Genomic DNA, 57,671 nt, shown 5'->3' on the forward strand with positions numbered 1-57,671 from the left:
GCACAAAAACCAGGTTCAAATGGTGCCATGCACCGTGAATACTTTGTAAATGCTATGGTTCGCATAGCAGATCCACTGTTAACGGCACTGAGCAAAAACGAGCTGAAAAAGAAAATGCCAGTAGAAGCCAAAACCAACGACCGGGAGAATTTTACCTACCTCGAAGCATTTGGGCGTTTACTGGCAGGTATGGCGCCCTGGCTGGAACTGGGACCGGATAGCACCATCGAGGGAAAATTGCGGAAGAAATATATTGACCTATCTATCACCTGCATTCGCAATGGCACTGATCCGGCAGCGCCTGATTATATGAATTTTAATCAAGGCGGTCAGGCACTGGTTGATGCGGCGTTTTTGTCGCAGGCCCTGTTACGCGCGCCCAACCAGTTATGGGGCCGCCTCGATGCCAAAACAAGAAAAAATGTGCTGGAAGCCCTTAAATCGTCGCGGGTAATAACGCCGGGACATAGTAACTGGCTTTTTTTCAGTGCCATGGTGGAAGCGGCCCTGTTACAATTTGAAGGCAACTGCGATAAAATGCGGGTAGACTATGCCGTGTCACAGCATTTACAATGGTATAAGGGCGATGGCGTTTATGGCGATGGCGCCAGTTTTCATTGGGATTATTACAATAGTTTCGTTATACAACCAATGTTCCTTGAAGTATTACAAACATTGATAAACAGTGGCCAGAATGAGAATAAAACCTATGAGTTGGAATTGAACCGGGCCAGGCGCTATGCGGCCATCCAGGAACGCCTGATCTCCCCCGAAGGAACCTATCCACCCATTGGCCGCTCACTGGCGTACCGGTTTGGCGCTTTTCAATTATTGTCGAAGATTGCCCTGATGCACCAACTGCCTAATGAGGTGCTGCCACAACAGGTGCGGTGTGCCTTGTATGCGGTGGTAAAGCGGCAGCTGGAAATGCCTGGTACTTTTGATAAAGAAGGCTGGTTGACAATAGGACTGGCGGGCCATCAACCCGTTGTGGGGGAACCGTATATTTCAACCGGCAGCCTGTATTTGTGTTCCCAGGTTTTCCTGGTGTTGGGATTGCCGGCTTCGGATGCATTCTGGCAAAACGCCGATGCCGACTGGACCGCCAAAAAAGCATGGAACGGCGAACCCGTTCCCATTGATCATGCTATTGAAAATTAATGAACAATTCGTATGAATAGAAAGATAAACATAGTAGCTGTATCGGGAAGTTTGCGGGCCACATCCTCCAATTCTTTACTGATAAAAGAAATTCAAAAATGGGCTCCTGAAAATGTTGAATTAACCGTTTATCAGGGATTGGCGAAGTTGCCGGCATTTGATGACAGTATGGAACCTTCGGAAAGCGTAAGCGCCTGGCGCAATGAATTGGCGGCGGCGGATGGCGTGTTGATCTGTTCGCCCGAATACGCTTTTGGCGTTCCCGGGGCATTGAAAAATGCCATCGACTGGACGGTTGGATCAAGTGAGCTGGTTAATAAACCATTAGCTTTAATAACCGCGGCTTCAGGCGGTGATAAGGCCCATGCCGCCTGGTTACAGATATTTTCTGCCTTATCTGCAGACATTCCGACAGGAGGTGATTTGCTGATCCCGTTTATCCGCACAAAATTCAACGATAAAGGCGAAGTGTCGGATATAGCTACAAAAGAATCCATTTTGAATACCGTGCAGGCGCTCATTCAAGCCATTGAACAAAAGGCATCTAAGGCAGATTAGTAAAATTGACAAATGTTAAATAATTGCTCCCTGCTTTCTAAAGCTCTTTTTTAAGTGCGAACTTTGAACAGTTCTGGCGCGTTATTTGGGCTTCAACACCCGGATTTGAAAAATTAAAAAGATGTTAAAGCGGTCATAAGACCCAGCCGTATATCCTGAAAAACCGTTAATGTAACCCGGAGGTCCTTTCAAATGCATATAAAATCTATAATCACAACAGTAGTTACAGGTCTGATAGTATTGGCAGCCTGCAAAAAAAATGATGCAGGCGCTTCCGGTTCCACAGCTGGCAATGCCTCAACCAACAATTGTGTGGTGGCCCAAAGTGAGGAGGACGGAAGCATTATTCCTGACCAATATATAGTAGCATACAGAGAGTCGACCGCCACCGGAGTAGATTTAACCACCACTGCACGTATTGCATCTTTTACTAATTCCATATTGCAAAAACACAGCATTAACAGTAATGCTATAAAGCAAAGCTTTGCTGGCGGAGCCAGGGGTTTTATTGCTCATTTATCAATTGCTGAATTGTTCCGGTTGCGGCAGGATAGCACCATAAGCAACATTGAACAGGACCGCATTATAGCCTATGGAACCTGTTTTCAGGTGGTTGAACCAAAAACAATTACCTGGAACATTCAACGCGTGGGCTATGGAGATGGAACCGGTAAAACCGCCTGGATCATTGACTCAGGGATCGATTTTACCCACCCCGATCTGAACGCCGATTCTGCCCGCAGTAAATCATTTCTAAGTGGCGTAACCTCTGCCCGCGATGACAATGGCCATGGTACGCACGTAGCCGGTATTATTGGCGCCAAAAACAATTCATTCGGTGTGCTGGGCGTAGCATCAGGCGCCAGCCTGGTAGCCCTGAAAGTATTTGATAAAGATGGCAAAGGCACCCTGGGATCCATCATTCAGGCCTTGTCTTATGTGAATAGCAATGCTAAAGCAGGCGATGTGGTAAATATGAGCCTGGGTGAAGATACCGTTTCAAACATTTTAGATCAGGCGGTTCAAAACACAGCAGCCAAAGGCATTTACATAGCCATTGCAGCCGGTAATGACCACAAACCAGCTTCGCAGTTTTCGCCAGGCAGGGTGAATGCAAAAAACGTATATACCGTATCAGCAGTTGATAGTCTCGATAATTTTGCTTCCTTTTCAAATTACGGAAATGAGGTGGTGGATTATGCCGCGCCAGGTGTAAAGATCACATCGACTTACTTAAATGGAAAGTACGCTATATTCAGTGGTACCTCCATGGCGACCCCGCACGTAGCGGGTTTATTATTGCTGAAAGGAAACGCTATAACTTCTTCCGGAACAGCCCTGAACGACCCCGACGGCACGCCCGATCCCATTGCCCATAAATAATTAATACAGAACTGGATTAGTATTCATATTGGGGAATAAGTTGCCCAGGATATGCTGGTTTTAAATTTCGATGCATGATGCATCCATGAGTTTAAAACAGAAACAGCCGCGCAGATATGTATTTACCGGAAAGCTCGATGCCTTCTTTGCCGATGTATATGCTTTCGGGCAGTTTATCGCACGCTTTTTCAAAAGCCTGTTTTTACCTCCCTACGAGTTTAAGGAAATAGTCAGGCAGTGTTATTCAATAGGGGTAAAGAGTTTACCCCTCATAACACTGACAGGTTTCATCACCGGGATCGTCTTCACCAAACAAAGCCGGCCTTCATTATCTGATTTTGGCGCCACATCGTGGTTGCCATCACTGGTAACTATTGCCATTGTCAGAGCGCTGGCGCCGTTAGTAACAGGCTTGATCAGTGCCGGAAAGGTAGGTTCGAACATTGGCGCTGAACTGGGCTCCATGAAAGTGACGGAGCAAATAGACGCTATGGAAGTATCAGCCACCAATCCCTTTAAATTTTTAGTGGTTACCCGGGTACTGGCAACTTCCTTCATGGTACCGTTATTGATGTTATATATGGCCTTGCTGGCCATGATGGGTGCATTTGTAAATGTGCACAGCAACGAACAAACCAGTTTTGTTTCATTCATCGAGAACGGTTTTCACACCATTAGTTTTCTGGATATTTATTCCTCTTTTATAAAATCAATATTATTCGGATTTACTATTGGCATTGTGGGTTGTTACCAGGGGTATAACACTACCCAGGGAACGGAAGGAGTAGGCCGTGCCGCCAATAGTTCAGTGGTGATGGCTATGTTCCTGATATTTATTGAAGAAATTATTGTAGTACAGATCATCAATTGGTTCAGAATGCCCTGATGGAAAAAAAGAACAAACATATCGATAAAACAAAAAAGGTTATTTCCATCCGCGAACTGTATAAATCGTTTGGAATGAACCATGTGCTGCGCGGCATTGACCTGGATATCTACCAGGGGGAAAATGTAGTAGTGTTAGGCAGATCGGGGACCGGTAAATCGGTGCTGATAAAGATCATTGCAGGACTGCTGAAACCCGACAGAGGTTCGGTGAATGTATTGGGGAATGATGTGGCAACGATCAGCTACTCCGAGCTGGAGCAATTGCGGTTGCGCATCGGGTTTTCTTTTCAAAGCAGCGCCTTGTACGATAGCATGACGGTACGCGAGAACCTGGAGTTTCCGCTGTTGCGTAATTCAAAGCATTTGACCACTGAACAGGTAACGAAGGCAGTTGAAAATGCACTCGAAGCGGTTGGGTTATCCCATACCATCGACCAATGGCCGGCAGAACTATCGGGCGGTCAGCGGAAACGGATAGGCATTGCACGAACATTGATTATGCAACCGGCTATTATGTTGTACGATGAACCAACTGCCGGTCTTGACCCAATTACCAGCATGGAAATAAACGACCTCATCAACGAAGTGCAGGAACGGTTCAACACCAGTTCTATAATTATTACGCATGACCTTACCTGTGCCAAGGCAACGGGTGACCGGCTGGCGGTTTTACTGGATGGCCGGTTTGTAAGAGAAGGCACTTTTGAAGAAGTGTTTGCCAGTGAAGATGAACGGTTAAAAAGTTTTTACGATTACAATTTTATAACCTGATTTATACCACTAAAAATATTATCTGATGAGCATGGAAAAGAACAAACGCGCAGTGATCGTTGGCCTGTTTGTAACAATTGGCCTGCTGATCTTTTTGGTTGGAATATTTACATTGGGCGGCCAGAAGAAATCATTCGTGCCTTCAATTAAAGTAGAGGCAATTTTTGATAACGTGAATGGATTACAAAAGGGCGATAACGTTTGGTTTTCGGGCGTTAAAGTAGGTACTGTAAAAGGAGTAGACTTTAATGGCAGCTCCAAAATACGAGTGACAATGCAAATTGAAAGAAAGGCGCAGGAATTCATTCGTAAAGATGCCAAAGCCAAGGTGGGAGCCGAAGGGTTCATCGGTAACAAACTGGTAGTTATCTATGGGGGAACACCAAAGGCTGAAGCTATTGAAGGCGGCGAACACCTGCAGGTAGAAAGTACATTGAGCACAGATGATATGATGGCCACCCTGCAAAAAAACAATGAGAACCTGGTGGCTATTACTACTGATTTTAAAACTGTAAGCAACCGGCTGGCAAAAGGCGAAGGTACAGCCGGCGCCCTGCTTACCGATGCTACTTTGTATAAAAGCCTGGCAAACACAGCCAGCAATTTGCAACAGGCGGCCCACAACAGCGAATTGTTGAGCAGTCGTATTGCAGCCTACACAGCGCAGTTAGATAAACCAGGCAGCCTGGCCAATGGATTGGTGCACGATACTATGATAATGGCCAATTTACAGGCAGCAGTAAAACAAATAAATAATGCGGCCGATGCCGCCCACTCATTTACAGCCAATTTAAAATCGGTTAGCGATCAATTACATACAAGTGATAATACCCTGGGCTTGTTATTAAACGATCCCGCAACTGCCCAACAAATGAAAAACCTTATCGAAAACCTGAATTCAGGAAGCTCGAAGCTCGATGATGATCTGGAAGCAATTCAACACAACTTTTTATTCCGCGGCTATTTTAGAAAAAAGGCTAAGCAAGAGGAAAAAGCACGAAAAGAAGCCGAGAAAAACAAGCCGTAACGTACTTTTTTCAAGGCATACAACACCGATCTATATAACTGTTAAAATTTACTTAATGGGTCCATTTGGCAAACCACTTGCCTCACTATATGTTAGTATAGGGAAGCTGTTTTTTATTTATACCATTAGTCAAAATCAAGTGAATGCCAAAGTCCAACAATCCCAAATTCAAAGCATTAGTATTTCTTCCGGTGTTACTACTGATAGTAGTATGTTTTATGTATGCAGCACCTGCAGCTGATTTTCTGAACAATAAAAAAGCCGTTACAGCTACCCCTGTGAAGGATACAGCTATGGCCAATGCCAATGGATCCCTTAGCCGGTATAGCAATTTGTATGGTCAAATGAAATTAGATAGTCTGGGACTTTCGCAAACCGCATTTACTTATGCGTTGCAAGGGTATACCGACCTGGTTTCGAATGGTTCAATAAAGAATGACCGTATTCTTTCCATTGTGGATTTCAGTTTGCCTTCAACAAAAAAGAGATTGTTTGTAATTGATGTAACTACCGGAAAATTACTGTTCAATACATTTGTTTCACATGGCAGAAATTCAGGTAAGGAAATGGCCACAGAATTTTCGAATGATGCCAATAGCTTTAAGAGTAGTCTGGGCTTTTATATAACAGGAGCTACTTATTCAGGTGAGCATGGTTATTCATTACGGCTCGATGGACAAGAAGCAGGCATCAATGATAACGCATATAGCAGAAGCATTGTGATGCATGCTGCTAATTACGTAAACGAAAACATTATTAAAGCGAAAGGCCTTCTGGGCCGTAGTTTAGGTTGCCCCGCAGTGCCACCAGCTTTACACAAGGCCATTATCAATACTATAAAAGATGGCAGTTGTTTGTTTTTGTATAGTCCCGATTCATTCTATGTATCGCATTCCAAAATACTAAATCAACCGGCATTACCGCAACAACCCGTAATAACCGGTTAATGAAATGAATATCCACACCAATAAAAAAGGCCCCCTCCTTACCTCCCCCATTGGAGGAGGTAAGGAGGGGGCCTTTGGTTTTTCAAACAGTGAATAAGCCATTCACTAAATAATTTTTTATCAATAGCGCATAGTGGGGCAATCGAGCGAGGTCTTTTTACCAAACGTATATATTAAGCCAACTGAATAATTCGAGTAATGATCGTTTGTATTGGGGTTGGCCGATTGGCTGAACCCATCGATATAATCGTTGAAAGTAAAGCGGTACGAAGCTTCAGCCATAATGGACAGGCAGTTTGAAATGGAATATCGAACCCCAACGCCTACCGGAATAACAGCAATAGTGCCGGGCAGGGTGTGCACGCTATCAATCGCCAATCCATTTAGCATAGCGGAATCATTGACGAAATAATCGTAATTGAGATTTTTCCAGCCGCGGTTAATATGTAAGGAAGCTATACCTGCACCACCAAAAATATAAGGCGACACAATCTTTCTTTCGCCATAATTATTTCCTAAAATATTCCACACCAGCAGTTCTGAAATTTCCGTATTGCGGGCATTGAACCAGAAGCTACGTTGTTGGCGCCATTCAGGATCTTTATAATTGGCTTCATCGGCCAATAACTTACCATGCGCAAGATTTGTTCTCAATGAAAAAGACCGGGAAAGTAAACGGTTGTAAAAAAGATTGAAGGCAAAGCCGGGTGTTTTAAAGGCGCCGACCTTTTCAGGAGTTAAGTCACCCTGGTAAATAAACATGCCTAAACTAAACCCTATTTCATGTTTAGGAATAGTAACGCTTGTTTGCGCCCGGGCGCTGTTAAATACACTACATACTACAAGAGAAATTACAAAAGCTTTTCCGGAAATCACTTTCATGTATTGGATGTTTAGTCGGGTAAAAAAGGGTCATGAACAAATGAATTTGTTTTGGAAATGGGTAGTAAGTATTTAATACAAGTAAACCTAAGGATCGATAGCTCTGTTTTATTTACGTAATGGAGTAGGGAACAGTTAAATAAGAATTGTTAATAGTTACTGCATTTACTTAGGAAGGAGGTTCGCGGGGAAAGTTTAATGATGTGCAACTTACGCAACCACTAAATTTTAACCGTGAATGTATCAGCAAAAGTCAGGCCACCTATAGATTATTATTTTAATGGCTACTTGTTTCTACTTAGGTAACAGGAAAAATATTTGTTGATAGTACACAAATAAAAAAAGTCCTGTGGAAACAGGACTTTGCACTTTAAAAGTAACACCCATGAAAAACTAGTTCCTAGTTGTTTCACTTAAATATTTAGACGACGTTTTGATAGTATCATTGTGGCCGGTTTGCTATTCTTATAATTTTTTAATGCCAGTTTAATTATTGGGGGCGCCGGCATCTATCCAGCAGGTAATAGTAGCCTTTTGAGCTGCGGTAAAACTGGCGTCCCGGGGCATTGATCCATTGGCTACAGCCGTTCTGATCTTCGTTTTAGCGTTAAAGATCTGCGTGTAGGTAGTAAGCGCGCCCGGACCATTGGTGCTTCCGCTGTTGTGACAATCGGATTTTGCACAGCTCGTGCCCATTAGTGGACTTACAGAGCCTGAAAAAGTGGTAGTAATGGTACCACAATCAACAGTGCCTGAGTCATCGTTGTTGTCCTTTTTACAGGCATTGGCCAGTACTACAACCAATACGATAAATATTGCCAGAGTGGTCGATTTTTTCATACAGCATATAACCTCCATGTATAAACAAAAATTGCTCTGACACCTGAAATTAAGTTCTATATTATAATTTGCAATTATGTTATAGATGAAACCGGCAAATGTATCGGGGAATTGACTTTATTGCTATTAGCTTTTCTTCCAGTTATTGATGAATTGAACGTAGCTATCACTAATAGGTAGTTCAACAGCAGCAGATAGCTGTACTTTCCGGTTTTGAATAGATTTAACCCGGGAAACAGCTACAATATAACTGCGATGTATTCTTTGAAACTTATCGGCTGGTAATTTTTCCAGCACTTTTTTCATGGATAGCAGGGTTAATATGGGCTTTGCTCCTGCAATATGGATCTTTATATAATCCTCCAGGCTCTCTATGTATTCAATATCATTCAACGGAATTTTCATCAGCTTGTATTCTGAATGAACAAACAGGCTGTCGTTCTCTTCCTGAGATGGTGTGTTCTTATATTTATAATAATCGGTTGCCTTATGCACCGCCCTGGTAAACCGGTCGAAATTGATTGGCTTTAGCAGGTAATCCACGGCGTCCAGTTCAAACCCTTCAACAGCAAATTGCTTATGCGCGGTAGTGAAAATGACCAGTGGCCTTTCTTGTAAAGAACGTACCAGATCAATGCCCGTAATATCAGGCATATTGATGTCGATAAACAGCAGATCGATCTTTGCATTACGTAATAATTCAATGGCCGAAATAGCATCGTCGAATGTATGCACCAGCTTTAACTGCGGAAAGCGCGAGATATATTCCTGTAAAAGTTCCAGAGCCAACGGCTCATCATCAATAGCAACGCATTTCAATTGCATAATAAAACAGTTTAAGCCAGTACAATCAATTCTACGGAAAAGAAGCCGTTTTCGTTGGTAATATTCAGTAAATGTTTATTCGGGTATAAATGCGCCAACCGTTTTTTTGCATTGGCAATGCCAATGCCCGCGCGCTGCAGGGTACCAGCCGGTATGAATATCTTATTATGGCAATAGAACGTAATGCTGCGTTCGTCGGCCGTTAATTGAATGGTGATAATTGCATGCTCATGATTGCTGATCCCGTACTTGAACACATTCTCCACAAACGTGATGAATAATAAAGGTACTATGGTCTTATGCTCCAGCTTGCCCTTTACACTAAAATCAACCTGTGTTTTTTTATTTAACCGAAGCCGCTGCAATTCAATAAGATCATGAATGCAATCAACCTCCAGCTGCAACGGAACAAAATGCTTCGATACATCATCGGTTACATATCGCATAATGTTCGACAGCTTCATAATGCTGTCGGCCGTTTTTTCATTTTTGGTGGTGGCCAAGGAGTAAATATTGTTCAGGGTATTGAATAGGAAATGCGGATTGATCTGCGCCTTTAAAAAGGAGAGTTCGGCGTGCGCCCTGTCCGCTTCGGCGCGGGCGATCTGTTGCAGTGAATTGCGCCACTGGCGGGTAACCTGTATGGCCATCCCCAGGGCAATGGTCATAATGTAAAGAAATATACTTACGATATCGATACGCATCGACCGCGGCCCTCTGGGTTCTTGCGGCGGCCCGCCACCCGGTTGATGAGGCACACCGTGATCTGGATTAAAAGTACCGGATGGAGGCGGATTAAAATGCGGCCGTTGATGCTGCAGCAGCTGTTCAAATGGCCGGCCATACATAACCAGCACAAATAATATTAAAATAGTGACGATATAGAACAGGTACTTCTTCCTGAAATAAAGTGAAGGGATCAGCCAGTAGGCATTCAGGTAAAAGATGCCAATATAGGTAAGGCCGAATATCCAATAGCCCAAAGAAGATACGATGGATAACAGGCCACCATTTCCCATTTGTCCGCTCATGAAAAGCAGGGGCAGGGTTAAAAAAGCCAACCCGGCAAACAGGTGAATAAAAAAGTCCGATATCCTTGAATAGGGCATGGTACAAAGTAATTAACCTCAAATTACATATTATGGATTGTATCGGTGGGATAACGGAATGTATAGGTAGATTAATTGATAAGTTGATGAGTTGGCAAGTTAACGTGTTAACGAGTTGACTTGTCAACTCGTTGAAAATGTTTGTTTTATCTCCGGTGTCAAGATTCTATAACCTTTTGCCCGAATTTTATAAATCCCTTTTACAAAAAAGCTGCTACTTTTACACCGTTATGAAAAAACTCCTGGTATTCATAGTAGCTGTTTTTTACCTGGGCACCTCCATAGGCGCCACGGTAAACCTGCATTACTGCATGGGCCGGCTTACCAACTGGGACTTTTCCATAAGAGAAACACATACCTGCGAGAATTGCGGTATGGTGAAATCAACTGCTAAAAAAAGTGGTTGCTGCGAGGATAAACACCACCAGTTACAGGTAGAAAAAGATCAAAAGGCAGAGAGCCGCTATCAACCTGAGGCGCCTGTTGCCATCGCAGTGGTTACTACGTATGCCGATTTTGTAACTCCGGTCATTGCTTCCATCAGTGAAGAACATCCCGTTTCCAATGCGCCCCCGCGAAGTGCGGTGCCCCTCCGAATTCGTTATTGTATTTTTCGTATTTGATTTTATCTTCTTTTCTGAAGCCCGACAGTCTGTGGGGCTAATGGCATTACGTGCATAAATGCCATCCATTTACATTTTATTATTCACCATAAATTTTATAGGATATGAAAAAGTTACTATTGCTGGCAATGGCCTGCCTAACCATGTATGTTTCCTTTTCGCAGGATAAAAATTCGCCTAAGGGTAAAACAGATACGGCTACAGTAAATAAGTTGTACACCTGTCCCATGCATCCTGCTGTATTGAGCAATAAACCAGGTAAATGCCCTCAATGCGGCATGGCGCTTATTGAAAAAATAATGTATGTATGCCCTATGCATCCCGAAGTGGTGTCTGATAAACCAGGCAAGTGCCCCAAATGCGGCATGCAAATGAAAATAATGTCAGGTGCGCCAAAGCATAAAGACAGTACTCATGTAATGAAACATTCCAGTTAAGATCTCTCACACTAAAAAACATTCAAATGAAAAAGATTGTATTGGGGTTATTGACAACCTTATCAGTAATTGCTTATTCGTGCAGCGATAACGCATCCAACAAACAGGCAGCAGCGCAATCACCCACTCCCGCTGCCCAGAAAGATACTACCGAAGTAAAAGTGGTGAAAGCCTCCTTTACCAATGTAGATGCCGGAGTAGCTTCTTACATAAAAAAGCTAACCGACAGTTATCTGCAGATCAAAAATGCACTGATCGGTGGAAAAGCAAATGAAGCTGGTGACGCTGCAAAGAACCTGGCAGCAGCCATGAAGGGTTTCGACAAATCGCTTTTAACTGCCGATCAGAAGAAAATATACGATCAGAATGAAGAAGATCTGAAAGAACACGCTGAGCATATTGCTAAAAGTACCGGCGATCTTGAACATCAGCGGGAGCATTTTTCCATGATGAGCGAAGATATGTATTCACTGGTGAAAGCTTTTGGCGGCGGTAAAACTATGTATCACGATCATTGCCCCATGGCAAAAAATGGTAAAGGCGCCATGTGGTTAAGCGAAACAAAAGAAATAAAGAATCCTTACTTAGGTGAAAAGATGATGGAATGCGGTGATGTAGAGGAGGAAATCCAATGATCTCACCATTAATAACCTGGTCGCTAAAAAACAGGTACATCGTACTGGCGATGGCAGTGGCGTTGTTTATCTGGGGTTTCATTAATGTACAAAAGAACCCCATTGACGCCATTCCTGACCTGTCTGAAAACCAGGTGATCGTTTTTACCGAGTGGATGGGCCGCAGTCCGCAGATCATAGAAGACCAGGTGACCTATCCCCTGGTGAGCAACCTGCAGGGCATCCCGAATGTGAAGAATGTGCGGGCCACGTCTATGTTCGGGATGAGTTTTGTGTATGTGATCTTCGAAGACAATACCGACATCTACTGGGCGCGCACCCGTGTGCTGGAACGCCTGAACTATGCACAACGCCTGTTGCCCGAAGGCATCACGCCTACCCTGGGTCCTGATGGTACGGGTGTGGGCCATGTGTTCTGGTATACCCTCGATGCCAAACAAATGGACCTGGGTGAACAACGCGCCTTGCAGGACTGGTACATAAAACTCGCTTTACAAACCGTGCCCGGCGTGGCGGAAGTGTCTTCCTTTGGCGGATTTGAAAAACAATATCAACTGGTGCTGGACCCGGTTAAACTGCAGTTTTACAATGTATCGCTCATGGATGTAATGAACAAAGTAAAAGCAGCCAATAATGATGTGGGCGGTCGCAAGTTTGAAATGAGCGACATGGCCTACATCATTCGCGGACTGGGTTATATTAAAAGTAAGGAAGACCTGGAAAGCACTGCTGTGGGCAATTACAATGGCATTCCGGTTCGCGTAAAAGATATTGGCACGGTGCAAATGGGCGGCGATCTGCGCCTGGGCATCTTTGATGAAAACGGTCAGGGCGAAGTTGTAGGCGGTATTGTCGTAATGCGTTATGGCGAAAATGCCGATAAAGTGATTACGGCCGTAAAAACCAAGATGAAAGAAGTGGAAAAGGGATTACCCAATGGCGTAACCTTTAAAACCGCTTACGATCGCAGTGAACTGATCGAGGCCGCCATCGGCAATATAAAAGACAAGCTCATTGAAGAAATGGCGGTGGTTGCGGTGATCGTGATCATTTTCCTGTTCCACTGGCGCAGCGCCTTAAGCATCATCATACAAATACCCATCACCATTGCGGTAAGTTTTATTCTGCTCAATGCCATCGGGCTGTCATCGAATATTATGTCGTTAACCGGTATTGCACTGGCCATTGGAGTTATAGTCGACAATGGCATTATTATGAGTGAAAACGCCTATCGCCACCTGGCCGAGTACCAGCAGCAAAGCGAAAAATCATGATCCCATGACGAAACTATTTAACAAAATAAGCGGAAAGGATAAACAACGCATTCCCGAACTGGTGCGGATCCAGATCATTGAACGGGCCTGTAAGCAGGTATCGCGGGGCGTATTCTTTTCAACCATCATTATCATTACTTCTTTTTTGCCGGTATTTCTGTTAACCGGTCAGGAAGGGAAGTTGTTCCATCCCTTGGCATTTACCAAAACGTTCATCATGGTGGTTGATGCGGTGCTGGTGGTAACCCTGGCGCCGGTGCTGATCTCCTTTTTTATGAAAGGACGTTTCAGACCCGAAACAGCAAACCCGGTGAACCGCCTGTTGGAGCGGATCTATGAACCAGTGATAAAAGCCTGCATCAAATGGCGTAAAACAACCATTGCCATAAACATCATCGCATTGGCCATTACCATTCCTTTGCTCATGAGTTTGGGCCGGGAATTTATGCCGCCGCTCGATGAAGGTTCGCTCCTGTTTATGCCGGTTACTTTACCCGATGTATCGAACAGCGAAGTAAAACGCATTTTACAGGTGCAGGACAAGATCATTAAAACGGTTCCGGAAGTAAAGAATGTATTGGGAAAAGCGGGGCGCGCCAATACCGCCACCGACAACTCGCCCATCAGCATGATCGAAACTATTATTTTGCTGAAACCACAATCGGAATGGCGGGCCGGTATTACCAAGAACGATATCATCAATGAACTGAATAACAAACTGCAAATTCCTGGTGTTACCAATGGCTGGACGCAACCCATCATCAACCGCATCAATATGCTCAGCACCGGTATTCGTACGGATGTGGGCGTAAAAGTTTACGGACAAAACCTCGATACTATTTACGCTTTTGCGCAAACCATCAAGAAACAGCTTGAAGGCATCAACGGAGTGAAGGACCTGTATGTAGAACCCATTACCGGTGGCAAATACATCGACATCCACATCAAGCGCGATGAAATAAGCCGGTATGGGTTGAGTGTAGATGATGTTAACCGCGTAATTGAAATTGCTCTCGGCGGTATGAAGCTTACCACCACAGTAGAAGGGCGGCAACGCTTTTCGGTAAATGCCCGGTTTGGTCAGGACTTCCGCAATAACCTCACTGCCTTAAAACGCCTGCAGGTGCAAACCATGAATTATGGTCCCGTTCCGTTGGAAACAGTGGCCGATGTAGCCATTGCCGAAGGGCCGCCTATGATCAATTCAGAAAACGCCATGTTGCGTGGGACTGTGTTGTTCAATGTGCGTGAAAGAGATTTAGGGAGTACCGTGAATGAAGCGCGCGAAAAATTGAATACCATGATCAACAAGTTGCCAAAAGGCTATTACCTGGAATGGAGCGGCCAGTATGAAAACCTGATGCGCAGCGAACAAACGCTGAAGCTGATCCTGCCTGTGGTATTGCTGGTAATTTTCATCTCTATGTATTTCGCGTTTCATTCTGCCCGCGAGGCATTTCTCAGTTTGATAACCATCCCCTTTGCATTGATCGGTGGGGCATATATGATCTGGTTTTGGGGCGTGAATTTATCGGTGGCGGTAGCTGTAGGCTTCATTGCCTTGTTTGGACTGGCCGTGGAAACCGGTATTGTGATGGTGATCTATCTGAACGATGCTATGCAGCAGCTGGTAGCCCGTAAAGGAAATTCCCGCGAAACCATTACACCGCAGGATCTGCGCGAGTATGTGATTGCCGGTGCGGCCAAAAGACTGCGGCCCAAAATAATGACAGTATGCGTGTCGCTTTTTGCGCTGGTGCCCATTCTTTGGAGTCATGGCGTAGGTAGCGATGTTATGAAACCGATCGTATTACCGATGGTGGGCGGCGTGCTCACCTCTGCCACTCATATTTTATTGGTAACACCGTTGATCTTTTTGATGGCCAAAGAATATGAATTACGTAAGAATGGAAAGATAGAAGTGTTGGAAGCAAAGCACTAGTCGTGAAACGGAAAACGGAAAACGGAAAACGGAAAACGGAAAAAAAATCTGGTGGTGCAAGTTCGTTTATTCTGCTCAAAAATCGTGAGCTATTCACCATTCACCATTGACCATTCACGAAAAAGAACCATCATGTTCAAAAGATTGATAATAACCGGGATGTTAGTTGGTACGCTTGTAATATCTCAGGCGCAAACAACAATGACATTACCCGACATTTTAACCACGGTTGAAAAAAACAATCCCGGGTTAAAAATGTACGAAGCAGAAGCCCGGGCTTTTAATGAAGAGGCAAAAGGCGCCTACAGTTGGATGGCGCCCGAAGGCGGCGCCGGTTTGTTCATGACGCCGTATAATACCAAAGAAATTAAGGCCGATCCGGCTATGATGAAAGAAGGCATGGGCTTTTTTATGATCTCTGCCCAACAGATGTTTCCCAATAGAAAAAAGCAAAATGCCGAAGCTGCCTGGATGCGCTCCATGTCAACTGTTGAAACAGAAAAGAAGAAGATCGCATACAACGAGCTGGCGTATACTGTAAAGAAAAATTACTATGAATGGGTGGTGCTGTTAAAAAAGCAAGCGGTGCTTGATGAAGGCAGTCGCATTCTGGACTTCATGATAAAAAGCGCGGAGATAAGATATAAAAATGGTCTGGGGAAGATCAGCGCCTATTACAAAGCCAAAGCCGCATTGGCCAATATCGACAATATGAAGCTGATGCTGGAAAACGACCTGCGCCAAAAGCGTATTATGCTCAACAGCCTTATGTACCGGAAGGTGGATGCAGAACTTACCATTGACACGATCTATAATTGGAAGGAGTTTCCTGCTTCCATATTAGACTCTGGTTATCTCGTTAGCCAGCGAAGCGATATCCAGGCATTACAACGCAGTATGGAAGTGAACAACCTGCAGCGAAGTGCTGAGCTGGCTAAATTAAAACCGGAGTTTGGCATTCGGTACGATCACATGATCGGGCTCAGCACGCAACCGGCGCAATTCACCATAATGGGCATGGTAAAATTTCCACTGGCCAAATGGTCGTCAAAAATGAACAAGGCAAAAGCAGAAAGCCTGGTATGGCAGAACGAATCGTTGAAAAGCCAGCAGCAAATGATCCTGAATGAGGCAACAGGGATGGCCGGTTCAGCAAGGGCAGAGCTGGAAACAAAAAAGAAACAAATGCGATTGTACGAAACGCAGATCGTACCCTCGCTGCGCAAGAATTTTCAAACCATGGAGTTGAGCTATGAACAAAACACCGAGCAGCTGTTTGAATTGTTCGATGCGTGGGACGCTTTAAACATGACACAATTGGAATACCTGGATCAATTGAAAGCCGCATTGTTATTACAAGCTGAATTGGAAAAGATCCTCGAGATTAAATGAAACTGATTATGAAACGAAATAAATCTGGCAAACGGCAAACTGCAAATGGCAAACATGACTCGCGATTATTTGCAACTAATAAACGACCTTATGCCGCGGTATTTTCTTTGCTGTCTGCCGTTTGCCTTCTGCCGGCTGCCTTTCTTTTGCCCGCTTGTAAAGAAACGAAAAAGAACCAACCTGAAACGCAGGCGGTGGTTAAGGAAACTTACACCTGCCCCATGCACCCGCAAATTATAAAAGACAAACCGGGCGCCTGTCCTATTTGTGGTATGGACCTGGTAAAGAAAACGGTTGCCGGTGAAAAAGTAACGGATGTTTCGTTGAATGATCTGCTGCGCCCATCGAACCAGTATGTGTTGTCGTCTATCCCTACCGTGCATATTCAGCAGCGCGATGAACCTTTAGAGATCACCACCTATGGATTTATAACTTACGATACGCGGCAGGTGGGCACGGTTTCATCCAATGTAGCGGGCCGAATTGAAAAGCTATATATAAAACACCGGTATCAGCAGGTAAACAAGGGGCAAAAGCTCATGGATATCTATAGCCCTGAATTGTTGACGGCACAGCAAAATCTCTTATTTCTGTTGCAGCACGATGCCGATAACCAGGTGCTCATTTCGGCTGCCCGGCAAAAACTGCAATTGCTGGGTATGAGTAATCCGCAATTGGACCAGGTAACAAAAAGTGGGAAACCGGTTTTTACGGTTTCCATTTACAGTGCCTATGGCGGTCATATTCATGAGAGCAGTCCGGAAGCTATGCAACAACCTGAGCAAACGGGCATGAAAGATGTTTCGTTGCTCACCGAAGAGTTGCAGTTAAAAGAAGGCATGTATGTAACAAAGGGACAGAACCTTTTTTCAATTTACAATCCCTCCAAAGCCTGGGCCGTGCTGAATATCTTTTCGGGTCAGGCGGGTATGGTAAAGGTGGGCGACAAAGTGCGCATAGTGCCGGAAACCGCGCCCGGTAAAGACTTCAGGGCGGCCATCGATTTTATGGAACCGTTTTACCGGCCAGATAGTAAAACTGCCACCGCCCGCGTGTATTTCAATAACCCGAATATGGGTATCCCCATCGGCAGCCAGGTGAAGGCCGTGATCTTTGCAGGCGCCCGTTCAGCCCGATGGTTACCCGAAGAAGCCGTGCTCACGCTGGGGCTCGATAAAGTGGTTTTTATAAAAAAAGACGATGCTTTCATTGCGCATAAAATTGAAGTAGGTATAGTGAATAATCATTTGATCCAGGTGTTGAATGGTCTCACTGAACAGGATGAAGTGGCCGCCAACGCCCAATACCTGGTAGATAGTGAAAGCTTTATTAAAGTGAAACAATAGGAAAACCGTATGTTACAGAATATATTTTATTATGGTCCGGGCCGCAGGAATACTACTCAGCTTTGCTTGCGACGCTACCTTGTACGCTTTTTTCTTTACGCAACTTTTTTGTTGTTGGCAGCAGCCTGCAAAAACAAAAAGCCGGTTGAAGTAGTAAAGGCTGATGTCTATTACACCTGTTCCATGCACCCGCAGATTGTGCAGGACAAACCCGGTAACTGTCCTATTTGTCATATGGAGTTGATCCAGGTTAAAAAGACGAACGAAACAAAAGATGAAATTATGCTCAGCGCTGAGCAGATCCAACTCGGCAACATTCAAACCGATACTCTGGGCAGTGCGTTAATGGGCGATAAAGTCGTATTGACGGCCACACTCAATTTCGATGAAATGAAAGTGAATACGGTCAGCGCCCGCATTACCGGCCGTATAGACAGACTGTATTTTAAAAACACCGGTGACTTTATAAAAAAAGGCGATCACTTGTTCGATCTGTACAGCGAAGAATTAAATACCGCCAAACAGGAATACCTCGCCGCACTGGAACGGCAACAAACGCTGGGTAATTCTATCATCGATTTTAAACAACTGTTGCAAAGCGCTAAGAACAAACTACTCTTATGGGGCGTAAGTGAATCCCAGATAGATCCGCTGGCAAAAACAAAACAGTTTTCCCCATTGACTGCATTTTACAGTACAGCTACAGGTTATGTAACTGAGCTGCCAATAAAAGAAGGGCAGTATGTAATGGAAGGCGGCGTGGTGGTAAAACTCGCCGATCTGTCAACCCTTTGGGCCGAAGCGCAGGTATATGCCTCACAACTGGCTTTGGTAGATTATCAGGGGGTGGCTACCGTGCAATTGCCCGATATGCCGGGGGCGGCCATCACCGGTAAAGTAACTTTTGCCAATCCTGAAATAAGCACCGATACCCGCATTAATTTGTTACGCATTTCCATCCCAAACACCAACAATCAATTAAAACCAGGCATGCCTGCTTATGTAGTGTTGAAAAGCAGGGCCGGTAATGCACTTACATTGCCTATAGATGCCGTATTACGCAATGGGCAAATGGCCATGGTATGGGTGCAAACCGACAACAATACTTTCAAAAGAAAAATGGTGGAAACCGGTTTGGAAAGCGGTGATCGCATTGAAATAAAATCAGGCCTGCAAAATGGCGATGTAGTGGTAGTAAGCGGGGCGTATTTGCTGAACAGTGAATATATTTTCAAAAAGGGTTCAGCGGCAATGGAGGTACATAAACACTAAGTATTGCCGGATAAATAGGAATGAGAAACATGTGTTATAGATTGATTAACAATTAATTGTTTGTGATAATTGTCGTAATAGTTTGAAAAACAACTGTTTAATATACCATACATGTGTCAACCATGTGTGAAGCATGTGTGTTCCATTGGTAAAGTACCCCGTTTGACACATGGTTCACACATGGATGAGGCCAGGTTCACACATGGTTTACCCATAAAAAAAGCGCCCCGGTTGGGGGGCGCTCTCGTGAAAATCTATTTAATTGTTGAATGACTGGACGCGGTTGCTTATTTTACTTTGTTTACCACAGTTTCTTCAACATAGCTATGACTTCTGTTGATTTCGTAAACATCAGTAGAATTGTTGTTTTTAGATTTTACTACAACATGCAGTGCTGCATCACCAAAATCTTCAGACTTCAACATGAATTTTTTAGTTAAGCTGGCGGCTTTGAATTTATCAGTGTACAGAACGTTACCATACTCATCGCGGAAAGTAACAGAGTACTCATCCTCAGTGGCAGAGTTCAGGCTCAGTTCAAATACAGGTTGATTTTCTTTATTGCCTACAAACTTCAGATCAGTTACGTGTTTATTGTTAGGGCCTTCGTTATTAGCCAGAGTAGTATTAGAAAATGCTAAGGTAAAAGCTACTAATGCGATTGCGATAATGCTGTAATTCTTCATAAATCTTATTTTATATATTTCTTATTTCTATTTAATGTTTGCTATGGTAGCAAATTCGCAGGCAGGCTAATCGTACGTCTATTCGAAGAGATGGCAACTTTCTTTTTTCTTTACACCCGTTTGGTGTTTGTTGCGTTTCGTGATACAAACTTATGACGCGATCAGTCGCTGTAAAAATCAACTCTACTGTTATTATAGGATGCTAAACCCCCATATGAAATGTTAAAACCCTCTGTGGATGCGGGTTTCAGCTAAATAGCACCATGATGCCCAACCCGTTTTAAGGCATTACAAAAGGGCACCTGGTAATAATTCCTTAACGCATTTTCGGGTTTTCAGCCGGTCAAAATGCATTTTAAAGCCTTATTTATCGCTAACGATTGTTAGCATTTACGACAATTATGACTATCTTTGGAACCACTAAAAAACGTAATTGCCATGTCGGTGCAGGAATTAGAAAAGATCTTCCTTTCTAAAATTGACCAGGAAATCAAGATTGAACCAAAAGATTGGATGCCAGATGCTTATCGGAAAACGCTGGTCCGCCAGATCTCGCAACATGCGCACAGCGAAATTGTAGGCATGCTGCCTGAAGGTAACTGGATAGGCCGGGCGCCCAGTCTGAAACGCAAAGCCATTCTGCTGGCCAAGGTGCAGGATGAAGCTGGCCATGGCCTGTACCTGTATTCAGCCACGGAAACGTTGGGTACCACCCGCGAACAAACGATAATCGACCTGCACAGCGGCAAGGCCAAATACTCTTCTATTTTCAATTACCCTACCCTTACCTGGGCCGATATTGGCGCCATTGGCTGGCTGGTTGATGGAGCTGCCATCCTGAACCAGGTAATGTTGTGCCGCACTTCTTATGGTCCTTATGCGCGTGCTATGGTCCGTATTTGTAAAGAAGAAAGCTTTCATCAACGTCAGGGCTTCGACATCCTGATGGTGTTGTCAAAAGGCACGCCTGAACAACGCGACATGTGTCAGGACGCCATCAACCGGTGGTGGTGGCCTTCGCTGATGATGTTTGGTCCGCACGATAGTGAATCAACAAACAGCGAACAAAGCACCAAATGGAAGATTAAACGCATGAGCAATGATGAGCTGCGCCAGAAGTTTGTTGACATGATTGCCGAACAGGTAAAGGTGTTGAATATGACGCTGCCCGATCCCCATCTGAAATGGAATGAACAAACCAGTCATTATGATTTTGGAGAAATAAACTGGACGGAATTCTGGAATGTGGTAAAAGGCAACGGTCCCTGTAATAAACAACGGCTCGAGGCCCGGCGCAAAGCCTGGGACGAAGGCGCCTGGGTGCGCGAAGCGGCCAGCGTGTACGCAGCAAAAAGAAAAGCACGTGAAGCAAAGAAAGAAGAAAAACAAATAGCCTAAAAAGATTACCAGAAGTAAGAAGTAGGAGGTAAGAAAAAAACAAAAGAGAAGAGTTAATATAAAAATAACTAAAATGGACATTCGAATTATAAAATTTTATTACGGTGATATTCCCGAAGATGCTGGAGGCGGAACTAATAATCTTATAAAGACATCTTCCTCCTCCTCCATTGGGGGAGGCCGGGAGGGGGCTAAAGGGGGCCAGGGCGAAACCTCTGGTGATTGGCCTTTATGGGAAGTATTCATCCGCAGCAAACAGGGCATCGATCATAAACATGTGGGCAGTTTGCACGCTGCCGATGCGCAAATGGCTATTGAAAATGCCCGCGACGTATATACGCGCCGCATGGAAGGCGTAAGCATTTGGGTGGTGGAAAGCAAATACATTCATGCTTCCAACCCCGATGAAGCGGCTTCGTTGTATGAGCCGGCCAATGACAAAGTATACCGGCATCCAACGTTTTACGATCTGCCCGATGAATTAACCCATATGTAAACCCGCCATGACAAAGGATACATTATATAACTATACCCTGCATTTGGCCGACAACGCCCTTATGCTGGCGCAACGCAACAGTGAATGGTGCGGGCATGGGCCGGTGCTGGAACAGGATATTGCCATCACCAATATTTCATTGGACCTGATTGGCCAGTCGAGAAGTTTGTATCAGTACGCCGCTGAAATAATTAATGCTACTACTTCCCCCTCCATTGGAGGGGGCAAGCGGGAGGCCAAAGAAGCAACTGAGGATACATTAGCTTACCTGCGCGACGTTCGCGAATATAAAAACTGTTTATTGGTTGAACAGCCCAATGGTGATTGGGCGCAAACCATTTTACGCCAGTTCTTTTTTAGTGTTTATCAATACGGTTTATACCAGCAGTTACAACAATCAACCGATGCTACCCTGGCGGCCATTGCAGAAAAATCGTTGAAAGAAGTGACTTACCATGTTCGCTGGAGCAGTGAATGGGTGATCCGCCTGGGCGATGGTACAGCGGAAAGTCATAATCGCCTGGAGAATGCGCTTGAAGCCTTATGGGCGTTCACCGGCGAATTATTTACCCCGGCTGGCTATGAGCTGGAGGCGGTTAAAGCAGGTTTTGGCGTTGACGTAAGCACCCTGAAAGCGGAGTGGGAACAAAAAGTAAATGAGATCTTTGCAGAAGCTACCCTGCCCGATGCCGCTATAGGCTGCCGTGAAGGGATTTGGATGCAGACAGGTGGCAAAGAAGGTGTGCATACCGAACAGTTCGGCTATATTTTGGCAGAATTGCAATACATGCAACGCGCCTATCCCGGTGCTGAATGGTAGAAATCATAGGGCAAAGGGCAGAAGGCAGAGGGCAAAGAGAAAAATGCAAACGATAACAAACATATCAGTTCAAAAAATATGGTCTATACTCTCAGCAGTATGTGACCCGGAAGTGCCCGTGTTAACAATTATTGATTTGGGCATAGTAAGAGACGTAAAGGTCACAAAAGCCAATGAAGAAGAAACGGTGGAAGTGGTGATCACACCCACATATTCAGGTTGCCCGGCCATGGATGTAATACGCATGAACATTCGCATGGAGTTGTTGCAGCATGAGTATAAAAATGTGCAGATCACAACCGTGTTATCACCTGCCTGGACAACCGACTGGATGACCGAGGCCGGCAAAGAAAAACTAAAAGCCTACGGTATTGCGCCACCTAATATTAAACAACAGGTTTGCAATACCCATTTATTTGCAGAAGACGAGGCTGTGCAGTGCCCGCATTGCAATTCTTATAATACCCGCCGGATAAGTGAGTTTGGGTCTACTGCCTGCAAAGCGTTGTACCAGTGTAACGATTGCCAGGAACCGTTCGACTATTTCAAATGCCATTAATAACATTGACCAAATAACATGCTACCTATTCTTTTTACCATTGAAGGAGGTGTTGCCACCATTACCTTGAACCGCCCCGACAAATTGAATTCCTTTAACCGCGACATGGCCTTGTTGCTGCAGCAAAAGCTGGATGAATGTGCTTCCCAGCCTACCATCCGCTGTGTGTTGATAACCGGTGCAGGCAAAGGTTTTTGTGCCGGCCAGGACCTCGCCGAAGTGGTTGACCCGAATGGCCCCGGCATGCAACGCATATTGAGCGAACATTACAATCCCATCATTACCCGCATTCGCAATTTGACAAAACCCGTAGTGGCAGCCGTTAACGGCGTGGCTGCCGGCGCCGGCGCCAATATTGCCCTGGCCTGCGATATAGTGGTAGCTGCCCAATCGGCCTCGTTTATTCAGGCATTTTCAAAACTGGGATTAATCCCCGATAGCGGGGGTACATATATGCTGCCCCGGTTGATAGGCTGGCAAAAAGCAAGCGCTATTATGATGCTCGGTGATAAAATACCTGCTGCCCAGGCCGAGCAATGGGGTATGATCTATAAAGTATTTCCCGACGCAGCATTTTGGCCGGAAAGCCAAAGGATTGTTCAAACCTTATCTCAAATGCCCACAAAGGGATTGGCCTATACCAAACAGGCACTCAGTTATTCCATGACCAACAGCCTGGAACAACAATTGTTGCTGGAAGATGAATTGCAGCAAAAAGCCGCCAATACACATGATTTCAAAGAAGGTATTCAGTCCTTCCTGGAAAAGCGCGCTCCGCAGTTCAAAGGAGAATAAATTCAAAGAATCAGTATGTCAGACAGCAAATCGAAGACTACGGCCATTGTCGATGCCATGATGAGCAAAGACTATTTCAGCCAGTGGCTGGGTATTGAAAGGCTGGAAGAAAAAGAGGGTTTCTGCAAACTAAGAATGACGGTTCGCCGGGAAATGTGTAATGGGTTTGAAATTGCTCATGGCGGTATCAGTTATTCCTTTGCCGATAGTGCGCTGGCCTTTGCCTCCAACAGTCATGGCCGGCATGCCGTATCAATAGAAACATCCATCTCACATATAAAACCGTTGAAAACGGGCGATATTATTATTGCTACGGCCGAAGAAAAAAGCCGCAGTAATAAAATGGCTATTTACGATGTACGCGTGGAGAAAGAGAATGGGGAGTTGGTCGCCTTATTTAAAGGCACTGTATTTAGAAAAGAAACCGAATGGAACGTGTAGGTCCCATTCGGTTTGTTGCGGTTAAAGATTTACCAGCTTTAACGAGCCCTCACTATAACGCTGCCCTACGTTGGGATATTTATTAACAACCGCTTCAATATTCTTCAATTCACCTTCGGTTAAAGTGATATCCACGGCAGCAGCATTCTCTTCCAGGTATTTTCTTTTTTTCGTTCCGGGAATGGGGATCAGGTCTTCGCCCTGTGCCAATACCCAGGCCAGCGCCAGTTGAGCCGGTGTACATTTCTTTTGTTCGGCGAGTTCGGCAAATTCACTTACCAGCAGGTGATTGTTTTGCCAGTTCTCCCCTTCAAACCGGGGTAAGGTCCGGCGAAAATCGTCACTGGGTAAATTATCCTTATCCTGCACCGTGGCGGTTACCAAACCTCTTGCCAGCGGACTATAAGGAACAAGCGTAATACCTAATTCCCGGCAGGTATTGAGAATATCACCTTCCACATCGCGGGTAAGTAATGAGTATTCGCTTTGTAAGGCTGCGATGGGATGAACCGCATTTGCCTTGCGAAGGGTGGTGGCAGAGGCTTCTGATAAACCAAGAAAACGAACCTTACCTTCTTTCACCAGTTCGGCCATGGCGCCAATCATTTCTTCAACAGGCACATTTTTATCAATCCGGTGCGCATAGTACAGGTCGATGGTATCGATCTTCAACCGTTGCAAACTTTTTTCAACTGCTGTTTTTATGTAAGCAGGTGAACCATCGATGTAAGTGGCAGGCACGCCGGTAGTAGTAGTTGATCCGTCTTCTCTTACCCTGAACCCGAATTTGGTAGCAATAAAAACCTTGCTTCTGTTAGGCACCAGTACTTTTGAGATCAGTTCTTCATTATGGCCCATGCCATACATATCGGCCGTATCCCAGAAATTAATACCCAGCTCCAGGGCCCTGTTCAGCGTGGCGATCGACTCCTCATCATTACGTGGTCCGTAGGCAAAACTCATTCCCATACAGCCCAGCCCGATTGCCGATAGCTGAACACCGGTGTTGCCCAGATTTCTATACTTCATAAAATTGTGTTTAGGAAACAAATTTACCCAAAACAATTGTCGGGTAATTTGTCTTTTTCAAACCAATCCTTGCAAAATTCAAACCATGGTAAATTAATTTTTAATGCCTTGCTTAACCCGTTCGTCAATTACTGGCAACAAAACTATCTTTGGTAAAAGCAAGCGTGTATGATCTATTCGTTCAAAGGTTTTATACCCGTGGTTCATCCCACTTCATTTATTCATCCACAGGCAGCGGTTACTGGTAATGTTATTATTGGTAAGCATGTATATGTAGGGCCGGGTGCGGCTATTCGTGGTGACTGGGGCGGCATTGTGATTGAAGATGGTTGTAATGTGCAGGAGAATTGTACCATTCATATGTTCCCCGGCGTTACCGTGTTGCTGAAAGAAGGTGCGCATATTGGTCATGGTGCCGTGATCCATGGCGCCACGATTGGTCGTAATTGTCTGGTAGGCATGAACAGTGTTATCATGGATAATGTAGAACTCGGTGATGAATGCATTGTAGGCGCGCTTAGTTTAATAAAAGCCGATGAAAAGATCCCTACCCGAAGTTTACTCGTCGGCAATCCGGCAAAAATTATAAAACCCGTTTCAGACGACATGATACGGTGGAAGACTGCGGGTACGCGGTTGTATCAATTGTTGCCTGGCGAAATGGGTGTTGATTGGGCGCCTTGTGAGGCGTTGCGTGAAGTACCGGCTGATAGGCCGGAGCAGGCTTCTTTGTATAAGACGTGGAATGAGATTAAGGGAAGTTAACCAGTTGACCAGTTGACCAGTTAACCAGTTAAAACAGGTACTTGTTGACATAAGACAAAATTTTTGAAGACAGTTATAGTTGCTACATAATTGTTATATCTTTTGTGTAAACGAAGCGTATGAACGAAACAGGGTATCAAAATTTTGAGGATTTGATAGTATGGCAAAAGAGCAGAGATCTAAAAAATGAGATATTTCAGCTTGTTAAAAGTTTTCCGCCTGAGGAAAAATATCGACTTATCGATCAGGTAATAAGAAGTTCAAGGTCAATAAATAGCCAGATTGCAGAAGGGCATGGAAAGCGTACCAATAAAGACAAAATAAAATATTGTATGCAAGCCCGGGGATCTCTGAGTGAAACGCTAAATCACCTTATTGACGCTTCTGATTGTTCCTATATAAGTGCTGAACAACTTAAATATTTTAGAAGTAAACTAGATGAATTGGAAAGAATTCTAAACGGATATATTAAATACCTGAAGAGCCTCCCTCCTGAAGGTTAAAATTGAAGCCCCTACTGTTTTTTACTCGTCAACTGGTCAACTGGTTAACTGGTCAACTCTGCCCCTCAAACCTTATCTTTGCAGGTCAATAAACAATAAGTGGAAAAGACAAACTTTGTAGACCAGATACGAATATTCTGCCGCAGCGGCCACGGGGGCGCAGGCAGCAAGCATTTCATGCGTACCAAATTCAACCCGCAGGCGGGCCCTGATGGCGGTGATGGCGGCCGGGGCGGACATATCATCCTGCGTGGGAATAAAAACCTATGGACCTTACTTCACCTTCGATACTATAAGAACGTACTGGCCGAAGACGGCCAGGGTGGTAATAAAAACAATATGACGGGCCGCGATGGTAAAGATATCATCATTGAAGTGCCCCTGGGAACCGTTGCCCGCGATGAACAGACCGAAGTACAGGAGGCCGAGATCCTGGAACATGGACAGGAAGTTGTTTGGATAAAAGGTGGCCGTGGCGGCCTGGGTAATGCCCAGTTTGCAACACCTACCAACCAGGCGCCTGAATACGCACAGCCCGGTGAAGAGGGTGAAGAAGCCTGGAAAGTACTGGAGTTAAAAGTACTGGCTGATGTAGGATTGGTAGGCTTTCCCAATGCCGGTAAGTCCACCCTGCTATCGGTGATCACTGCCGCCAAACCCAAAATTGCTGACTACGCATTTACGACAATACAGCCCAACTTAGGTATAGTAGCCTATCGCGATGGCAAAAGCTTTTGCATTGCCGATCTGCCCGGTATTATAGAAGGCGCTGCCGAAGGCAGAGGACTGGGGCACCGGTTCCTGCGTCATATCGAACGCAACTCGGTACTGCTTTTTGTTATTCCTGCTGATAGCAATGACCATAGAAAAGAATTCAATATCCTGTTGAATGAGCTGGAGCAATACAACCCCGAGCTGCTGCATAAGCAGTTCCTCATTGCAATAAGCAAGAGTGAAATGCTCGATGATGAATTGAAAACAGCTGTCAAAAAGGAATTGCCAACAAACGTCCCGCATATCTTTATTTCATCATTAACCCAGTCAGGATTAACCGACCTGAAAGATATGTTATGGAAGGCCTTGAATGAAGAACAGGAAGTGGAGAACAGGTAGTAGGCACATATTGTGACAAAACACCATACTCACTACAACTAACCGGGTATTGAAAATGCCGCCGATATAGTTACCTTAGGGCATCCCTAATACTGTTTACTATGGCGGCTATAACCGGACTCTTAAAACGCCTGGCTACCCTGGTGCGCAATCTCCTTCGTGCACTATGGGTTTTCTTCCCGGGCATTCTCTTTCTCGTATTAACCCTAACTTGTTTCTGGGATCTTGCACAAGGTAAAGACCTCATGGTGCTGGCAACCGAGCACCGGGGCTTTTTCCTGTTATTTCAATCGTTTTTAAGTTTTCTGGTGCTGGTAAGCTGGTATGCGGCCCGTACCGTGGCCAATGCAAAAAGGCAATGCAATTATACTACATCGGATTATTTGCAGGAAGAGTATTATAAACACATGCCCCGCTTTATTGGCTTTACCCTGTTCACCATTATTATGCTGGCCTTTGTACAAACACCTCTGTTTGGCTATGACATAGAGGGCGATAGCAAAATATTCTTTGTATTATTGATTGCATCGATCCCCTATTATTTTTGGATGAACAAATTGTTCGAACGGCGTTTCAGGATCATCCGGTTGAACAAGCTGTTTTTTGCAACGGTGGTGATCTTAGTGGGCGGTTCTTCATTAATTACGGCTAATATTCGACGTTATTCCTGGCTGGTAGTGGTTATGATGCTGGTGTTACAGGCTTGTTTTATGATCCTGGTAGTTACCCGGCGGGAAGCGCTGGAAAAGGAAAAAAAGACGGGTAAGAAAGTGGTACCCATAACCAGCAAAAGATTCCGGCTGGCCAGTTTTCTCGGCATTCCACCCGAAGAAATACGTTTTCACATTGCCTTTTTATTAATAAGCCTGATAGCGTTGGGCGTTTACCTGGCCTGTACCCTCAATGTGGCGTTTGCAGTTGAACTGGGCACCTTTCCCTTTGTATTGCTGGCCTTTTCTGTATTTATGGGATTTGGTTTTATTATGGCGTTTATCTCTATTCGCATAGGCATCAACATCCATATTATTTTCCTGCTCATCGTTTTCATTTTTGGTCAGTGGACGGAACGCCACCAGGTAGCGCTGGTTCAAAGAAAAAGCACCATCAAAGAAAGTTTTGCCGATAAAGCCAGTGTAAGAGATTATTTTATTCAATGGGTAAAAGACCGGGATACACTGATCAGAAAATCCAAAGAATATCCCGTGTATTTTGTATTGTCAGATGGCGGCGCTTCCCGTTCAGGTTACTGGGTGGCTTCGGTATTGGGAAAACTGGAAGATACTTCGCAGCACGATTTTTCAAAACACCTGTTTTGTTTATCGGGTGCTTCAGGGGGCAGTGTAGGCAATGCCGCTTTTTATACCTTGTTAAAAGATGCGGCCGACCGGCCCGATAAAAACCTGCCCAATCACCAACAATTTTACCAGGCTGGGAAAGAATACCTGCGCAGCGATTTTCTTACGTATACACTAAGCCGAATGTTGGGCCATGATTTCTTAGTGACCATGTTCCCCTTCAATACCAATGGCGACCGGGCCAAGGCTTTAACAGACGCCCTGGAACAGGCGCCAAAAGATAGTGTGTTGTTGAAGAACCAGCTGCAGGTGCCTTTTTCAGAATTGGCAGTGTATAAGAATAGGGTGAACACCAAACTGCCCATTCTTTGTGTGAATACTACCCGTATGCAGGACGGAGCGCCCTCAGTGATCAGTACCATCGCCATCGACCCGCTTACATTTAATAACCGGATAGATGTGCTGGCGCGGCTTACCAATAAGAATGATATGAAGCTGAGCACGGCCGTGGTATTGGGCGCCAGCTTTCCGTATGTTAGTCCGGCAGGTCGGATAGACGGTTTAAAGTTTTTGAAACAAGGTCCTACCGAGTTTCCTTTTTACTTTGTAGATGGCGGCTATGTGGATAATTCCGGCGCTGGTGTAGTACATGAAATGATCATTAAACTGAATGCCCTGCGCGATTCCATCTGCGCTTCAAAGAATGATACCATTTTGCAAAGCAATTGCCAGAAGATCTCGTTCTACGTAATGCACATCAGCAATGGGCCTGAAGGAGATATATTATTAAAGAGGGTTAACCCATTTGTGAACGACCTGGCGGCGCCCATTAAAACCATTATGGGAGCATATGGCGTACAAACGAGTATTAACGATAGCCGTCTGAAGAATTACCTGTCGGGCCTGTATCATAATAACCTTCATTACAAACCTATCAACCTCTACAGACCCCAGGAGCACATAAAATACTCTATGAACTGGGTCATTTCGGGTCGAACGTTGGATAGTATGGACCAGCGGTTATATTCCAACGATGTACGGGCCTATATGGTAAAGATCTTACAGGAACTAAAGCGTTAAAGGTTCTATAGCGGTAAAACAATTCGGCCGGCAAACCATTGCTGGGTGGCCATTTAATAAAATTTTTCAATAGGTTTGCCGCTACAAAAGCTATCAATTATATGAAGAAAATTCTTTTAACGGTTGTGTTAGCCGTTACTATGGTGCGCACCTTTGCCGATGAAGGCATGTGGCTGCCACTATTGCTTGGACAACAAGTGTATAACGACATGGTGAAGCGCGGTTTAAAGCTTACCAAAGAACAGTTATACAGCGTGAACAAGGCCTCTATTAAGGACGCAATCATCATTTTCGGTGGATTTTGCACCGGTGAAATTGTAAGTAACGAAGGCCTTATTTTTACCAACCACCACTGCGGTTATGATGCTACGGCCAATGCCAGCACAGTAGAACACAACTACCTTAAAGATGGTTTCTGGTCAAAAAGTAAACAGGAAGAAATTCCTTCTCCCGGTTTATATGCTGAGTTCCTGACAGAGATCAAAGATGTTACCGCTGAAGTGCTCGATGCAGCAAAAGGTTTAAGTGGTTTGGAGCGTCAACAAAAAGTAACCGACATTACCGCAGCTATCAACAAACGATACAGCGATGAAGCTACCAGTACTATTGCGCGCGTAAGCTCCCTGTTCAAAGGCAACCAGTACCTGGTGTTTGTTTACAAACGTTTTTCTGATATTCGTTTAGCTGGCGTTCCCCCCGAAAGCATTGGTAAATATGGTGGCGATACCGACAACTGGGAATGGCCCCGTCATACCGGCGACTTTTCTATCTTCCGCGTTTACATGAGCAAGGATGGAAAACCTGCTGACTACTCACCCGAGAACGTGCCCTTAAAACCCAAACATTTTCTGCCAGTATCGATCAAAGGCATTAAAGACGGTGATTATGCCATGATCTATGGTTATCCCGGCGGCACCAACCGTTATGAAACATCATTCGGCATCAAACAAAAAATTGATATCGACAATCCCACGCTGGTAAAGCTGCGTGATATGCGGTTGAAATACATGTTTGCCCAAATGAAAGACGATCCGGCAGTTAAACTGCAACTGGCCAGCGATTACGCTTCAATTGCCAACTACTGGAAGTTCTTTGATGGCGAAAGCAAACAACTGATCAAATACAATGTATACGATCAGAAAAAAGCAGCGGAAGCAAAATTTCAGACATGGGCCAATGGCAAACCGGAATATGAAAATCTTTTCAAAGACTGGGGAACCGCATACGATCAATGGCGCCCTTATTCAAAACACCGCGTGTACATCAATGAAGGTATTTTTGGATCGCCTTTGTTAGCCTTTGCGGCCTCCCTGCAACGCCTGGAGACGGCCATAGTGCAAAAAGGCAGTTCAGCCGATATTAAAAAAGCAGTGGACGCAGCAAAAGAAGCAAGAGCCGAAGTACTAAAGGGGGAAAATAAAACATCTGACCAGAATATTGTGGCAGCCGTGTTGATGATGTATTTCAAGGATATTGACAAAGCCCAACACCCCATTGGCTTTTATGATAACTTAAAATCAAACTTTGGCGACCTGAACGACGAGGCCACTTATAAGAAATACGCAGCCAGCATTTTTGCAAACACCATGATCCTGGATAATGCTAAATGGGATGCTTTTACAAACAACCCCGATGCTACTGTGTTGCAGGCCGATCCTGCTTATGCCGTTGCAAGCGCTTTCTTAAAGAACTGGCAGGGTAAGTTTATGCAGTATTCCCAGCAGTTCACACTAAAGAATAATGAGTTTGGCCGAATGTATCTGAAAGGCGTTATGCAAATGGATACCGTAAAAGCCAAAAAAATGTATCCCGATGCTACCTTCACCATGCGGGTAAGTTTTGGTAATGTAAAAAGTTATGCGCCCCGTGATGCGGTTAAGTACGACTATGTAACCACCATGAAAGGCATTCTGGAAAAATACCAGCCAGGTGATTATGAGTTCGATCTGCCGGCCAAATTGCTGGAGCTGGCTAAGAAAAGAGATTTCGGCCAGTATATAGATAAACAACGGAATGACCTGGTAGTTGGTTTTATCACTACCAACGACATTACCGGCGGTAATTCCGGTTCACCGGTGATCGATGGCATGGGGAACCTGATCGGTCTGGCATTTGATGGCAATTATGAAGCATTGAGCCATAAGATCCAGTTCGACCCGGTTTATAACCATACCATTTGTGTGGATGTTCGCTACGTATTATGGTGCATCGACAAACTGGGCGGTGCTACCAACCTGATAAATGAGTTGAAACTGGTTAAACAGTAATCAATTAACATACAATTAAAAGGGGTGATCGGTTTTCGGCCGGTCACCCTTTTTCTTTTTGAAATAGCTGTGTTACTTTTGCAAAAATTCCAATACCATGGATTATCAGGATCAAACCGATTTATTGCAGGAAGAGCAGAATGAACTGGGGTTCGTTGACCCTGCCAGTAAAGGCTTACGTTTTGCGAATTATCTTATTGACCAGATCGTGCTGGTTGTGCTTATTAATATAATTACAGTTGCCTGGACTGTTATTGCCAAAGCTTCAGGTGGCGTGGGACCGCAGAAATATTTTAGTTCGGAAGCCTCCACATCCCTGGAATTGGATGTTTTACTGGTAAAAATGGCGGTTTCGTATGTTATTACAATAATATATTATACCATTTGTGAAACTGCTATGAGTGGCAGAACGGTAGGTAAACTGTCCACCGGCACTATCGCTATTACCCAGGACGGCACTCCGTTTACTTTTAAGCATGCGTTGGTGCGCAGCTTATGCAGAGCGATTCCTTTTGAAGCATTCAGCGCTTTGGGTTATATGCCCTGGCACGATAGCTTATCAAAGACCGCCGTGGTAAAGAAAACCTGGTAGAAAGGCAGAAGGCAGAAGGCAGAAGGCAGAAGGCAGAAGGCAGAAGGCAGAAGGCAGAAGGCAGAAGGCAGAGAAATTGCCGGAGATGCAAGATAATTATAAAGCTCAAAGCTTGCGAGCCCTTTCACGTTTGACGTTTCACGAAAAAGCCCACCCTGGTTACCGGAGTGGGCTTTTATTGTATTACTTGTTAACCCCATCAATCTATTAACTCTATCAACATGCCACTTCTTATCGAAAAGCCTCACTTCAATCCCTGGTCAACTCGTCAACTGGTCAACCTTCTACTGCACATCCTTTTTACGCGGGCGAATGATCAATCGCAAGGTAGGGTCATTTGTAATAAACGACCAGAACCAGCTAAAGGCCAGTTTCACTTTATTGCGGAAACCAATTAACGGAATAATGTGAATGAACAGCCACACCAGCCAGGCGCCAAAGCCCTTAAAGAAGAATTTGGGAAGGTCGCATACGGCCTTGAATTTTGAAATAATGGCCATACTGCCCTTGTCGTTATACGCAAAGGCCTCCATAGGTTTGTTGTTTAAAGCCCTGGTTAAGTTTTTTCCCAGCAGGGTTCCCTGTTGAATAGCCACCTGGGCTAACTGGGGATGGCCATTGGGAAAATTTTTATCAGTTGTTTGCAAACAAATGTCGCCTATAGCAAAAATGTTTTGTGAGCCCTGCATTTTATTTACCTCATCAACCATCACCCTTCTGCCCCGGCCAATAACCGCAGCCGGCAGCCCCGGTACTTCCCGGCCGATAACCCCGGAAGCCCAGATCAATACATTGGTAGGAATGGTCCTTCCGTCGCTCAGGTAAACAATATCATCACGATAATCCTTTACGGCGGTATTGTTGATCACATGCACGCCAAGCTTTTTTAATACCCTGGTAGCTTCGTTCTGGGATTTTTCACTCATGGGGCTCAGCAGGGTTTTCCCTGCATCGATAAGGTAAAGGTGCGAACGCAGGTCTTTTATTTCAGGGTATTCTTTCAGGGCAATATTACGCCCCAGCTCGGCCAGCATCCCGGCCAGTTCAACACCGGTAGGCCCGCCACCGCAGATCACAATATTCAAGTGCTTTTCTTTTTCTTTAAGATCATCGGTATGTACTGCCTCTTCCATGTTAAGCAGTAAATGGTTGCGAAGGTTAAGGGCGTCATCGATGCTTTTCATGGGCAGGGAATGGGCTTTTACGCGTTCCATTCCGAAATAATTACTTTCAGTACCCAGGGCCAGCACCAGGTAGTCGTAATTTACCACGCCGGTGTCTGTTTCAATATTGTTCTGTTCAGGATTTACCTTCAACAGGGAACCCATATGAAAACGCAGGTTGGTTTTCTTTTGAAATAATCTTCGAAACGGATAACTGATATTGGAAGGCTCAATAAATGCGGTTGCTACCTGGTATAATAATGGAGGAAAGAAACTGTAATTATTCTTGTCTACCAGGGTAACTTGAAAGCGGCTGTCTTTACAAACATGTTTGATAAGGTTAATGCCGGCAAATCCGCCACCGACAATAACGACTTTTTTTACTGGTTGTTCCATAACTCATTCTTCTTATTAACATTAATAAACAATTCTGCCCCCGATTATATATGGGGCATCTAATGCCGTACTAACTTTTCAGGTTATGGCAAGTAAGAAAGCAAGAATGGAGATAGATAGACACAGCAAAGGTCGTTACTATTCTTGAAATAGCATAAAAAACCTAAAAAGATACTGGTATCACCGCTATTTTCAACCAGTTATCAATTCAGCATAATCGGCCATGATCATCAGGATCACTTTATCAATGATCTTCCTGAGGGCAATGATCTGTTTTTTCAGCGCCGGGAAATCGGATTCCTCCCAATCACCCTTTTCAATTTTTTCAGCAAGGCCGCCTGCAGAGGAGATGCTAAGGTTATTGAGTGATGACTTCATGCGATGGGCCAGGAACCGTACCTGCTTAATATCCTTTTGTTCAAAAGCCTGCTCCAGGTTGGTAATGCTGTTGTTGGTTTCGCTGATGAACACCTGCAGCATTTTAACAATGAATTTTTCATCGCCGCGGGTAATTTGTTTCAACTTACATAGATCGTACAGGGGAGTATCGGTCACCTCAGTTATTTTGGCCGGACCAAAATGTGTTTCCCTGCCAAGCCATTTTGCAATCAGGCGTATCAGGTCTTCTTCTTCAAAAGGCTTGCTTAAATAATCGTTCATGCCGGCCTGTATGCATTTTTCCATTTCGCCTTTTACCGCATTGGCTGTAAGTGCAATGATGGGGATATTTGATGCCAGCTCCTGCCGTATGTGGCGGGTGGCTTCAAGCCCATCCATTACCGGCATTTGAATATCCATTAATACAATATCAAAACGGTTATGGCGAAGGGCGTCGAGCGCATCCATACCGTTCACCGCTTCTGAAATGGTAGCGCCATATTGGTTCAGGATGGTTTCAGCAACCACCCGGTTCATTTCATTATCTTCTACCAATAGTATTTTCTTATCGGCCAGAATATGGGCTTCAACATGGCTGTTGTCTTTTTTAGGCAGATCGCTTTCCATACCTTTTGGAAAAGACAATTGAATGGTAACGGTAGTGCCTTCTCCCTTTTTACTTTGTACATCGATGCTGCCGTTCATCAGTTCAACCAGTTGTTTTACAATGCTCATACCAAGCCCCGTACCCCCATAGCTGCGGGCAATGCTTTCATCTTCCTGGCTGAATTTATTGAAGAGGTTTTTTAAATAGGCTTCATCCATGCCCTTGCCCGTATCGCTGATGATTATATCCAGTTCCTGTAAATCAGGTTTATTTTTATAAAGCATGCATTCTAATGAAACCCTGCCGCGTTGGGTGAATTTTATAGAATTACTAAGCAGGTTCATTAAGATCTGGTTTATCCGGTAAGGATCGCCTTTTAAAACATTGGCTACGCCGGGATGAACCGACACTTCAAATACCAATCCTTTTTCTTCAGCTTTTAGCTTTAATACGCGGCTGGTATTGGTTGCCAGGTCGTGCATGTTGAACCCGATCTCTTCCAGTGTAACCTTGCCTGCTTCCAGTTTTGAAAAGTCGAGAATATCGTTAATGATCACCAGCAGGTTTTCTGCTGCGGTGCCAATGATCTCCAGGAACGATTGCTGCTGTTGATTGAGAATGGTTTTTTGCAATTGTTTGCTCATGCCCAGGATGGCGTTCATGGGCGTTCTTATTTCATGGCTCATGTTGGCCAGGAACAGGTCTTTGGCATGTACTGATTTTTCAGCGATCTGTTTGGCCTCTTCCAGTTGGCGTTGCAGTATTTTTTGTTCGGTAATGTCCAGGTGAATACCAATAGAACCGATGTGTTGTTGTTTGTCGTTATATAAAGGAGCGCCGGAAACCAGCCACCAGTGGCTATCGTTGTTTTTGGTATTAACGTTCATTTCATATGCATCGGACAAACCGGTATGGCGCAGGTTGTTCTTGTTAGCTACCATCTCTTTGTTCTCCTCCCTCACAAAAAGGTCCGATGCGTTTTTGCCGATCAGTTCATGTTCTTCATACCCGCTCATTAAGCAAAAGCATTGGTTCACATGGCGGATGTTTTGGTCAAGATCAACCTCAATGAGGCCCAGGTTCATATTGGCGATAATGCTCCGGTACTTTTCTTCCTGGCGCTTCAATTTTATTTCCGATCTTTTTCTTTCGGTGATATCGTTGTACGTCCATAAGTGACCGCGGTATACATCATCGATAAATAACGGGATATAATTTCTTTCCAGCACGCGGCCATCCGCCATTTTTACTTCCTCATTGTTTACAGGCTTGCGGCTTTTTAAATGCCGGGCGGTATTGGTTAAGAATTCAAGCGGATGTTTAAATAACGTGGTACTGCTTTCGTACAGGTCGGTGCATTCAATGCCAACCAATGTTTCGGGTGAACCGGGATATGAAAAGAAATCGGTAAATTTTTTATTGGTCAGCACCACTACGCCTTTCTCATCTTCAAGCAATACGCCGGTTTGTAAGTTAATGAGCAGGTGGCTAAGGCGGTTGGCGGTGGCTGTCAATTCGCCCTGAATGTTTTTATAGTTTTGAATATCCGTGAGGGTGCCAATGATGGTAAGGGGTTTTCCATTTTTTGATTTACTGATAACCCCGCCGCGGTTAAGTATCCACCGGGTTGACCCGTCTTTAAGTTTTACCCGGTATTCAACACAATGTTTGGAGATCTCTCCGTTCATGTATTTCTGAAAGGCTTCTATGGCAATAGGGCGGTCTTCTTCCACGATGGTTTGCCACCAGACCAGGTTTTCATTTCCTTCATAAACATTACGGTCAAGGTCGAGGATCGATTTTTCATTGACGGCAAAGGTCATGGTACGGGAAGGAAAATGGTATTCCCAAACGTTGTCGTCGATGGTTTGCAATGCGAGGCGCAATCTTTTTTCAGATTGTTGCAGCAGGATATCGGCCTTTTTCTTTTCCTGCAGCTCATGCTCCAGGTAATTGATAATATCCGTGAGGTCGTCGGTTTCGCTATAATTCAGGTCATCGCTGACCTTGAATTTATTGATGGTTTCTTTTAGATGCTGAATGGAAGCATGCTTAAGTTTGGCTTCTATTTTTAATTGCTCGTTTATTTTGATGTATTCGTCTTCACTGCAGGCGAACGCATGATTAAACAGCTTGCGGTCCCGTTCGTATTCTTCATACGAATCGTTCACCGCCTGAATAAAACGGTTCAGGTGCTCCTGCAAAAAATAATCTTCAGGAAGGTATTTTTTTATTTGCCGTTCAAGAAGTTTATTGAAACTCATATCGCAATTATATCTCGTCAAAGGTTGTAATGGTCATTGTTTGATTATGCAATTCACATTTTGCATGATCATTAAAAGGTGAAATTTCACCGTAAGAATAAAAGCCGGTGAGTAAGGTTTGGTTACCAAACGTATCGGCAACAGCCTCTACCTCTTCTTCGGTGCGTTTGCCTAAAATGACTTTGCGGCCCACACAACTGATTAATAAGGCCAGTTGCGGCGCGGCAGGTAATTTTTGAAAAGCCTGGCCGGCCGCGTGGGTAGCCGCATCAACCAGTTTATCAAAATTTGCTTTCATGAACCGTACTTTCGAGCCATTGGGAACATCGCCGGCAAATACCATGCTGCCGGTTTCCTGGTCAATGGAAAGAATGGTGCGCACAATAGGAACGTCATCTTCATTTACTTTAACCCCCAGCGGGAACAGCAGGGCCGATCCCGGTAATTCATCGGCATAAGGGCCCAGATAGGTTTTGTACAGGTCAAGCGCTTTTTGTCCTTCTATTTCAAACAATTGGTTAGCTACAGATTTGGTAACGGTTCGCTCAGGACCAAAAATTTCCCAGCCACCCATGGAGGCATGAGAAACCACAAAGTGCTGACCATAAAACGGAATGGCTACGATATTACCGCTTGAGGGTTTTTCATTCAGTCCTACCACGGTTGATTGAAAATTGGTGCCATCGCCTGCGAGGCCACCGGTAACCGGTACCCGGTCATTAACCAGCTCGTTGATACCCCGAACCAGCTCGCTGCCATTTACATTACTGCCATCAGAAATAATCAGGATGTAAGAAAGGCTGGTAAAATTGATCAGTCGGATCAATGCCTTGCCTGCTTCATAACTGTTATCGTAGTCCCGGATGTTTACTGTAACAGGTTGAATAGAAGTTTTTTCCAGTTCAATAGCCGCAATGGAAACAGAATTATCGTTTACCCGGTTGTTGATGATTTCACCAGCGGTGGAGCATAGAACAATATGCGCTTCGGGAAAGGTTGACTTCAACTTATCATATACTGGCTGAGAGGAAATCATTTCCTTGCCGCCAAAACCCAGTACCAGCTGCGATTTAGCAAGGTTGGCCCGGGAGGTTTCATTTTGCGTTTCCAGCTTATTGTCGTTGTATAACAGCAGGGTGGTTTGCATATGGGAAAGCGTTTATGGTTAAAGTACTCATTCAATTACGTTGGTTAGTGATTAGTATATGTGAGAACAATAGAAATTGCCCACTCAAAAAAACGAAAGTTGAAACATTTTATTTAAGGGCAAATGTGGAGGGTATGGGTAAACTCTTATTTAATTTAGCACAAATTTTTAATACAGCAACTTTGTTATTTTGCTAATTTATCCTGAAATGGCCGTTTAGCGCGGGTTTCACCGCATAACCGTTATATTATTGACTTAAGTCAATAAGGGTATAGGTCTGGGTTATAGTTTAAAGGAGTGAAAATATTATGCCCGAAGAAATAAAGTCTGTAGGCGAGACTAAGGGTTTTGTTGTAGGAGGTGTAACAATTGATCTTTGTGCTTTATTGCAGCGTTATAGCCGGCTTCATAGATTTGATCGGCTTTATTTACATCGAACATGCCAAATTCGTGCAGATCGGGTTCCAGGAAAAGGTCGAGCCGTTCCGTTTTACTGTAAACAACCGGAGCGATGGCCATGTGAAAGCATTTTTCAATCATATTCATTTTGCCGATGCGTTTGCCATTACCCAGGCCTTTGGGAATTTTATTTACATAACAGCCAATGAGCACATCGCAGTTATTTTCGAGCGGTTCAACGGGAAAGTTGTTTAAGAGGCCGCCATCAACCAGTATATGGTCGTCAATTTTTACCGGTTCAAAAATTACCGGCACCGAAGCGGAGGCTATCACCGCTTCAATAAGTTGGCCTTTAGAAAATGTAACGGTTTCGTTGTTGGCAAAATCGGTAGCGGTGATGTAAAGTTTTTTATGCAGGCTTTCGAAGGAGTTGTCGGGGATCAGGGTTTGCAAAGCCTTACGCAGCACTTTCATGGAAAAAAGACCGTCTTTATTCACCAAAAAGCTCGACCAGCCGAAATAGGAGTTCTTTTTCAGAAGGTCGCGTATTTTTTGGGGAGAATGGCCGGCGGCATACAGGGCGCCAACGATAGCGCCGGCGCTTACGCCGGAAATAGCATAGGGTTGAATTTGTAATTCTTCCAGCACTTGTAACAAACCCAAATGGGCAAATCCTCTAACGCCGCCACCACTTAAAACGATACCTGTTTTTACCATCGAATGCTTTATTTACGATCAGGCGCCAATGTAGATGCTTTTATCAGGAAAAGCAAGAGCGGAAAACATTTACAGGGAGAATTCAGAAAAACAAATAAAGACATCGCCTCAAAACTTAATCTTCAACCCATATTCTTTCTTCAACGTCAATAACGCCTCTGCATTTCCTTTGGCATCATCAACAGGATGATGGGTATGTTTTGTTTTGCGCAGGTGTTTAAAATTCTGGAAGGTGTCTTTTACCAGTCCTTTGTACATACTACCCAGGTTCTGGGAACTAAAGCCAAACGGATTGGCCTTGGTAAAATGATGAAAATACCAGCAGATAAACATCCAGTCGAAACCATTATTATCGCTGATGAAAACCGGTCTGTCTTTAGCCACGATCTTGATCCAGGCAGCGAAGTTTGTCATCACCGTTTGGGGATCATCAAATGCCAGTGTTTCTTGTCTGGTGAATCCGGAAACAGCCAATGTCTCCGGGATATATTGTTCAGAGATGGGTTTCAATTGTCCATAAAACGTTTTATCCAACTGTTCATCAACCAGCACAGCGCCAAATGAGATCATAGAGTAATCACCAGGTATGGGGCCATCCGTTTCTACATCCACCATTATATAGGCCATATATTTATTTGTTTTAATCTACTATTCGCGGCCGAAATAATAAAAATTGGTGCATATTGCTAATTAACCGTTTCATTAATTTTGCCATTATAATCAAATGCCATATGACCTGTTTAAAAACGATTGCTACTTTTTTACTACTCGCCTGTCTCACCACAAAAGTTACCGCTCAAAACAGCCAACCCTGGAAAGGAAAGAAATGTGCAGTAGTGTTAACCTACGACGATGGTTTGGATATAGACATCACCAATGTACTTCCTGCTTTGGATTCCCTGGGGCTGAAAGCCACTTTTTATGTTGCCAACTATCAGGGACATCTGCAATCACAAATACCAGCCTGGCGCGCCGCTGCTGCCAAAGGCCACGAGTTGGGCAATCATACCCTGTTTCACCCCTGCGAAGGAGGCAGGCCAGGAAGAGAGTTTGTTTCTGCCGATTACGACATGAACAATTATTCTATGCGCCGTATCACCAATGAAATACTGGCCATGAACGCTGTATTAACAGCCATTGACGGAAAAACAAACCGCACTTTTGCCTTTCCCTGTGGCGATAATAAAATACATGATACTGCATATATCGATTCTCTTCGGAAGGATTTTACCGGCGCCCGCGGCGTGGCAGGCACCATCCAGACTATTGACAATATTGACCTGTACAACCTGCCCGCATATGGCGTAATGAATAATTCAGGCGAATCCATGATCCAATGGGTGAAGGAAGCTGAAGCCAAACAGGGCTTGCTGGTGATCCTCTTCCATGGCGTAGGGGGCGGGCACGATATAAATGTTTCCCTGCCCGCACACAGTCAGCTGCTGCATTACCTGAAGCAGCATGAAAAAGACATCTGGATAGCGCCGATGGTGGAAGTCGCTGCCTACATTAAGGAGAAGCAGAAAAAGAAATTATGATCCTTTGGTTATCTTGTTAAAGAGTACCACAGGAAAGCAAAGACCTGGTCTGCATTTAAAACTTCCTGAGTTTATCTTGCTTCTTTCTATTTCCTTCCTGGGTTTTAGAATGATAATATTGTTTACTAAAATGACAATTCCCGAAAAAACAACGGCTTAATTCGGCGGTAGCTTTATTGTACAAACCTTACACGCTCAATTTCAAATCACTTTATTAATTAACGCCGGCTCTTTCTTTTGCAGAAAGCAGCCGTGGCCAATTATTGCCTTTATGAAAAAGATGTTTGACTGCCGTAGGAAGCCCTCAGGCCGTTTTATTTTTGCTGTACTTCTTTTTTTAACTGCTTTTCAATTTACTTTCTCCGGTTCGGCGTATGCACAATCTTTAGTGGTAACTGGTACCATAAAAGACGACGTGGGAAACGTTCAGGAAGGCACCGTGGTAAAAGTTAAAGGCAGCGATAAGGCTGTGACAACAGATAACAAAGGCAGGTATACTATAACTGTTCCAGGCCCTGAAACTGTGCTGGTGTTTTCTTTTGTTGGATATAAAAGTGTGGAAGAAACAGTTGGACAGCGCAAACAAATTGACATTACCATGGAGTTAACCGGCGGTAAACTCGACGATGTGGTAGTAGTTGGGTATGGCACCCAAAAGAAGAAAGACCTTACCGGCGCCATTGCTACGGTAGGTAGTGCTGAATTGAACAAACGCGTGGCTACTGACCCTACCCAGTTGTTGCAAGGAAAATTGCCTGGTCTTTCATTAACACAGTCATCAGGTGAAGCGGGTAATGAAAATTTTGTGCTACGCATACGAGGGTTGGGAACGAACAGCTCAGCCGGAAGCAGCCCGCTGATTATTGTTGACGGTTTGCCTGGAAGTCTTACCAACCTCGATCCGCAAAATATTGAATCCATTACCCTGTTAAAAGATGCTGCATCCGCCGCTATTTATGGAACCAGGGCTGCCAACGGTGTAATCCTGGTTACCACCAAACAGGGTTCCAATGGAAAATTTCAGTTGAGCTATGATCTCAATGTTGGTATCACCAGGCCTACCGCGCTGCCCAAAAACCTGGTGTATAATTCTGCTACCTATATGGAAATGTGGAACCAGGCTGCCATCAACTCTAATTATTCAAACCGGTACACGCAGGCGCAGATCGATGCGTATAAAAATCCTTCTGATCCCAATTTATACCCCAATGTTAACTGGCTCGATATTGTGATGCGCAATGTCACCACGCAAACGCATCATATAGGCATGACGGGCGGCCGTAATGGTACTACCTATAATGTGGGTTTAGGTTACGTAGATCAACCCGATATCATGATCGGTTTTTCGTACAAAAAATACAACCTGCAGTTCAACCTCAATTCAAAAATAAATGACTGGGCTACCATCGGCGGCAGCATGACATTCAACTATGGTAAAAGACTGTATGCATCACGCGGCAGCCAGGACCAATTCTTATCTGCCATGTCGCAGGAACCCATGACCGGCCCCAAATTGCCCGATGGCAGTGGCCGCTATGTAAATTCGGTATATCCCAACGTACAGGGACCCAATAAAAACCCGGTAGCCATTGCAGAAAATGCATTGGTTAATAATATGGATTATTATTTTCAGAATAACATCTATATAAACATTCGTTTGTTGAAGGGGCTGGAGTGGAGAACAAGTGGTGGGTTCAACTACGATTTTCAGAAAACCAAAGACTTCAAACCGGTCATTAACCAGTATAACTGGTTTGCGGGCCCTAACGATGCACCTGAACGCACCCTCGATGTAAACGGACAAGGCATGACGGTAACTGACAATAACTATATTTACCCCGTTGGTTATACGCAGTTAACTTATTCCAAAGAGATAGGCAACCATAATTTCAAAGCATTAGCCGGTACGCAGGCTGAATACAATAAAACGGAAGTATTGGCTGGAAGCCGTAATACGCCCTTTTCCACTAATCAATTGGATGAATTGAGTGCAGGGCCATCAGGATCTCAGCTAGCAACCGGAACAACCTCAGAATGGTCGTTGCGTTCTTATTATGGCCGTTTGAATTATGATTACGATGGTAAATATTTGTTTGAAGCCAATGCCCGTTACGACGCTTCTTCCCGCTTTCCACCCGAAAATAAATGGGCATTGTTTCCATCTTTCTCTGCCGGCTGGGTAATGACCCGCGAAAAATTCCTGGAGCATATACCCTGGTTAAATACATTAAAGCTGCGCGGTTCCTGGGGCCGGTTGGGCAATCAGAATATCTCAAACTATCCCTATCAACTGGTGTATTCGAATTTGAACGCCTATAATAATAATATTCAATACGCGTATTCATACTCTGGTAATTCCTTAAATGCAGGTGCTGCTTTAAACGCACTGACCGACCGAAATATTCACTGGGAGAACACCCGCGTGGTTGATGTGGGTATGGATGTAACCGTGTTCAGATCATTAAATGTAACGTTCGATTGGTACAATAAATTCACCTACGATATTTTGGCGACACCTGCCATACCGGCCTATGTAGGGCTTAGCGCCCCTACCATTAATAACGGCCAAATGAGGAATACTGGTTTTGAAGCATCTGTACAATATACAGGCAAGGTGGCTGATGTTAATTATTCAGTAGGTGGAACTTTCCAGGCTAATAAAAATACCCTGGTAAAATATGGCGCTCAGCAGATCAATACCGGCAACAATACCATTAATATTGAAGGCCAGCCTTATGGCAGTTTTTATATGTTAAAATATGCCGGCATTTTCCAAAGCGCTGATGAAATTAATAAATCACCCAAACAACAATTCAATCCACAGCCCGGTTTTTTGAAGTTTGAAGATGTAATTGACGATGGGGTAATAGATTCGAAGGACCGCGTGATAGTGCCGGGTGTTTTTCCCAAATTCGATTATTCTTTCAATGCCAGCGCTTCCTGGAAAAATTTTGATATGACCATTTTTCTGTACGGTTCATATGGTCAGAAAATATACGCCAACGGTTGGGGTGTACAACCCTTTAACCAGGGTTCGCCGCCAACTTATGATTGGTTAAATGCCTGGTCGCCCTCGAACCCAAGCACCACCATGCCCCTGATCTATATAACAGGTCAGGGCGATGCCAGCAGCAATATAGGTACTGCTTCTACCTTTTATTTGAAAGACGGATCCTTTTTACGTATAAAAAATCTGCAGGTAGGTTATACATTGCCGAAAAGCATTGCAAATCATATTGCCATGAGCAGTTTGCGGGTGTTTGCCTCCGGTGACAACCTGGCCACCTTTACCAAATTCAAAGGGCTCGATCCCGAACGGGTGCCCAGCAGCAGCAACAACCGGTATGTGGTGCATCCGCAAAACCAGGTATTTTCTTTTGGGGTAAAAGCTGTTTTTTAAAAATTTAAACTTGCAGTAAATGAAATATTTCATCCGATATAGCGCTGTTTTTTTAGGACTATCAATGCTTACCGTAAGTTGTAAGAAGGATTTTTTAGAAAAGAATCCCACAGACCAGATCCTCAGTGAAAACTTCTGGAAAACCCAGGCCGATGCCGACATAGCGCTTACGGGTATTTATAGCTACCTTATCCAGGGCTATAATTACACGAATGCAAACAATACAGGCCAGGGCTGGGGAGCGGGCACACCCTACTGGGAAACGCTTACCGATAATGCTTTCAGCAGTGCGTTTCAGTATGTAGCCAAAGGCGCCATAGAAGCCACCACCGGTACCATTCAGTCAGATGCGTACAACACTGCTTACAAAGCGATACAGGCATGTAATATTTTTCTGGCCAATATCGGTAATGTGCCATTGCAAACAGCAGCCATGAATCAATATATTGGTGAAGTGCGTTTCATACGGGGGTACTATTATTTTTTACTGGCTCAGTTATATGGAGATGTAGTGTATTATTCACGGCCAATTGGCAATGCAACAGTCGATCCGGAGAGCTATCAATTGGGAAGAACACCCAAAGCCCAGGTGATCGATTCGGTGATCAGTGATCTGAATTTTGCCATAAATAATTTACCTGATATTGTATACACCGGCCATGTGGTAAAAGGCACTGCCTTAGGTTACCTGGCAAAAGTATATATAACACAAGGGAACTGGCAAATGGCTGCCAACACAGCGAAAACTATTATTAGTAGTAACAAGTTTAGCCTGTATACCGGCGGATACCGCGGTTTGTTTCTGAAGCCATCTCAAACCAATAATCCCGAGATCATGTTTTCAGGCCGCTACCAGGTGCCCAATGCGTATAGTCCAGCCGAATACCTGTACACTTACAGCGGCAGTTTTCAGCCTTTGAAATACCTGGTTGATGATTATGAGTGTGTAGATGGGCAGCCCATCTCCGTTTCTCTTTTGTATGATAAGAACAATCCTTATAATAACCGCGACCCGCGCTTGCTGGCTACCGTATTAACGCCCGGGGTATTATATAAAGGTGGTATTCCATTTGTGGCTTCACAGATCGGTTCCCAATCAGGTTTCCTGAATAAAAAAGGAGTTGATAGTACCCGTGCCACTGTAATAGGCACCCAAAGCGATCAGGACTGGGTGTATTTAAGGTATGCCGAGATCTTATTGCTGTATGCTGAAGCCCAAAATGAATTGGCTGGTCCCGATGCTACAGTATATGATGCCATAAACTCAATAAGAGCAAGGCCCAGTGTAAACATGCCGCCTTTACCTGCTGGTTTGTCACAAGCCGATATGCGCACCCGCATTCGTCATGAAAGAAGAATAGAACTGGCGCTGGAAGGTCAACGGTATTTCGACCTCAAGAGATGGAAGACCGACAGGACTATTATACCTACCGTCAAAGATCCTACCGGTAGTACCAACAGAACTTTCCCGCTGCGCGATACCTTATGGCCCGTGCCGCAATCAGAGATAGATGTTGCCATCACCTATGGCAATGCGAATTTTAAACAAACACCGGGGTGGCAGTAGAAAGAAGCTGACCTGTAAGGTGGGTCACTCTTGCCGAGTGGCTCACCTTACTTTTTGAAGCCAAGGTGAGCCGTCCGCCAGCCGGCGGACGACCCACCTGGATTAATTTATCTCTGAGTGAAAATTCAATAAAAAATTAACAAGGTTCACCTCCGGCTGAATACCTAATTTTTTTCGTAACCGGTGACGGCCCAGTTCAACGCCCTTAATAGTAATGTTCATGATCTGCGCTATTTCCTTACTGGTAAGATTCAGCCTTAAATAAGCACAGAGCTTCAGGTCGCTGGCGGTGAGGTAAGGATGGGTGCTTTTTAACGATACCAGGAAATTACTGTGCACCTTGTCGAAGTGAACGGCAAATTGCTCCCAGTTCTTTTTCATTTTATCATCGCCCAGCATACGCAGGATCTTTCTATAATCGTCGGTGTCCTTGTCTATTTCGCTCGATTTTTTCATGCGCACAAATTCTTCTTTCACCTTCATCAGCATTTCACCCTTTTGCACCAGGTTAAAGGTGGTAGAAGCCAGCTCATTATTTTTTACCACTATTTCTGACTGTAACTTTTCATTCTGCAAACGAATGATCTCTTTCTCATTGCGCTCCAGTTCCAGCTGATGCAAATACATCAATTGCTTTTGTTCTTCCTGGTGTTTCTCTATTTCCAACTGATGCAGGTAAGCCATGCGGTGGCGTTCTTCATCGTGCTGTTGTTGCTGCACAATGAATTTTTTCTTCTGCCATTTATAAATGGTGTAAATAAACAGAAGGGCCAGCAATGTATACAGGAAATAAGCCCAGCGTGATCGGTACCAGGGCGCCAGTACGGTAAACTTATAAGAAGCTACCACAGATTCCCGCCCCTCATGCGTTCTTGCCTTTACCTTGAATGTATAATTGCCGGGGGAGAGATATGTATAATCTTTTTCATTTTTCTTTGTCCAGGTCGACCAGCCATTATCAAAATCTTCGAGGTAGTAGGAGAACTCAATGCTCGATTGCTTGCCGTATAATGGCGAGGAATAATCAAAATGAATGGAGTTCCAGGCATATTGTATTTCAGGCGCTTCTTCATTCATCAAATGCTGCTGTTCGCTTTCCTTATTAAAATAACCGCCAAAAATGGTGCTGTCCCTTTTGTTTACAATATGTACATCGCTTATCTGGATAGGAATTTCTTCCCTGAATTGTTTATACTGATCATAGTTGATTAAATAGAAACCCTCTTCGGCAGCAATAAATACATTATTGTTGTTATAAGGATAAACATATTCAAGGCCATTACCGGTGATCTTGTTATTCAGTTCGGGAAAGTAAATGATCTGCGGTTGTTTGCCGCTCAGGTCTGCCACGCCCAGGTGACGATCGTGCACAAACCAGATGTTGCCGTTATTATCTTCCCGTAAATACCGGATGGGAACTTTAGGTAAGATCTTTTGCAGAAAGGTGGAAGGTTCAAAATCGTCGGTGCGGGCATTGTATTCGAAAATGCCTTTATCGTTGGTAAGCACAACCCGGCTTTTTATTTTAAAGATATGGTTGTTGTTGCTGGATAAGATGCCTTTGGTGTCTTTATAAACGGTGTAGGGCGGCTTTTTAGCGCCTGTATTCAACATGATTTTATATAAACCTTTGTATGGATGGGCCGCCCAGGCGATATCGTTGTCAACCGCTACAAAACGAGCCGATTCAAAATGCGAATGCACTTCGGGGTTGGTGAATTTCCCATTGGCAAAATTGTAAAAGTTTAACCCGTTGTAGGTTCCAGCCATAACAATCGGCGAGGGTGTAACATTGCTTAAAGGTAAAAAGGTCCAGAAGCCGGAACTGCTGTCGATCTTTCGCGAGGTTTTCTTCTCGATAACAAAAAAGCCATCGTTATGTCCCATCACCAACTGACCATTCAGTTCACACAGGTTCCATACCTGGCCTTTGGGGCCTGGTATCAGGTCAAATTTGCTTTTAATAAAGCCCATGTCTTGTTGATCGGCAAGGGAGGCTGCATAAACACCGTTGGATGTTCCAATATAAAGATTGTTTTGAAAGATAACCGCGGCCTTACCCGAGCTGTGTTCCTGGTAATCGGGGTAAATATGTTTTATGGCGTTGTTGTAAGCAATGAAGTCGATGCCATTGTCGAGCCCCAGCCAGATGTTCTTTTTGCCATCAACAAAAACGCTGAGGATATTATTGCTTTGCAAACCATCCAGTTTGGAAAGCCGTTGGACCAGTTCTCCTTTATCATTGATAATAAAACAACCTGCGAGGTTAGTTATAATAGCTATCTGGTTTTGATTGATCACTGCCGCGCTATAGGGGTTCTTTTCATTGATCAACCGCATGTCGGGGGTTTCAAAAGGGATGATGTCCTCGCCGTGTAAGATATAGGACCCATGATGCTTGGTCAGCAACAGCGAACTATCCCCCACCAGCGGAACAATGGCGGTGATCTCGGCTTTTTCCGGAAAAAAATTGGCTTTGGAAAAAGGCACCCAGGTACCGTTTTCAAATTGCAGCAGTCCTTTTTGCCAGGCTTTGCTGATGAGTTTGTTTTGATGTAAACCCAGGAAGCTCCAGGCCGGGTTGCCAAAAACGGTGATCTTATCGTTCTGCAGCTGAAATATCTTTCTATACGAGCGGAAAAAAACTTCATTGCCAACCGGCACTACATCCCAGATGTCGGTAAAGTCTTTTTCATTTTCCGGGATCAGATCGTTCAGCGATCGGTATTGAAGCCTGCCATTTTTTCCGGGTTCAAAATAACCGATTTCTCCCTGTGAGCCGATATAAATACGGCCATCGTTACCAACAGCCAGGGAACGAACACCGGTTCCGCCAGGTAAAGTATATTACTTCCAGAAACTTCCATCGAAACTTAACAGGCCTTCATCATTCGCCGCATACATAATCCCCTTTTTATCCTGGGCAATTTTCCAGTTTTGGGTGCCGGCGTTGTAGCTCTGCTTGGGATAATTAATGATCTCAGGCAGGCCAATGGTATTTTGGTTATACCCAATAAGCACATTAAAGCAGCAAATGGCTAGCAGTAATTTTCTCATCATGACAGCAATTGAGGACTGTGAATACGTTAGGATACTAAGTTAAGTAAATGGGAACTATTAAAAAAGGGGGCGGATGTGGCGTTGAAGTGGTAAAGTAGTTGTGTTTTAACAATTTAAGGTCTTTTTGATGTGGTAATGATGTGGTGCCAAAACGCAGATTTGATTGGCAGATCTATAATTTAGCCATAAACGACCCCTTATGGCACACATCCGACTAACGATCTTGTTGTTACTTCTTATTATAATAGTAAGCCCGCAATCCAGGGCCCAGGGTTTTTTACATGTCAGTGGCAAACAGATCGTGAATGAAAAAGGGCAAGCCATTTTGCTGCGTGGCGTTGGTTTGGGTGGCTGGATGTTACAGGAGGGATACATGCTTCAGGTAAATGGCCAGGGAATGCAGCATACGATCAAAGCACGCATAGCCGACCTGATTGGTGAAGACAGTACTAACGCATTCTATGATGCCTGGCTCGCCAGCCATACCCGCCGTATTGACATAGATTCTATGAAAGCATGGGGTTTTAATTCTGTTCGATTGCCCATGCACTTCAACCTGTATACACTGCCTGTTGACAAGGAACCCGAAGCCGGTAAACAAACCTGGCTCAACAAAGGCTTTCGCATCACAGACAGCCTGCTTGCCTGGTGCAAAGCCAACCAGATGTACCTCATCCTTGATCTGCATGCCGCGCCTGGCGGCCAGGGGAACGACCTGAATATTTCTGATCGCGACCCCACCAAACCATCGCTTTGGGAAAATGAGGCCAACCGCCAGAAAACGATCGCTCTGTGGAAAAAGCTGGCCGAACGCTATGCCAACGAACCCTTTATTGGCGGTTACGATATTTTGAATGAACCCAACTGGGGCTTTGAAGACCTGGCAAATGATAAGAACGGTTTGAAGGAAAAAGGAAACCAGCCATTGAAGCAGTTGATGATGGATATAACCAAGGCCATTCGCGAAGTAGATAAAAAGCATATCATTATTATAGAAGGAAATGGCTGGGGTAATAATTATAATGGTATTCTGCCCACCTGGGATAATAATATGGTGTTGAGCTTTCATAAGTACTGGAGTTTTAATACCTCCGGATCTATAAAGCACATTTTGGAAACAAGAGAGAAATACAATGTGCCGGTGTGGTTGGGCGAAACCGGCGAAAACTCAAATGTTTGGTTTACCGAAGCGGTGCAGTTGCTGGAAGCAAATAACATTGGCTGGGCCTGGTGGCCATTGAAAAAGCTGGGCAATAACAATCCCATGCAGGTGCATTCGAATAAAGATTACGACAAGGTGCTTGCCTTCTGGTCGAACCGAGGGCCCCGACCCACAGCAGCGGAAGCTTATAATGGCGTGATGCAACTGGCCGCGGCTTTAAAACTGGAGAACACCACCGTTAAACGCGATGTGTTAGATGCCCTGTTCAGACAGCCTTATTCACAAAAGACAATTCCGTTTAAAGCGAATGTGATCCAAAGTGGTGCAGTTATAAAAGCGGTTGATTATGATTTGGGTAGAAATGGCGTTGCCTACTTCGATAAGGATACAGCCGATTATCATATTTCAAACGGAGCCAGAGGGGGTAACCAGGGCCGCGCCTACCGGAATGATGGGGTGGATATTACTGCAGACCCTACTACAGGGAGTTATTACGTGAACCATACGGAAGCCGGGGAATGGCTTCAATACACCATTAATGTAGTAAAGGCGGGTCATTACCGGATCAGGCTGAATTGTAATCCGGGTAAAGAAGATGGAAAACTTTCCTTCCTGGTAAATAATAAGATCGCCAAACAAATTGCAGTACCAAAAGCAAACAACTGGCAACCACTCGAAATAAAAAATATAGCATTGAAAAAAGGACCGAATAACCTGCGCATTTATATTGATGCAGGCGATATGTGTTTAGGTGATATGCAATTCACAGAAGTAAAATAAACAGTTGAATGAATGAAATCGAGGATTTCCTGAGCGAGGTCAAAGGATGATGTGGTAAAGAGGGGGCAAAAAACCACATTGGAGCGCATACCCTCTCCATTGATAGGGTATAGATGGGGTGCCTTTTTAGGCCAGGCTTTGTCAAGGGTCTACTTTAGATTTTCGATTTGTTCATTATTAACTAACAACTGACTTGCATATGAAAATTCTGCGCTTTGTCATTGCAGTGCTGGTATTACAGGCTGTCTTTCTGCCTGTATTCGCACAGCAAATTTTAGTGACCGGTAAGATAACCGCTAAAACCGGGGAGCCCCTGACGGGGGCAACAGTAGCTATTAAAGGATCTAATATGGCTACTACAACCGATGCCGGGGGTAACTTCTCTATTCATGTTCCCAACCGTAAAGTTTTATTGGTAGTCTCTTATGTTGGCATGAACAACAAGGAGGTGTCTGTTCCCGAAAGCGGCACTATTGATGTAAAACTGGAAGATGTAGGGGCAACAGGCCTCGACGAAGTAGTGGTAATTGGATATGGTACCGCCAGTAAAAAGGTAGTTACGGGCGCCATTTCCAGTGTAAAAGCCAAAGACCTCGAAAATGTTCCCAGTAACCGTATTGAGCAGGCCTTACAGGGAAGGGTGGCCGGTGTAACCATTGCACAAAACAATGGTCAGCCCGGTTCCGTTTCTACCATCAGGGTGCGTGGCGTTACCACGTTTAACGATGGTAAAGACAATAATAATAACAATCCGCTATGGGTTGTTGATGGGGTGGTGGTAGACCAGGGCGGTATTGGCTACCTGAACCAAAGCGACATTGAATCGATTGAAGTATTGAAAGATGCCGCTTCCGCTGCTATTTATGGAACCCGGGCAGCTACCGGGGTAATTCTGGTTACTACTAAAAAAGGTAAAAGCGGTAAGCTATCGGTAAACTACAATGGTTTTTATGGCGTTTCCCGCGTAGCTAAAAAACTGGACCTGTTAAATGCCACCCAGTATGCTACTATCATAAACGAAAAAGCAGTAAATGGAGGGGGCGCAAAAGTGTTTGCCGACCCCAACTCGCTGGGAGCCGGAACCGATTGGCAGGATGCCATTTTTAATGATCATGCCGCGCGCTTTTCACACGAAGTAAGTATGAGTGGCGGTACCGACAGATCAACCTTTTATTTTTCTTTCGGTTACCAGGACCAGGAAGGTATTGTTGCCGGTCCTATCTCCAATTATACCCGAAAGAACCTCCGCATCAACTCAACGCATAAGCTCAATAATATTTTCACGTTTGGCGAAAACCTTGGGTATTCACACCAAAAAACTATTGGCCTTGGCAATACCAACAGTGAGTTTGGGGGGCCTTTGTCTTCGGCCATTAACCTGGATCCCGTAACCCCGCTGGTGATTACCGACCCGGCTATTGCAAACGTCAACCCATACAGCAACAACCCGGTAATAAAAGATGCCAATGGAAATCCTTACGGCATCTCATCTTATGTAGGTCAGGAAATGAGTAACCCCCTTGCCTATGTACAAACCCGCCTTGGGCAGTATAACTGGAGCGATGATTTTGTAGGCAATGCCTATCTGGAAGCAGCCCTTGGCAAACACATAAAAGTGAGATCAACAGTAGGTGGCAAATTAGCTTATTGGGGCAAGGTTGGGTTTACGCCATTTTATTACCTGAGCGCAACAGTAAAAACTTCTCAGAATAATTATAACAAAGAAAATAACAACAGCTTAAACTGGAATGTTGAAAATACAGTAACCTATAACAATAGTTTCAATAAACATAATTTAACGGTGCTGGTAGGTCAGGGCGCCTATGTAGAAAATATCGGCGGGGCGTCAAGTGTTACCTTGTTTAACTTACCTATCAGTAGTTACAAAGACGCCTCCTTCAACTTTGATATTTCTCAGGCCAACAGAAACTCTACCTCATCTGACCTCACACAACATAAATTATCCTCCCTGTTTTCCCGCGTAAGTTATAACTATGATGAACGATACCTGTTCACTGGTATCATCAGGCAGGATGGTTCAACCAAATTTGGTATGAACAAGAAATATGGGATCTTCCCATCGTTCTCTGTAGGATGGAACGTTTCGAATGAGGCATTCTGGCCGGCTCAAAAAGTGGTTGACCGCTTAAAGATAAGAGGCGGCTATGGCCAGGTTGGTAATGACGCTATAGCAGATTTTCGGTATCTGTCTATAATCGCAGGTGGGTATAACTATACGTATGGCACATCAGATGTTATTACCAGTGGTTACGCACCGCTGTCGCTTGATAACAGGAGTCTGCATTGGGAAACAACGTCACAAACCAATATTGGTTTCGATGCGCAACTGATAAAATCGATCACACTGAGTTTTGACTATTATATTAAAAAGACCAATGGCATTTTACGTGAGGTGCCCATTCCCGGCTATGTGGGCGTGCCAAATTCACCGGCAGCTAATATTGCCAATATGGATAACAAGGGTATTGAAGTTGAATTGGGTTACCGGAAGAGCATTGGCGACTTCAACTTTGGGGTAAATGCAAACTTTTCGTACCTGAAAAACGAGGTAGTTTATGTGCAACGTGATGCCAATTTCATCGCTGGTGACGCCAGCTTTCAAACAATGGGTGCTATAACCCGTACACAGGTAGGTCAGCCCTACAATGCCTTTTTTGGTTTTAAAAGTGCCGGCATTTTCCAAAACCAGGCCGAGATCGATGCTTATAAAAACAAAAATGGAGAGTTGATTCAACCCAATGCCAAACCTGGGGATTTTAAATGGGTAGATATAAATGGTGATGGCCACTTCACTGGCGATAACCTGGATAAAACTTTCCTTGGTAATGGCCTTCCAAAATATACATTCGGGTTAACGCTGAATGCGAGTTACAAAGGTTTTGATTTCATGGCGTTTTTACAAGGTACTGCAGGCAGCAAGATCTTCCAGGGAATACGGCGGCTGGATATAGGCAATGCCAATTATCAAACAAAAGTATTAAGCCGTTGGACTGGCGAAGGCACTTCGAATTCGTTCCCACGCCTGTCAACTACTGATCCCAATGGCAACTTTACAAGCATGTCGGATTTCTATCTTGAAAAAGGAGATTATGCCCGGTTTAAGATCATGCAATTCGGTTATACACTGCCTGAAAAATTGACAAACAGGATCAAAGCAAACAGACTGCGCGTATACCTTACAGCAGAAAACCTGTTTACCATAACAGGATATACCGGTTACGATCCTGAAATTGGCGGCGCTGTATTTGGTGTAGACAGAGGTGTTTACCCACAGGCCCGCTCATTCATTGGCGGAGTTCAATTGACATTCTAATTATTAACACAACTAATTAAAGGTTATGCGAACCATAAAAATAAATCACTTAATAATAGCAGTTATAGCAATAAATATCCTGGCGGCCTGTAAAAAAAGTTTTGTGGACTTAACGCCGCAAGGACAATTTCTCTCGGAATATTATTATAAAGACCAGGATCAGGCATTTTCAGCGCTGGTGGCAGTTTATGATCCATTAAGAAAAAACTCTGGTGGGTTTGAAAATATGCTGGCGCTCATGAACTCAGGTTCAGATGATCATGTTGCCGGTGGTGGTGGTGCAACCGATGGCACCCAATTACAGGCGTTCACAAATTATACAATGACTTCCAACCTGATGGCCGCCAGTTATTGGAACGATCCTTACCAGGGTATAGCAAGGGCCAATTTGTTATTGCAGAAATTGCCAAAAACAGTTATGGATGAAACGTTGAAAGCAAGGTTTGCCGGAGAAGCAAAAGCGTTGCGTGCCTATTATTATTCTAACCTGGTACGCATGTTCAGGAACGTTCCATTGATCCTGGAACCATTGAACAACGACAATATGTTTAATGTAGAGCAGGCAAAGCCCGAGGATGTATATGCGCAAATTGAAAAAGACCTTACCGAAGCAATTGCCGTATTGCCTGTAACTGTCTCAGTTGCAACAGAAGGCGGCCGTTTAACAAAAGGCGCAGCCAAAGCATTGTTGGGAAAAGTATACCTGTATGAAAAAAAGAACACACTGGCTGCCCAGCAACTGGCTGATGTAAATGGCCCCACACCCGGTGGTATCAGTACATACGGTTATAAATTGCTCACTAACTTCAGCGATTTGTGGGTGCCTTCGAACAAGTTTAACAGTGAGTCTATACTTGAAGAAACGCACAGCGCTGCTGGTAATTCAGATTGGGGGTGGTGGGGCAGTGGCCGCGATGAAGGTAATACCGCGAATGTTATGGTTGGCCCCAGAAGTTATGAAAAACTTGATGCTTCGGCGCCAGACCTTCCATCGGGTTGGAGCTTTATGGTGTTCACACAAAATTTTTATGACTTCATAAAAAATGATCCTCGAAAAGACGCTACTTTATTAGATTTGAATGCCCTGCAAACAGCTGGTAAAGCAAAATACATTGCCGGTTACATGAATACCGGTTATTTCCTGAATAAATTTCTTCCGCGTAAAGTAGATGTATCAAAAGGCGGTGGTGCTTCTGATTTGAACTATCGTCAGAACACTTACATTATCCGCCTGGCCGATACCTATTTAATGGAAGCTGAAGCACTGGGTGGAACCGGCGCCAGAGCACAGGCGTTGCTGGACGCGGTAAGAGCCAGGGTTGGATTGACTTCTGTACCTGTTACTATGGACGCTATTAAAAATGAGCGCAGGGCCGAACTCGCCGGTGAAGGACATCGCTGGTTCGACCTCGTAAGATGGGGGGATGCGCCAACTGTTTTGGCAGGCAGAGGATTTGTGAAAGGCAAACATGAAATATTCCCGATTCCTTTCAGGGAAACACAGGGTACAAAGATTCAGCAGAATCCGAATTATCAATAAATGACATGTAAGACCTGCCAGTCGTCCGACAAAGCGGGACAGGCTCTGGCAGGTCTTACATCTCAAAACTTGTCCAATGAAGTCAGTAAAAAGAAATCCCACATATAGTATGTTCAACCCTGTAGTATTGTTGTTTTGTATGATGCTGGGCGGCGACTGTAAAAAAAGCAGTATTAAAGAAAACCCGCCGCCTACACCGGATCCGTCTGTTGCAGGCGATGTACTTTTTTATTTAACCCGCGGCGACCGGGATGTATTGTTTAACAGGCAGAATGTAAAGCTGGTATTTTCAGCTACTGGTAGTGCCACTACTACCATAGAAGTAGATACCACACAAACCTTTCAATCGATTGACGGATTTGGCTACACGTTAACCGGCGGCAGTGCTTCCCTCCTGAATTCCCTGCCGGCTGCTACTCTTGACCCATTGTTGAAAGAGCTTTTTTTGTGGGACAGTACCAACATCGGCGTAAGTTATTTGCGTATTAGTATTGGCGCTTCAGACCTCAGTGCTTCTACGTTTACCTATGACGACATGCCTGCGGGTCAAACCGACCCCAACCTTACCAGCTTCAGCATTGATAAAGAAAAGCAGGACCTGATACCCATTCTGAAGAAGATCGTTGCATTAAATCCCGCCATTAAAATATTAGGCTCGCCCTGGTCGGCCCCAGTGTGGATGAAGACCACCGGCAGCTTTGTAGGCGGTAGCCTGAAACCGGAGTATTATGCAACTTATGCCAATTATTTTGTGAAGTACATTCAGGCTATGAAAGCAGAAGGCATCACCATCGATGCCATTACGCCACAGAACGAACCATTGCATGGCGGAAACAATCCCAGTATGGTGATGCAGGCCACTGAACAGGCCACATTCATCAAAAATAATTTAGGACCTGCGTTTTCAGCGGCCGGTATACATACCAAGATCATTGCCTACGATCACAATGCCGACAAGCCCGATTATCCGATCACTGTTTTAAATGATGCCGCAGCAAAACCCTATGTAAATGGCTCAGCCTTTCACCTGTATGGCGGCAGCATAACAGCGCTTACCCAGGTGCATGA

47 protein-coding genes (1 of these 47 running past the window's edge) are annotated in these 57,671 nt (G+C 44.5%); 34 read left to right on the plus strand and 13 right to left on the minus strand.

What is annotated here, in order from left to right; translation table 11 throughout:
* The 7 genes from ACJ751_RS16030 to ACJ751_RS16060 all read left to right on the plus strand — a co-directional run.
* On the plus strand, positions 1-1,161 hold a 1,161-nt coding region (locus ACJ751_RS16030; protein WP_407746511.1), incomplete at its 5' end, for a DUF2264 domain-containing protein.
* A gap of 12 nt (positions 1,162-1,173) precedes the next feature.
* Positions 1,174-1,719, plus strand: coding sequence for an NADPH-dependent FMN reductase (locus ACJ751_RS16035; protein WP_407746512.1), 546 nt, complete (start codon positions 1,174-1,176; stop codon positions 1,717-1,719).
* Positions 1,720-1,911: 192 nt separating this feature from the next.
* The gene (locus tag ACJ751_RS16040; protein WP_407746514.1) at positions 1,912-3,102 is read left to right on the plus strand and encodes a S8 family serine peptidase; all 1,191 of its coding nucleotides are present in this window, start codon (positions 1,912-1,914) and stop codon (positions 3,100-3,102) included.
* Positions 3,103-3,187: 85 nt separating this feature from the next.
* Entirely contained in the window at positions 3,188-3,988 is an 801-nt protein-coding gene (locus ACJ751_RS16045) for an MlaE family ABC transporter permease (RefSeq protein ID WP_407746515.1), read from the plus strand.
* Positions 3,988-4,761, plus strand: coding sequence for an ABC transporter ATP-binding protein (locus ACJ751_RS16050; protein WP_407746516.1), 774 nt, complete (start codon positions 3,988-3,990; stop codon positions 4,759-4,761). The genes ACJ751_RS16045 and ACJ751_RS16050 overlap by 1 nt, the downstream gene beginning before the upstream one ends.
* Before the next feature lie 31 nt (positions 4,762-4,792).
* Positions 4,793-5,788, plus strand: coding sequence for an MlaD family protein (locus ACJ751_RS16055; protein WP_407746518.1), 996 nt, complete (start codon positions 4,793-4,795; stop codon positions 5,786-5,788).
* Positions 5,789-5,931: 143 nt separating this feature from the next.
* Positions 5,932-6,735 (plus strand): murein L,D-transpeptidase catalytic domain family protein, encoded by an 804-nt coding sequence (locus tag ACJ751_RS16060; RefSeq protein ID WP_407746519.1) that lies wholly within the window; start codon positions 5,932-5,934, stop codon positions 6,733-6,735.
* A 120-nt stretch (positions 6,736-6,855) separates the two neighbouring features.
* Here the strand turns inward: ACJ751_RS16060 and ACJ751_RS16065 are convergent, their stop codons facing one another.
* The 4 genes from ACJ751_RS16065 to ACJ751_RS16080 form a co-directional block, all read right to left on the minus strand.
* Positions 6,856-7,617, minus strand: coding sequence for a DUF6089 family protein (locus ACJ751_RS16065; RefSeq protein ID WP_407746521.1), 762 nt, complete (start codon positions 7,615-7,617; stop codon positions 6,856-6,858).
* A gap of 486 nt (positions 7,618-8,103) precedes the next feature.
* Positions 8,104-8,457: a hypothetical protein gene (locus ACJ751_RS16070; protein WP_407746522.1), complete on the minus strand. Its 354-nt coding sequence runs from the start codon at positions 8,455-8,457 to the stop codon at positions 8,104-8,106.
* Between the two features lie 126 nt (positions 8,458-8,583).
* The gene (locus tag ACJ751_RS16075; protein WP_407746523.1) at positions 8,584-9,282 is read right to left on the minus strand and encodes a LytR/AlgR family response regulator transcription factor; all 699 of its coding nucleotides are present in this window, start codon (positions 9,280-9,282) and stop codon (positions 8,584-8,586) included.
* Positions 9,283-9,293: 11 nt separating this feature from the next.
* Entirely contained in the window at positions 9,294-10,391 is a 1,098-nt protein-coding gene (locus tag ACJ751_RS16080; protein ID WP_407746524.1) for a sensor histidine kinase, read from the minus strand.
* Between the two features lie 230 nt (positions 10,392-10,621).
* Here ACJ751_RS16080 and ACJ751_RS16085 point away from each other — a divergent pair, with 230 nt between their 5' ends.
* The 8 genes from ACJ751_RS16085 to ACJ751_RS16120 all read left to right on the plus strand — a co-directional run bounded on the left by ACJ751_RS16085 (position 10,622) and on the right by ACJ751_RS16120 (position 19,312).
* Positions 10,622-11,014, plus strand: coding sequence for an HYC_CC_PP family protein (locus ACJ751_RS16085; RefSeq protein ID WP_407746525.1), 393 nt, complete (start codon positions 10,622-10,624; stop codon positions 11,012-11,014).
* A 104-nt stretch (positions 11,015-11,118) separates the two neighbouring features.
* Positions 11,119-11,451: a heavy metal-binding domain-containing protein gene (locus ACJ751_RS16090; RefSeq protein ID WP_407746526.1), complete on the plus strand. Its 333-nt coding sequence runs from the start codon at positions 11,119-11,121 to the stop codon at positions 11,449-11,451.
* Between the two features lie 26 nt (positions 11,452-11,477).
* Complete coding sequence (locus ACJ751_RS16095) at positions 11,478-12,086, plus strand: DUF3347 domain-containing protein (RefSeq protein ID WP_407746527.1); 609 nt, start codon at positions 11,478-11,480, stop codon at positions 12,084-12,086.
* Positions 12,083-13,360 (plus strand): efflux RND transporter permease subunit, encoded by a 1,278-nt coding sequence (locus ACJ751_RS16100; RefSeq protein ID WP_407746528.1) that lies wholly within the window; start codon positions 12,083-12,085, stop codon positions 13,358-13,360. Before ACJ751_RS16095 ends, ACJ751_RS16100 begins: the two co-directional genes overlap by 4 nt.
* Positions 13,361-13,364: 4 nt before the next feature.
* Positions 13,365-15,302, plus strand: a complete 1,938-nt coding sequence (locus ACJ751_RS16105; protein WP_407746529.1) for an efflux RND transporter permease subunit — start codon at positions 13,365-13,367, stop codon at positions 15,300-15,302.
* A gap of 132 nt (positions 15,303-15,434) precedes the next feature.
* Positions 15,435-16,694, plus strand: coding sequence for a TolC family protein (locus tag ACJ751_RS16110; RefSeq protein ID WP_407746530.1), 1,260 nt, complete (start codon positions 15,435-15,437; stop codon positions 16,692-16,694).
* 8 nt (positions 16,695-16,702) lie between these two features.
* Entirely contained in the window at positions 16,703-18,040 is a 1,338-nt protein-coding gene (locus ACJ751_RS16115; RefSeq protein WP_407746531.1) for an efflux RND transporter periplasmic adaptor subunit, read from the plus strand.
* A 9-nt stretch (positions 18,041-18,049) separates the two neighbouring features.
* The gene (locus ACJ751_RS16120) at positions 18,050-19,312 is read left to right on the plus strand and encodes an efflux RND transporter periplasmic adaptor subunit (protein WP_407746532.1); all 1,263 of its coding nucleotides are present in this window, start codon (positions 18,050-18,052) and stop codon (positions 19,310-19,312) included.
* Between the two features lie 287 nt (positions 19,313-19,599).
* On the opposite strand, the gene ACJ751_RS16125 is transcribed toward ACJ751_RS16120, so the two are convergent.
* A complete protein-coding gene (locus tag ACJ751_RS16125) occupies positions 19,600-19,998 on the minus strand; it encodes a hypothetical protein (protein ID WP_407746533.1) in 399 nt (132 codons plus the stop codon).
* A 411-nt stretch (positions 19,999-20,409) separates the two neighbouring features.
* Here ACJ751_RS16125 and paaA point away from each other — a divergent pair, with 411 nt between their 5' ends.
* The 6 genes from paaA to paaI all read left to right on the plus strand — a co-directional run bounded on the left by paaA (position 20,410) and on the right by paaI (position 24,507).
* Positions 20,410-21,396, plus strand: a complete 987-nt coding sequence (gene paaA, locus ACJ751_RS16130; RefSeq protein ID WP_407746534.1) for a 1,2-phenylacetyl-CoA epoxidase subunit PaaA — start codon at positions 20,410-20,412, stop codon at positions 21,394-21,396.
* A gap of 169 nt (positions 21,397-21,565) precedes the next feature.
* A complete protein-coding gene (gene paaB, locus ACJ751_RS16135; RefSeq protein WP_407746571.1) occupies positions 21,566-21,892 on the plus strand; it encodes a 1,2-phenylacetyl-CoA epoxidase subunit PaaB in 327 nt (108 codons plus the stop codon).
* A gap of 7 nt (positions 21,893-21,899) precedes the next feature.
* Positions 21,900-22,712, plus strand: coding sequence for a 1,2-phenylacetyl-CoA epoxidase subunit PaaC (gene paaC, locus ACJ751_RS16140; RefSeq protein ID WP_407746535.1), 813 nt, complete (start codon positions 21,900-21,902; stop codon positions 22,710-22,712).
* A gap of 43 nt (positions 22,713-22,755) precedes the next feature.
* Positions 22,756-23,271: a 1,2-phenylacetyl-CoA epoxidase subunit PaaD gene (paaD, locus tag ACJ751_RS16145; RefSeq protein ID WP_407746536.1), complete on the plus strand. Its 516-nt coding sequence runs from the start codon at positions 22,756-22,758 to the stop codon at positions 23,269-23,271.
* Between the two features lie 18 nt (positions 23,272-23,289).
* Complete coding sequence (locus ACJ751_RS16150; RefSeq protein ID WP_407746538.1) at positions 23,290-24,066, plus strand: enoyl-CoA hydratase-related protein; 777 nt, start codon at positions 23,290-23,292, stop codon at positions 24,064-24,066.
* A 15-nt stretch (positions 24,067-24,081) separates the two neighbouring features.
* Complete coding sequence (gene paaI, locus ACJ751_RS16155; RefSeq protein ID WP_407746540.1) at positions 24,082-24,507, plus strand: hydroxyphenylacetyl-CoA thioesterase PaaI; 426 nt, start codon at positions 24,082-24,084, stop codon at positions 24,505-24,507.
* A 21-nt stretch (positions 24,508-24,528) separates the two neighbouring features.
* Here paaI and ACJ751_RS16160 read toward each other — a convergent pair whose 3' ends face one another.
* Positions 24,529-25,536, minus strand: coding sequence for an aldo/keto reductase (locus ACJ751_RS16160; RefSeq protein ID WP_407746541.1), 1,008 nt, complete (start codon positions 25,534-25,536; stop codon positions 24,529-24,531).
* Between the two features lie 168 nt (positions 25,537-25,704).
* Between ACJ751_RS16160 and ACJ751_RS16165 the strand changes: the two genes are divergently transcribed.
* The 6 genes from ACJ751_RS16165 (at position 25,705) to ACJ751_RS16190 (ending at position 33,151) form a co-directional block, all read left to right on the plus strand.
* Positions 25,705-26,301: a transferase hexapeptide repeat family protein gene (locus ACJ751_RS16165; protein WP_407746543.1), complete on the plus strand. Its 597-nt coding sequence runs from the start codon at positions 25,705-25,707 to the stop codon at positions 26,299-26,301.
* 119 nt (positions 26,302-26,420) lie between these two features.
* A complete protein-coding gene (locus tag ACJ751_RS16170) occupies positions 26,421-26,804 on the plus strand; it encodes a four helix bundle protein (protein WP_407746544.1) in 384 nt (127 codons plus the stop codon).
* A 99-nt stretch (positions 26,805-26,903) separates the two neighbouring features.
* Positions 26,904-27,917, plus strand: coding sequence for a GTPase ObgE (obgE, locus tag ACJ751_RS16175; RefSeq protein ID WP_407746545.1), 1,014 nt, complete (start codon positions 26,904-26,906; stop codon positions 27,915-27,917).
* A 101-nt stretch (positions 27,918-28,018) separates the two neighbouring features.
* Positions 28,019-30,292 carry a patatin-like phospholipase family protein gene (locus tag ACJ751_RS16180; RefSeq protein ID WP_407746547.1) on the plus strand — a complete coding sequence of 758 codons (2,274 nt, stop codon included), beginning with the start codon at positions 28,019-28,021 and terminating at the stop codon, positions 30,290-30,292.
* A 101-nt stretch (positions 30,293-30,393) separates the two neighbouring features.
* On the plus strand, positions 30,394-32,559 hold the full coding sequence (locus ACJ751_RS16185; RefSeq protein ID WP_407746548.1) for a S46 family peptidase: 2,166 nt from the start codon (positions 30,394-30,396) through the stop codon (positions 32,557-32,559).
* Between the two features lie 97 nt (positions 32,560-32,656).
* Positions 32,657-33,151, plus strand: a complete 495-nt coding sequence (locus ACJ751_RS16190; RefSeq protein ID WP_407746549.1) for an RDD family protein — start codon at positions 32,657-32,659, stop codon at positions 33,149-33,151.
* Positions 33,152-33,435: 284 nt separating this feature from the next.
* Here the strand turns inward: ACJ751_RS16190 and ACJ751_RS16195 are convergent, their stop codons facing one another.
* From ACJ751_RS16195 to ACJ751_RS16215, 5 genes are all read right to left on the minus strand, one after another.
* Positions 33,436-34,710, minus strand: a complete 1,275-nt coding sequence (locus tag ACJ751_RS16195; protein WP_407746550.1) for an NAD(P)/FAD-dependent oxidoreductase — start codon at positions 34,708-34,710, stop codon at positions 33,436-33,438.
* A gap of 192 nt (positions 34,711-34,902) precedes the next feature.
* Positions 34,903-37,959 (minus strand): PAS domain S-box protein, encoded by a 3,057-nt coding sequence (locus ACJ751_RS16200; RefSeq protein ID WP_407746551.1) that lies wholly within the window; start codon positions 37,957-37,959, stop codon positions 34,903-34,905.
* A 7-nt stretch (positions 37,960-37,966) separates the two neighbouring features.
* Positions 37,967-39,106, minus strand: a complete 1,140-nt coding sequence (locus ACJ751_RS16205; protein WP_407746552.1) for an FIST signal transduction protein — start codon at positions 39,104-39,106, stop codon at positions 37,967-37,969.
* 339 nt (positions 39,107-39,445) lie between these two features.
* The gene (locus tag ACJ751_RS16210) at positions 39,446-40,222 is read right to left on the minus strand and encodes a patatin-like phospholipase family protein (RefSeq protein WP_407746553.1); all 777 of its coding nucleotides are present in this window, start codon (positions 40,220-40,222) and stop codon (positions 39,446-39,448) included.
* Positions 40,223-40,330: 108 nt separating this feature from the next.
* A complete protein-coding gene (locus ACJ751_RS16215) occupies positions 40,331-40,849 on the minus strand; it encodes a 3'-5' exoribonuclease domain-containing protein (RefSeq protein ID WP_407746554.1) in 519 nt (172 codons plus the stop codon).
* Between the two features lie 104 nt (positions 40,850-40,953).
* Here ACJ751_RS16215 and ACJ751_RS16220 point away from each other — a divergent pair, with 104 nt between their 5' ends.
* The 3 genes from ACJ751_RS16220 to ACJ751_RS16230 all read left to right on the plus strand — a co-directional run bounded on the left by ACJ751_RS16220 (position 40,954) and on the right by ACJ751_RS16230 (position 46,727).
* A complete protein-coding gene (locus ACJ751_RS16220; protein ID WP_407746555.1) occupies positions 40,954-41,760 on the plus strand; it encodes a polysaccharide deacetylase family protein in 807 nt (268 codons plus the stop codon).
* A 271-nt stretch (positions 41,761-42,031) separates the two neighbouring features.
* Positions 42,032-45,160: a SusC/RagA family TonB-linked outer membrane protein gene (locus tag ACJ751_RS16225; protein ID WP_407746556.1), complete on the plus strand. Its 3,129-nt coding sequence runs from the start codon at positions 42,032-42,034 to the stop codon at positions 45,158-45,160.
* A gap of 19 nt (positions 45,161-45,179) precedes the next feature.
* Positions 45,180-46,727: a RagB/SusD family nutrient uptake outer membrane protein gene (locus ACJ751_RS16230; protein ID WP_407746557.1), complete on the plus strand. Its 1,548-nt coding sequence runs from the start codon at positions 45,180-45,182 to the stop codon at positions 46,725-46,727.
* A gap of 102 nt (positions 46,728-46,829) precedes the next feature.
* Here the strand turns inward: ACJ751_RS16230 and ACJ751_RS16235 are convergent, their stop codons facing one another.
* Positions 46,830-49,391 carry a triple tyrosine motif-containing protein gene (locus tag ACJ751_RS16235; protein ID WP_407746558.1) on the minus strand — a complete coding sequence of 854 codons (2,562 nt, stop codon included), beginning with the start codon at positions 49,389-49,391 and terminating at the stop codon, positions 46,830-46,832.
* 183 nt (positions 49,392-49,574) lie between these two features.
* Positions 49,575-49,784, minus strand: coding sequence for a hypothetical protein (locus ACJ751_RS16240; protein ID WP_407746560.1), 210 nt, complete (start codon positions 49,782-49,784; stop codon positions 49,575-49,577).
* Between the two features lie 202 nt (positions 49,785-49,986).
* On the opposite strand from ACJ751_RS16240, the gene ACJ751_RS16245 reads away from it, so the two are divergent.
* The 4 genes from ACJ751_RS16245 to ACJ751_RS16260 all read left to right on the plus strand — a co-directional run.
* Positions 49,987-51,729 carry a cellulase family glycosylhydrolase gene (locus tag ACJ751_RS16245; protein WP_407746562.1) on the plus strand — a complete coding sequence of 581 codons (1,743 nt, stop codon included), beginning with the start codon at positions 49,987-49,989 and terminating at the stop codon, positions 51,727-51,729.
* A gap of 199 nt (positions 51,730-51,928) precedes the next feature.
* Positions 51,929-55,063: a SusC/RagA family TonB-linked outer membrane protein gene (locus ACJ751_RS16250; RefSeq protein ID WP_407746563.1), complete on the plus strand. Its 3,135-nt coding sequence runs from the start codon at positions 51,929-51,931 to the stop codon at positions 55,061-55,063.
* Positions 55,064-55,088: 25 nt separating this feature from the next.
* The gene (locus ACJ751_RS16255; protein WP_407746564.1) at positions 55,089-56,603 is read left to right on the plus strand and encodes a RagB/SusD family nutrient uptake outer membrane protein; all 1,515 of its coding nucleotides are present in this window, start codon (positions 55,089-55,091) and stop codon (positions 56,601-56,603) included.
* A 76-nt stretch (positions 56,604-56,679) separates the two neighbouring features.
* Positions 56,680-57,671, plus strand: partial view of a glycoside hydrolase family 30 protein gene (locus tag ACJ751_RS16260; RefSeq protein ID WP_407746565.1) — the 5' portion only. Its footprint extends 469 nt past the window's final position; 992 of the gene's 1,461 nt are visible here — the first part of the coding sequence; the start codon lies at positions 56,680-56,682; its stop codon lies off the right edge, out of view.

The sequence above is a fragment of the Niastella sp. genome, from assembly GCF_045805085.1.
Lineage (GTDB): Bacteria > Bacteroidota > Bacteroidia > Chitinophagales > Chitinophagaceae > Niastella.

Excerpts from the sequence above, each read along its gene's own strand:
- ACJ751_RS16035 (WP_407746512.1), top strand. The coding sequence starts at position 1,174 with ATGAATAGAAAGATAAACATAGTAGCTGTATCGGGAAGTTTGCGGGCC.
- ACJ751_RS16040 (WP_407746514.1), top strand. The coding sequence starts at position 1,912 with ATGCATATAAAATCTATAATCACAACAGTAGTTACAGGTCTGATAGTA.
- ACJ751_RS16045 (WP_407746515.1), top strand. The coding sequence starts at position 3,188 with ATGAGTTTAAAACAGAAACAGCCGCGCAGATATGTATTTACCGGAAAG.
- ACJ751_RS16050 (WP_407746516.1), top strand. The coding sequence starts at position 3,988 with ATGGAAAAAAAGAACAAACATATCGATAAAACAAAAAAGGTTATTTCC.
- ACJ751_RS16055 (WP_407746518.1), top strand. The coding sequence starts at position 4,793 with ATGGAAAAGAACAAACGCGCAGTGATCGTTGGCCTGTTTGTAACAATT.
- ACJ751_RS16060 (WP_407746519.1), top strand. The coding sequence starts at position 5,932 with ATGCCAAAGTCCAACAATCCCAAATTCAAAGCATTAGTATTTCTTCCG.
- ACJ751_RS16065 (WP_407746521.1), bottom strand. The coding sequence starts at position 7,617 with ATGAAAGTGATTTCCGGAAAAGCTTTTGTAATTTCTCTTGTAGTATGT.
- ACJ751_RS16070 (WP_407746522.1), bottom strand. The coding sequence starts at position 8,457 with ATGAAAAAATCGACCACTCTGGCAATATTTATCGTATTGGTTGTAGTA.
- ACJ751_RS16075 (WP_407746523.1), bottom strand. The coding sequence starts at position 9,282 with ATGCAATTGAAATGCGTTGCTATTGATGATGAGCCGTTGGCTCTGGAA.
- ACJ751_RS16080 (WP_407746524.1), bottom strand. The coding sequence starts at position 10,391 with ATGCCCTATTCAAGGATATCGGACTTTTTTATTCACCTGTTTGCCGGG.
- ACJ751_RS16085 (WP_407746525.1), top strand. The coding sequence starts at position 10,622 with ATGAAAAAACTCCTGGTATTCATAGTAGCTGTTTTTTACCTGGGCACC.
- ACJ751_RS16090 (WP_407746526.1), top strand. The coding sequence starts at position 11,119 with ATGAAAAAGTTACTATTGCTGGCAATGGCCTGCCTAACCATGTATGTT.
- ACJ751_RS16095 (WP_407746527.1), top strand. The coding sequence starts at position 11,478 with ATGAAAAAGATTGTATTGGGGTTATTGACAACCTTATCAGTAATTGCT.
- ACJ751_RS16100 (WP_407746528.1), top strand. The coding sequence starts at position 12,083 with ATGATCTCACCATTAATAACCTGGTCGCTAAAAAACAGGTACATCGTA.
- ACJ751_RS16105 (WP_407746529.1), top strand. The coding sequence starts at position 13,365 with ATGACGAAACTATTTAACAAAATAAGCGGAAAGGATAAACAACGCATT.
- ACJ751_RS16110 (WP_407746530.1), top strand. The coding sequence starts at position 15,435 with ATGTTCAAAAGATTGATAATAACCGGGATGTTAGTTGGTACGCTTGTA.
- ACJ751_RS16115 (WP_407746531.1), top strand. The coding sequence starts at position 16,703 with ATGAAACGAAATAAATCTGGCAAACGGCAAACTGCAAATGGCAAACAT.
- ACJ751_RS16120 (WP_407746532.1), top strand. The coding sequence starts at position 18,050 with ATGTTACAGAATATATTTTATTATGGTCCGGGCCGCAGGAATACTACT.
- ACJ751_RS16125 (WP_407746533.1), bottom strand. The coding sequence starts at position 19,998 with ATGAAGAATTACAGCATTATCGCAATCGCATTAGTAGCTTTTACCTTA.
- paaC (WP_407746535.1), top strand. The coding sequence starts at position 21,900 with ATGACAAAGGATACATTATATAACTATACCCTGCATTTGGCCGACAAC.
- paaD (WP_407746536.1), top strand. The coding sequence starts at position 22,756 with ATGCAAACGATAACAAACATATCAGTTCAAAAAATATGGTCTATACTC.
- ACJ751_RS16150 (WP_407746538.1), top strand. The coding sequence starts at position 23,290 with ATGCTACCTATTCTTTTTACCATTGAAGGAGGTGTTGCCACCATTACC.
- paaI (WP_407746540.1), top strand. The coding sequence starts at position 24,082 with ATGTCAGACAGCAAATCGAAGACTACGGCCATTGTCGATGCCATGATG.
- ACJ751_RS16160 (WP_407746541.1), bottom strand. The coding sequence starts at position 25,536 with ATGAAGTATAGAAATCTGGGCAACACCGGTGTTCAGCTATCGGCAATC.
- ACJ751_RS16165 (WP_407746543.1), top strand. The coding sequence starts at position 25,705 with ATGATCTATTCGTTCAAAGGTTTTATACCCGTGGTTCATCCCACTTCA.
- ACJ751_RS16170 (WP_407746544.1), top strand. The coding sequence starts at position 26,421 with ATGAACGAAACAGGGTATCAAAATTTTGAGGATTTGATAGTATGGCAA.
- ACJ751_RS16180 (WP_407746547.1), top strand. The coding sequence starts at position 28,019 with ATGGCGGCTATAACCGGACTCTTAAAACGCCTGGCTACCCTGGTGCGC.
- ACJ751_RS16185 (WP_407746548.1), top strand. The coding sequence starts at position 30,394 with ATGAAGAAAATTCTTTTAACGGTTGTGTTAGCCGTTACTATGGTGCGC.
- ACJ751_RS16190 (WP_407746549.1), top strand. The coding sequence starts at position 32,657 with ATGGATTATCAGGATCAAACCGATTTATTGCAGGAAGAGCAGAATGAA.
- ACJ751_RS16195 (WP_407746550.1), bottom strand. The coding sequence starts at position 34,710 with ATGGAACAACCAGTAAAAAAAGTCGTTATTGTCGGTGGCGGATTTGCC.
- ACJ751_RS16200 (WP_407746551.1), bottom strand. The coding sequence starts at position 37,959 with ATGAGTTTCAATAAACTTCTTGAACGGCAAATAAAAAAATACCTTCCT.
- ACJ751_RS16205 (WP_407746552.1), bottom strand. The coding sequence starts at position 39,106 with ATGCAAACCACCCTGCTGTTATACAACGACAATAAGCTGGAAACGCAA.
- ACJ751_RS16210 (WP_407746553.1), bottom strand. The coding sequence starts at position 40,222 with ATGGTAAAAACAGGTATCGTTTTAAGTGGTGGCGGCGTTAGAGGATTT.
- ACJ751_RS16215 (WP_407746554.1), bottom strand. The coding sequence starts at position 40,849 with ATGGCCTATATAATGGTGGATGTAGAAACGGATGGCCCCATACCTGGT.
- ACJ751_RS16220 (WP_407746555.1), top strand. The coding sequence starts at position 40,954 with ATGACCTGTTTAAAAACGATTGCTACTTTTTTACTACTCGCCTGTCTC.
- ACJ751_RS16225 (WP_407746556.1), top strand. The coding sequence starts at position 42,032 with ATGAAAAAGATGTTTGACTGCCGTAGGAAGCCCTCAGGCCGTTTTATT.
- ACJ751_RS16230 (WP_407746557.1), top strand. The coding sequence starts at position 45,180 with ATGAAATATTTCATCCGATATAGCGCTGTTTTTTTAGGACTATCAATG.
- ACJ751_RS16240 (WP_407746560.1), bottom strand. The coding sequence starts at position 49,784 with ATGAGAAAATTACTGCTAGCCATTTGCTGCTTTAATGTGCTTATTGGG.
- ACJ751_RS16245 (WP_407746562.1), top strand. The coding sequence starts at position 49,987 with ATGGCACACATCCGACTAACGATCTTGTTGTTACTTCTTATTATAATA.
- ACJ751_RS16250 (WP_407746563.1), top strand. The coding sequence starts at position 51,929 with ATGAAAATTCTGCGCTTTGTCATTGCAGTGCTGGTATTACAGGCTGTC.
- ACJ751_RS16255 (WP_407746564.1), top strand. The coding sequence starts at position 55,089 with ATGCGAACCATAAAAATAAATCACTTAATAATAGCAGTTATAGCAATA.